The 57,671-nt window shown below is 34.8% G+C and carries 46 protein-coding genes, 1 tRNA gene and 1 pseudogene (2 of these 48 cut by a window edge); 17 read left to right on the top strand and 31 right to left on the bottom strand.

Annotation, left to right across the window (positions count from 1 at the left end; all coding sequences use genetic code 11):
* Positions 1–797, top strand: partial view of a tRNA lysidine(34) synthetase TilS gene (gene tilS / locus CQA66_RS00535; RefSeq protein ID WP_104762540.1) — the 3' portion only. The gene continues 469 nt to the left of window position 1, outside the view; only the last 797 of its 1,266 coding nucleotides appear in the window; its start codon lies off the left edge, out of view; it ends in the stop codon at positions 795–797.
* 1 nt (position 798) lies between these two features.
* Here tilS and CQA66_RS00530 read toward each other — a convergent pair whose 3' ends face one another.
* Entirely contained in the window at positions 799–975 is a 177-nt protein-coding gene (locus CQA66_RS00530) for a TRL domain-containing protein (protein WP_158656997.1), read from the bottom strand.
* 302 nt (positions 976–1,277) lie between these two features.
* Between CQA66_RS00530 and msrB the strand changes: the two genes are divergently transcribed.
* On the top strand, positions 1,278–2,477 hold the full coding sequence (gene msrB / locus CQA66_RS00525; protein ID WP_233707678.1) for a peptide-methionine (R)-S-oxide reductase MsrB: 1,200 nt from the start codon (positions 1,278–1,280) through the stop codon (positions 2,475–2,477).
* 574 nt (positions 2,478–3,051) lie between these two features.
* On the opposite strand, the gene CQA66_RS00520 is transcribed toward msrB, so the two are convergent.
* From CQA66_RS00520 to lptB, 6 genes are all read right to left on the bottom strand, one after another.
* Positions 3,052–3,633, bottom strand: a complete 582-nt coding sequence (locus CQA66_RS00520; protein ID WP_104762538.1) for an outer membrane beta-barrel protein — start codon at positions 3,631–3,633, stop codon at positions 3,052–3,054.
* A 256-nt stretch (positions 3,634–3,889) separates the two neighbouring features.
* Positions 3,890–5,599, bottom strand: coding sequence for a flagellar hook-length control protein FliK (gene fliK, locus CQA66_RS00515; protein ID WP_104762537.1), 1,710 nt, complete (start codon positions 5,597–5,599; stop codon positions 3,890–3,892).
* Positions 5,600–5,661: 62 nt separating this feature from the next.
* On the bottom strand, positions 5,662–6,603 hold the full coding sequence (gene miaA, locus CQA66_RS00510) for a tRNA (adenosine(37)-N6)-dimethylallyltransferase MiaA (RefSeq protein ID WP_104762536.1): 942 nt from the start codon (positions 6,601–6,603) through the stop codon (positions 5,662–5,664).
* Between the two features lie 16 nt (positions 6,604–6,619).
* Positions 6,620–6,865 carry a hypothetical protein gene (locus CQA66_RS00505; RefSeq protein WP_104762535.1) on the bottom strand — a complete coding sequence of 82 codons (246 nt, stop codon included), beginning with the start codon at positions 6,863–6,865 and terminating at the stop codon, positions 6,620–6,622.
* A 128-nt stretch (positions 6,866–6,993) separates the two neighbouring features.
* Entirely contained in the window at positions 6,994–7,632 is a 639-nt protein-coding gene (locus tag CQA66_RS00500; RefSeq protein WP_104762534.1) for a Crp/Fnr family transcriptional regulator, read from the bottom strand.
* A 143-nt stretch (positions 7,633–7,775) separates the two neighbouring features.
* On the bottom strand, positions 7,776–8,498 hold the full coding sequence (lptB, locus tag CQA66_RS00495; protein WP_104762533.1) for an LPS export ABC transporter ATP-binding protein: 723 nt from the start codon (positions 8,496–8,498) through the stop codon (positions 7,776–7,778).
* Between the two features lie 86 nt (positions 8,499–8,584).
* On the opposite strand from lptB, the gene CQA66_RS00490 reads away from it, so the two are divergent.
* The 3 genes from CQA66_RS00490 to CQA66_RS00480 all read left to right on the top strand — a co-directional run bounded on the left by CQA66_RS00490 (position 8,585) and on the right by CQA66_RS00480 (position 11,551).
* Entirely contained in the window at positions 8,585–9,280 is a 696-nt protein-coding gene (locus tag CQA66_RS00490; RefSeq protein WP_104762532.1) for a triose-phosphate isomerase, read from the top strand.
* Between the two features lie 321 nt (positions 9,281–9,601).
* Positions 9,602–10,234: a LysE/ArgO family amino acid transporter gene (locus CQA66_RS00485; protein WP_104762531.1), complete on the top strand. Its 633-nt coding sequence runs from the start codon at positions 9,602–9,604 to the stop codon at positions 10,232–10,234.
* A 90-nt stretch (positions 10,235–10,324) separates the two neighbouring features.
* A complete protein-coding gene (locus CQA66_RS00480) occupies positions 10,325–11,551 on the top strand; it encodes an aspartate aminotransferase family protein (protein ID WP_104762530.1) in 1,227 nt (408 codons plus the stop codon).
* A 2-nt stretch (positions 11,552–11,553) separates the two neighbouring features.
* Here CQA66_RS00480 and CQA66_RS00475 read toward each other — a convergent pair whose 3' ends face one another.
* The 3 genes from CQA66_RS00475 to CQA66_RS00465 all read right to left on the bottom strand — a co-directional run bounded on the left by CQA66_RS00475 (position 11,554) and on the right by CQA66_RS00465 (position 14,930).
* A complete protein-coding gene (locus CQA66_RS00475) occupies positions 11,554–12,441 on the bottom strand; it encodes a DMT family transporter (RefSeq protein ID WP_233707677.1) in 888 nt (295 codons plus the stop codon).
* Between the two features lie 415 nt (positions 12,442–12,856).
* A complete protein-coding gene (locus CQA66_RS00470) occupies positions 12,857–13,804 on the bottom strand; it encodes a glycosyltransferase family 2 protein (RefSeq protein ID WP_104762529.1) in 948 nt (315 codons plus the stop codon).
* 10 nt (positions 13,805–13,814) lie between these two features.
* Positions 13,815–14,930 (bottom strand): alanine dehydrogenase, encoded by a 1,116-nt coding sequence (locus tag CQA66_RS00465; RefSeq protein WP_104762528.1) that lies wholly within the window; start codon positions 14,928–14,930, stop codon positions 13,815–13,817.
* A 160-nt stretch (positions 14,931–15,090) separates the two neighbouring features.
* Here CQA66_RS00465 and aspA point away from each other — a divergent pair, with 160 nt between their 5' ends.
* Together aspA and trpB are read left to right on the top strand one after the other, a co-directional pair.
* Positions 15,091–16,530 carry an aspartate ammonia-lyase gene (gene aspA / locus CQA66_RS00460; protein WP_115582514.1) on the top strand — a complete coding sequence of 480 codons (1,440 nt, stop codon included), beginning with the start codon at positions 15,091–15,093 and terminating at the stop codon, positions 16,528–16,530.
* 171 nt (positions 16,531–16,701) lie between these two features.
* The gene (gene trpB, locus CQA66_RS09635; RefSeq protein ID WP_104762526.1) at positions 16,702–18,906 is read left to right on the top strand and encodes a tryptophan synthase subunit beta; all 2,205 of its coding nucleotides are present in this window, start codon (positions 16,702–16,704) and stop codon (positions 18,904–18,906) included.
* A 38-nt stretch (positions 18,907–18,944) separates the two neighbouring features.
* Here the strand turns inward: trpB and CQA66_RS00450 are convergent, their stop codons facing one another.
* The 9 genes from CQA66_RS00450 to CQA66_RS00410 all read right to left on the bottom strand — a co-directional run bounded on the left by CQA66_RS00450 (position 18,945) and on the right by CQA66_RS00410 (position 30,225).
* Entirely contained in the window at positions 18,945–20,285 is a 1,341-nt protein-coding gene (locus CQA66_RS00450) for an MATE family efflux transporter (RefSeq protein ID WP_104762525.1), read from the bottom strand.
* A 79-nt stretch (positions 20,286–20,364) separates the two neighbouring features.
* Positions 20,365–21,690: a transcription termination factor Rho gene (gene rho, locus CQA66_RS00445; protein WP_233707689.1), complete on the bottom strand. Its 1,326-nt coding sequence runs from the start codon at positions 21,688–21,690 to the stop codon at positions 20,365–20,367.
* Positions 21,691–22,100: 410 nt separating this feature from the next.
* Positions 22,101–22,451, bottom strand: a complete 351-nt coding sequence (rplT, locus tag CQA66_RS00440; protein WP_104762523.1) for a 50S ribosomal protein L20 — start codon at positions 22,449–22,451, stop codon at positions 22,101–22,103.
* Between the two features lie 127 nt (positions 22,452–22,578).
* Positions 22,579–22,773, bottom strand: a complete 195-nt coding sequence (gene rpmI, locus CQA66_RS00435) for a 50S ribosomal protein L35 (RefSeq protein ID WP_104762522.1) — start codon at positions 22,771–22,773, stop codon at positions 22,579–22,581.
* 44 nt (positions 22,774–22,817) lie between these two features.
* Positions 22,818–23,342: a translation initiation factor IF-3 gene (gene infC / locus CQA66_RS00430; RefSeq protein ID WP_104762521.1), complete on the bottom strand. Its 525-nt coding sequence runs from the start codon at positions 23,340–23,342 to the stop codon at positions 22,818–22,820.
* Complete coding sequence (gene thrS, locus CQA66_RS00425; protein WP_115582513.1) at positions 23,339–25,219, bottom strand: threonine--tRNA ligase; 1,881 nt, start codon at positions 25,217–25,219, stop codon at positions 23,339–23,341. Before thrS ends, infC begins: the two co-directional genes overlap by 4 nt.
* A gap of 225 nt (positions 25,220–25,444) precedes the next feature.
* Positions 25,445–26,869, bottom strand: a complete 1,425-nt coding sequence (locus CQA66_RS00420) for a PhoH family protein (RefSeq protein WP_104762519.1) — start codon at positions 26,867–26,869, stop codon at positions 25,445–25,447.
* Positions 26,870–26,965: 96 nt separating this feature from the next.
* On the bottom strand, positions 26,966–30,082 hold the full coding sequence (locus tag CQA66_RS00415) for an efflux RND transporter permease subunit (protein ID WP_181882204.1): 3,117 nt from the start codon (positions 30,080–30,082) through the stop codon (positions 26,966–26,968).
* A gap of 55 nt (positions 30,083–30,137) precedes the next feature.
* Positions 30,138–30,225 (bottom strand) — tRNA-Ser (locus CQA66_RS00410).
* Between the two features lie 74 nt (positions 30,226–30,299).
* Here CQA66_RS00410 and CQA66_RS00405 point away from each other — a divergent pair.
* Positions 30,300–31,097: an MnmC family methyltransferase gene (locus CQA66_RS00405; protein WP_104762518.1), complete on the top strand. Its 798-nt coding sequence runs from the start codon at positions 30,300–30,302 to the stop codon at positions 31,095–31,097.
* A gap of 137 nt (positions 31,098–31,234) precedes the next feature.
* Entirely contained in the window at positions 31,235–33,820 is a 2,586-nt protein-coding gene (locus tag CQA66_RS00400) for an ATP-dependent Clp protease ATP-binding subunit (protein WP_104762517.1), read from the top strand.
* A gap of 304 nt (positions 33,821–34,124) precedes the next feature.
* On the opposite strand, the gene CQA66_RS00395 is transcribed toward CQA66_RS00400, so the two are convergent.
* The 4 genes and pseudogenes from CQA66_RS00395 to flgH form a co-directional block, all read right to left on the bottom strand.
* Positions 34,125–35,270, bottom strand: coding sequence for an HNH endonuclease family protein (locus tag CQA66_RS00395; protein WP_104762516.1), 1,146 nt, complete (start codon positions 35,268–35,270; stop codon positions 34,125–34,127).
* A gap of 194 nt (positions 35,271–35,464) precedes the next feature.
* Positions 35,465–36,540, bottom strand: a pseudogene (locus CQA66_RS00390) (adenine-specific methyltransferase EcoRI family protein).
* A gap of 111 nt (positions 36,541–36,651) precedes the next feature.
* On the bottom strand, positions 36,652–39,015 hold the full coding sequence (locus CQA66_RS00380) for a TonB-dependent receptor (protein ID WP_104762513.1): 2,364 nt from the start codon (positions 39,013–39,015) through the stop codon (positions 36,652–36,654).
* A gap of 342 nt (positions 39,016–39,357) precedes the next feature.
* A complete protein-coding gene (gene flgH / locus CQA66_RS00375; protein WP_104762512.1) occupies positions 39,358–40,068 on the bottom strand; it encodes a flagellar basal body L-ring protein FlgH in 711 nt (236 codons plus the stop codon).
* A 68-nt stretch (positions 40,069–40,136) separates the two neighbouring features.
* Between flgH and CQA66_RS00370 the strand changes: the two genes are divergently transcribed.
* From CQA66_RS00370 to CQA66_RS00360, 3 genes are all read left to right on the top strand, one after another.
* A complete protein-coding gene (locus CQA66_RS00370) occupies positions 40,137–40,583 on the top strand; it encodes a GatB/YqeY domain-containing protein (protein WP_324843336.1) in 447 nt (148 codons plus the stop codon).
* A 405-nt stretch (positions 40,584–40,988) separates the two neighbouring features.
* The gene (locus tag CQA66_RS00365) at positions 40,989–41,714 is read left to right on the top strand and encodes a hypothetical protein (protein WP_181882203.1); all 726 of its coding nucleotides are present in this window, start codon (positions 40,989–40,991) and stop codon (positions 41,712–41,714) included.
* Positions 41,707–43,152, top strand: a complete 1,446-nt coding sequence (locus CQA66_RS00360; protein ID WP_104762661.1) for a UDP-N-acetylmuramoyl-L-alanyl-D-glutamate--2,6-diaminopimelate ligase — start codon at positions 41,707–41,709, stop codon at positions 43,150–43,152. The genes CQA66_RS00365 and CQA66_RS00360 overlap by 8 nt, the downstream gene beginning before the upstream one ends.
* Positions 43,153–43,204: 52 nt before the next feature.
* On the opposite strand, the gene CQA66_RS00355 is transcribed toward CQA66_RS00360, so the two are convergent.
* Both CQA66_RS00355 and serS read right to left on the bottom strand, forming a co-directional pair.
* Positions 43,205–45,712, bottom strand: coding sequence for a tetratricopeptide repeat protein (locus CQA66_RS00355; protein WP_233707676.1), 2,508 nt, complete (start codon positions 45,710–45,712; stop codon positions 43,205–43,207).
* A gap of 58 nt (positions 45,713–45,770) precedes the next feature.
* Positions 45,771–47,081, bottom strand: a complete 1,311-nt coding sequence (gene serS, locus CQA66_RS00350) for a serine--tRNA ligase (protein WP_104762511.1) — start codon at positions 47,079–47,081, stop codon at positions 45,771–45,773.
* Between the two features lie 127 nt (positions 47,082–47,208).
* Between serS and CQA66_RS00345 the strand changes: the two genes are divergently transcribed.
* The 4 genes from CQA66_RS00345 to mreC are packed head-to-tail and all read left to right on the top strand — an operon-like array spanning position 47,209 to position 51,258.
* Positions 47,209–48,162, top strand: a complete 954-nt coding sequence (locus CQA66_RS00345; RefSeq protein WP_104762510.1) for a chemotaxis protein — start codon at positions 47,209–47,211, stop codon at positions 48,160–48,162.
* 28 nt (positions 48,163–48,190) lie between these two features.
* Positions 48,191–48,877, top strand: coding sequence for a 5-formyltetrahydrofolate cyclo-ligase (locus CQA66_RS00340; RefSeq protein WP_115582512.1), 687 nt, complete (start codon positions 48,191–48,193; stop codon positions 48,875–48,877).
* Positions 48,874–50,415: a ribonuclease Y gene (gene rny / locus CQA66_RS00335; RefSeq protein ID WP_104762509.1), complete on the top strand. Its 1,542-nt coding sequence runs from the start codon at positions 48,874–48,876 to the stop codon at positions 50,413–50,415. Before CQA66_RS00340 ends, rny begins: the two co-directional genes overlap by 4 nt.
* An 18-nt stretch (positions 50,416–50,433) precedes the next feature.
* Positions 50,434–51,258 (top strand): rod shape-determining protein MreC, encoded by an 825-nt coding sequence (gene mreC, locus CQA66_RS00330; protein WP_233707675.1) that lies wholly within the window; start codon positions 50,434–50,436, stop codon positions 51,256–51,258.
* A gap of 280 nt (positions 51,259–51,538) precedes the next feature.
* Here the strand turns inward: mreC and CQA66_RS00325 are convergent, their stop codons facing one another.
* The 3 genes from CQA66_RS00325 to CQA66_RS00315 are packed head-to-tail and all read right to left on the bottom strand — an operon-like array spanning position 51,539 to position 54,169.
* A complete protein-coding gene (locus CQA66_RS00325; protein ID WP_181882206.1) occupies positions 51,539–52,174 on the bottom strand; it encodes a type III pantothenate kinase in 636 nt (211 codons plus the stop codon).
* Between the two features lie 8 nt (positions 52,175–52,182).
* A complete protein-coding gene (locus CQA66_RS00320; RefSeq protein WP_104762507.1) occupies positions 52,183–53,412 on the bottom strand; it encodes a plasminogen-binding protein pgbB in 1,230 nt (409 codons plus the stop codon).
* A gap of 16 nt (positions 53,413–53,428) precedes the next feature.
* Positions 53,429–54,169 carry a hypothetical protein gene (locus CQA66_RS00315; protein WP_104762506.1) on the bottom strand — a complete coding sequence of 247 codons (741 nt, stop codon included), beginning with the start codon at positions 54,167–54,169 and terminating at the stop codon, positions 53,429–53,431.
* A gap of 218 nt (positions 54,170–54,387) precedes the next feature.
* Here CQA66_RS00315 and CQA66_RS00310 point away from each other — a divergent pair, with 218 nt between their 5' ends.
* A complete protein-coding gene (locus CQA66_RS00310) occupies positions 54,388–55,137 on the top strand; it encodes a carbonic anhydrase (RefSeq protein ID WP_104762505.1) in 750 nt (249 codons plus the stop codon).
* Positions 55,138–55,148: 11 nt separating this feature from the next.
* Here the strand turns inward: CQA66_RS00310 and CQA66_RS00305 are convergent, their stop codons facing one another.
* The 3 genes from CQA66_RS00305 to traF all read right to left on the bottom strand — a co-directional run.
* Positions 55,149–55,736, bottom strand: coding sequence for an HAD-IB family hydrolase (locus tag CQA66_RS00305; RefSeq protein ID WP_104762504.1), 588 nt, complete (start codon positions 55,734–55,736; stop codon positions 55,149–55,151).
* 39 nt (positions 55,737–55,775) lie between these two features.
* Positions 55,776–57,005 (bottom strand): ComEC/Rec2 family competence protein, encoded by a 1,230-nt coding sequence (locus CQA66_RS00300; protein ID WP_233707674.1) that lies wholly within the window; start codon positions 57,003–57,005, stop codon positions 55,776–55,778.
* Between the two features lie 286 nt (positions 57,006–57,291).
* Positions 57,292–57,671, bottom strand: the 3' end of a protein-coding gene (gene traF, locus CQA66_RS00295; protein WP_104762503.1) for a conjugal transfer protein TraF. It continues 1,255 nt past the right edge of the window; the window shows 380 of its 1,635 coding nt (coding positions 1,256–1,635); its start codon lies off the right edge, out of view; the stop codon is at positions 57,292–57,294.

The following is a 57,671-nucleotide window of genomic DNA, read 5'->3' as shown; positions in this document are numbered from 1 at the left end:
TTATGCAATTTACTAAAGGATCTGGGCTTAATTCTTTGCTAGGTTTTGTAGAAAAGGAGATTCGATATACTAATAAAACTTCCTATTGCTTACTAAGACCGCTTATTCATGTAAGGAAGCAGGAGTTATTGGCTTATAATCATAGCCATAATATCAATTATTTTATCGATAGTAGCAATACGAATACTCTGCATAAAAGGAATCTTTTTCGCAATTCGTTACAGAATCTCTTTATGCAAGATTGCACACAAGGAATCATTCGATCTTTTACTTATCTACATAACGAAAAAGCAATGTTATATCGTGATTATATCACTTGTGTTGACGGGGATTTACTCTACTGCAAAAGGATAAAGAAACAAAATGCGCAACACGTCTTAGCACAAGAAATTTATGCTATTGATATTATGGCAAAGAGACTTGGCTATATTATGAGTGCTAAACAAAAAGCACAAGTACAGACAATACTCTATCCGCATGGCTGTGCGGATTCGCTGACTATGGCTGTCAAAAATCATTGCAAAGATTGCGTCATTGGAGGGAAGATTGTTGTAGGAATTAATGAAGAATTATTATTTGTTGGTATTTGGATGGCTAGCAAAATGAGTGGAAATAATAGAGACAATTGCACAACTATACCGATAGAATCTCCTAATATCCAAGTGGCTTTTTTGCTCGAAGATTCTGATTTGGATACTAGGAGATTCTCTATACCCAAAAAACAGAGAGAAATATATCGTAAGGCTCGTATCCCCAAAAGAATACGACAAATTATGTATCGCAATAGTTTGCTATAAGCTATTTACCACGTACCTCAACTGTCTTGCTTGAATATATGAGAATATTGAAATATTTATAATCAACAGATTGGATTTGCTTTAATCCTCCATTTTCTGCTGCTTTACCTATGGTACATTTACCAAAGCTCACTGGTATAAAAAATATACTTCGACAAGCCGCTTTACTTTGCTTCACCTGGCGCAATTTCTACATTGCTGATAAGACCGGGACCTACGAACACCCACTTAATAGTAGTATGACACAGCCACCAATAATTAACAAACACTTTCTAAGTAGAGACATGATTTTCCTTTTATAATGACTTAGACTTTTGGTCTGCCCAATATTAAAAAAAAAAAAACGTGTCAATATTGTTTAATAAGTATTTTTGATAATTAAATTTTAGTTTTATAAAATTGCGATTATTTACAATAGAATCAAGCGTTAATTTGTATTAATGAAAACATAATACACTTTGCTATCAATAAAGGATTCTCATGCAAAGAGCTTTGATAGCAACTCTATTTTTTGGTTTAATTGTTGTACTATATACCCTTACAAATGCAAAGGCAGATTCTGCTGCTTCCATAATGCAGCAACAAGCACAATTAGAATCGGTAATGCCAAATAACATACAAGACTTGGAGAAAGATATGAACGGATATAAGGAAATTTACCTTGCTGGCGGTTGTTTCTGGGGCGTGGAAAAATATTTTGCACTCATAAAAGGGGTTATTTCTACTGATGTGGGCTATGCGAATGGTACAACACAGAATCCAAGCTATGAAGATGTACTTTATCGTCAAACGAATCATGCGGAAACTGTGCATATTGTCTATGATCCAAAAATCATTAGTTTGTCTTTTTTGCTTGATATGTATTATAAGATTATCGATCCGACTTCAGTGAATAAGCAAGGTAACGATAGAGGAACACAGTATCGCACAGGAATCTATTATGCTGATCCAGAAGATGAGGCAATTGCTAGAGATTCGCTAAAGAAATTAGCAAATGAATATAATGGTAAGAAAATTGCCATAGAATTACTACCAATAACCAACTATTATAAAGCAGAAGAATACCATCAGAAGTACCTCGATAAGAATCCAAATGGTTATTGTCATATTGGTAAGGATAAGTTTAATAATGCAAGTAAGGCTTTTGATAGAAGGCTTGTAGATAACCTTGCAGTGAAGAATAAAACGTTGCATGGTAGTCAAACCTCTTATGTATCTATCCATGTTGAATCACCACAAAATTACCGCGCGTTAAATGATAGTGAGTTGCGAGAAAGGCTCACTGATATGCAATATAATGTAACGCAAAGAAATGCGACAGAGCCTGCCTTTAGAAATGAATATTGGGATAATCATGCGAAAGGAATCTATGTAGATATAACCACTGGTGAGCCTTTATTTTCTTCGCGTGATAAGTTTGATTCGGGTTCGGGGTGGCCCAGCTTTACTAAGCCTATTAATGGTACGAATTTGAAAGAAAATGTTGATAGAAGTTACGGCATGACGAGGACAGAAGTACGTAGTGAGATAGGAAACGCCCATTTAGGTCATTTATTTAATGATGGTCCAAAAGATAAAGGTGGCTTAAGATATTGTATTAATAGCGCGTCATTACGGTTTATTCCGAAAGAAGATATGGAAAAAGAAGGCTATGGACATTTATTGTATTTGGTAGATTAATAGTCTTATGGGAATTTGCAGATGCAATAATAAGTGTCATATTTCAATGTATTACATATTAATGCAGATAGTTTATGAATTTATTCCATATACGAAGATAAATCTTTAAGATTCATAGCCAACAAATTCAGATTTGTTATTCATATTGCTTTGATGAAGCTGCATTAAGTTAGTGTATGAATTATAAGTTTTGCGTTATTGATATTGTGCGCAATATAAATCCCAATACTACTAAGAGAAATAGATAGAGATTTATACATAATAGACACGAATACATATAGATACGAAGAGGAGTTTACAAGGAATGCTACAAAAGCTTATAAATCTTAGTAAGAGTAGACGTAGTAACTGCTTAACTCCAATGAATCTTGTTGCATATTAATGAAAGAATTTGCAACTGAGATTCAGATGATAAGTTATTATTATCTACTGAATAAATTTAGCATGCAAAATTATAATCTGCCTTCTTTGTATGATATTCAGTGTAATTTCTTTTGTTCTGTTTTAGCTTTGCTTGAAATCTCACTATCACGATAGACGTTTGTGTCATTGATATGTAAGATTTACGCATAAATTAGAATTTATAGATATAGCTTGTCAAGGCTGCTATTACTGCTCCTGTTGTTCGAGCGTTGCCTATGTAGAAACTAAATCCACCCTTAACACCAAATTCAACTTGATGATGATCGTTTATATTGGTGCGAATACCAAGGTTAAGCCCAGCCGTGATACCAGTGGAATTGCCTCCAGTGGAATTTGAGAATGCTCTGCCAACTAATGCTCCTGTAAAAAATCCCATGAAAAGCCCACTGCTAAATTGTTCTTCGCTAACCCAGTTTACGAGATAATCCGCATTTATATCAGCTAGGATATACAAATCGTTACCTATATTGTTTCCTGTAGCACTAGGATAAAATCCATAAGCACCTACACCAGAAAGATAGAATCTTATACCATTTATTTCGGAGAAGAATGCTTGATAGCCTAACTTTATTCCCGCAGAAAGTGCTGTGCTGCCCGTTGCACCACCTCCATTGTCCGCATTGATTGCAGCCGCACCACCAGCACTAATACCTAGGAAAAAGCCATTATCTTCGGCATACGCATTTCCAGCTAATGCGCCAATTAACGTCATACTCAACAATATTTTTTTCATTAAATGCTCCAATATAAATATTAAATTGTAATTTTCAATAGGTTAAAACTACGTTTGTATTATAACGTATGTCAACATAATTTCATTTGTAACATTCAGATTTTTAAAAATCTGAATGGATTCTATAACAAAAGTAACACAAAAGACTGCTATTACTGCACGTAAAATGAGAATTGAGTATAAAATAGGTATCAAAATCAAGTTAATTGACACTAAGAGTAAAATCTAGTGAACATTTTATAAATCCCCGTGTTTATTATACATATTCAGGTAGTAGTATCTCAAGCGAAGAGGGGACATTGCCAGCGGTTGTTAGTTCCTGCGCTTCTTCAACACTTAGTAATTTTTCATTTGGCTGCTGTTGCTGATTAGCTTGCTGTTGGTTTTCATTATTTTCGTGCGAACTAAAATTCAAATCAAGATTATTGAATCCTATTTGCATAAGATTTTGTCGTAAATCTTGTGCATTTTGCACAAACATTGTCATTACATTGGCGTTTGATGTGATAGAGACTTGTAGATCTTTTCCTTTTTTAGCAATACTTAAAGAGACTTGCCCCAAACTTGCAGGGTTTAGTTCCACATTAATTTTTGTAATTGGAGGCTTATAGTTTAAGATTTCTTCTCTAAATTGCGATGCGAAGTTTCTTATTGCCTCTTTTGCTAAGGCACTTTTCATAGTAACTTCCTGTTTTGCTTGCAAGTTACCTGCTTCTACTTTGGAATCTATTTTTTCTTTTGATTTCTCTTCAACTTTTGTAGATTCCTTAGCAAGATTCATTTCTTTTTCTTTCTCTGATTGCATGGAATCTGCTTTAAGATTCTGTGTTAGCACCTCATCAAATGCCTTATTTGTATCAAACTCAAATGGAGATGTTTTTTCATGAATCAATTCAGTTGATGATTGTGCTTGTTGTATGGGATTCAACGGATTTGTTTGCACTGGAGAATCTATTTTATTTGTCATATTTTTTAGAGATATTTGTGCTAAAGCTTTTGCCTTTGCCTTACTCAAATCAACTAAATCACCCAAGTCTTCGTCGCCTGTAATTTCATGTAACTTCTCTAAAAATTCATTTTGTCTTTCTTCATTGCGTAGTATGGATTCTATGATATTTTTTGGCTGCTGCGTATTGCGTTGAATGATTGCAGACTTATCACCATTGCTTATTTTAAACTCTAATTTTTCCGCTTCATTCATTGCCTTTCTTTTCGCATTCGCAGCAGAATCATAATGATTGAGAAGTTCGGCGAGCAACTGCGCTTTTTTCTGTTCTGGACTTTCTAGTCCCGTAGGGGATTGGAGAGATTGAGAGATGGATTGAGCGAGTGCTACCCCTTTGTTTTGTAGGGAATTGCTTAATTTTTCTCTATTTTCTTCCAAGTCTCCTTTATCGAATAATTTTTCTGGATTGATCTTGGTTTGTTTGCCATTTTGCGTAATTTCTATTTGTTGGAGATTTAGATTTTTTGCTTCAGCTTCTTTTTTGATGTCATTGAGTGTTTTATCTGGCTTGATTTTTTGCTTGTCTTGAGATTCTGTAGATTCTATGGAAGATTTAGGTAGCTTATCTGCCACTTTAGTATTTGTTGTTGCTTTTTTGGTAAGGATTGGTTGGTTATTTTCTAGTGAAGTGTCGTCTAGCTCATTGATGTCTTGATCATCAGTCAGTATTTTTGTAAGAGGAGAATCTTTTGGCTTTTGAGATTGTTGAGTATCTTTAGCTTTAATGGCGACGGTAGCCGCATTGTTTTGAGGTGATACAAGAGAGCCTGTGCTTGTCTGTTTGTTGGGTCGCTCTTTTGTTTGTTCTTCATCTTTTTGAGTTGGTGTTGGAGTATTATCCGCTTCATGAAGAGCTTGTGCAAATGTAGAATCTGTGTGATTCTCATCTGCTTCAGATTCATGTTGTAGGGTAGGATTTATTCCTGTGGGCTTTATTTCGGTATTTATTTCTGCAACCATTTATCCTTTCCTTTAGTAAGCCAATGTAATATTTTAGTAATAAAGAGCAAAAAACATTCCTTTTATTCAAGAGATTCAATAATGCTTTGCGAATCTCCTTCATATATATATTGAAATTGTGTTTTGTTAAATGTTTTTTGTCGTTTTGCGAGTTGTTTTGTGTGAATATTAATAAGGGCTTCTAGTTCTTGTTTATTGATTTTACCTTGTAAGAAAGCGAGACATTCTTTTAGTCCTATTGATTTGAAGGGTTGAATATCTATTCCATAGGAATTTATAAGCATTTGTGCCTCATCAATAATTCCTTCTTGTAACATGGCACTAGTCCTTGCTTCTATACGTTTGTGCAATAGGGCTTTATTTATAAGAAGTTGATAGCAAGTGATAGGAAGTGGAAAGGGCTTAGGAGGATTATTTGCAAAAAAATCGCTAGGACATTGTCTACTTAAGGCAAATATTTCTAAAGCACGCGAGATTCTATATGAATCTGTGCGTTGAATCTTGCGTGCATATTCAGAATCTATTGTGCATAAAAATCGATATTGTTCCGCAAGAGATTGGGTAGATAGTTCGTTGAGTAGAGCATTTCCGCTGCTATCTCCATGGGGTTTGGGGCTTAATCCATTAATAATAGACTTAAGATAAAAGCTAGAGCCGCCTACGATAAGCAACGTCTTATCGTCTTGCTTGCAACTTTCTACGGCTTCATAGAGTAAGTCAAGAAAGATTCCAACATTTACTTTAGAATCTGGTTTGAGAATATCAAGTGCAAAATGCTTTATATGTTTACGTTCTTCTTCTTTTGGTTTTGCGGATGCAATATAAATTTCTTTATAGATGCTTAGTGAGTCAAGTGAAAAGATGGAAGCGTTTATTTTTTCTGCTATTTGTATTGCAAGAGAACTTTTGCCGCTGCAAGTAGCACCTATAATGGCTATGATTTTAGGATATTGTTTAGTAGATGAGGAGAGGTTGTTACTAGGAATATGGGAGTGTAGTTTCATAATGTGTTTGTTTGGGTTAAAAAAAGATTTCTTCTTCGTCAATTTCTATAATATATTGCCCGTTGTAATAGAATTTTTCAGAATTGCTCCCTAGCCATTTTTTTTCACTTTGATTTTCTGATTTTAAATAAACTATTTGAGGTAGGATATTGTATTGTCTTACATGGTTGGAACAGAGCTGTAAAACATTATCACCATTCTCTGGGAAACAATACACACCGAATCCTCCAATGGGTTGGAAATTTTTATCTAATATTAACATAATTATTCCTTTCAGTAAAATGCAGTATTGTAGCTTAAGCAAGTAAATTTCATAAACTTTTAAATTCAATAGAAATATCTTTTGATAATTCTTATTGTATGTTTATTATTCTGCGATAAGGCAGTATTTCATGGTGTTTCATGAGATTCTTGTATAGATAAATATGTATACAAGAGAGCATAATCTTGTATGATAATTTTCCCTTTATTTGTACTAATTAATCCTTTGTTTTTGTAAGACTTAATAAGACGAGAGAGAGATTCTGGATTGGTATTGAGATGTTGAGCGATATGTTTTTGTGTGAGTGTGGGAAGAATATTTTGGTGTGTATTGAGAAAGTGTAAAAAACGTGTTTGCAAATTTTGATTCTGTGTAGTGATATAAGATTCTAAAATACGAATTTTTTGGCAGAGCGAAGTAATAAAAAGCAGACAAAATTCACTATTTTGTAGGTGTTTTTTAAATGCTTGCAAGGTAATACTTATAATTTCACTTTGCTCTACACATTGCGCATTTGCTGGATAGTGCGATTCCATAAAAAACGGCATTTCAGCAATAAAATTGGGCGCACAGAGCGTGTGTATCGTGTATTCTTTATAGCGAGTTTCTTTGTTATATATTTCCGTTTTACTTCTATAAAGTCGAACTTTACCACGCAATAAAAGAAAAAGCCGTTCTGCCTTTTCATTCTCAAAAAACACTATTGCATTTGCATTATATGTTGTTTTATGTCCGATCTGCGTTAATGATTCTAAGAGTTGTTGCATAATTTGCCTTCTTAGTAATGTTTGTATTATGTTGCTCTATATTGCAATGAGTAGACGCTAGAAACAGCCTATTCGATATTTTGCAATGCTTGCAAGTGCGGTATAGAGATTTCTAGTGTATTAATGGTAATAAGTTATGGGATTTATGGTTTAAAGTTTTCTCCCAAGTAGTATTTTTGCACCAACGGATTTTGATAAATTTCTTGAGAGTGTCCACTAGCAAATAATGTACCGCTTTTAATGACATAAGCACGGTGACATACTCCTAATGTTTCACGGACATTATGATCGGTAATTAATACGCCAATATTCATGTCTACAAGGGTTTGAATAATTTTCTGAATATCTAGCACAGCGATTGGATCAACGCCTGCAAATGGTTCATCAAGTAAAATGAATTTTGGAGATTTGACTAAGGCTCTTGCAATTTCTACTCGCCTACGTTCCCCACCACTGAGGCTAACGCCCCGTCTATCGCGGATGGTTTCAATATTAAAGGCTTCTAACATTTCTTCAATACGCGATCGAATTTCGTTTTTGTTGGTAAAGGAATTTTGTGCAGCAAGCAAGAGATTGTGCTCTACCGTTAAATCCTTAAAAACGCTAGATTCTTGAGGGAGATAGCCTATACCCATATTGCTCCTCTTATGTAATGGAGCATCAGAAATATCTTGATTATCTAAAAAGACTTTTCCTTCGCTAGGTTTAAGAAGTCCGCAAATCATATAGAATGTTGTTGTTTTTCCTGCGCCATTTGGACCAAGTAATCCTACAACCTCGTTGCTATGCACTTCCAAAGAGATATTATTAACAATTTTTGTTTTTTTAATTTGTTTGCTTAGATTCTCTGCTTTTAGGGTATTCATACGACGTATTCCTAACGTATTATTTGCTGGCTGTGTCTAAAAAATGTGCTAAGATTATAGCTTAAACTTTATAGTGAAGGTAAAACATGAAAGTCATAGCTGCTAATTTTAAGGCATATCATACTCCGAGTAGCACACAAAAATATCTTTATGCCTTAGAAACACATCTTGCCAAAAGTCATTATCTTCAAAATGAAATTGTTGTTTTTCCTAATATGGCAAGTCTTAGTGCTAATAACTTTTGTTACTTTCATATTGGAGCACAAAATATTTATCCAGCTGCTAATGGTGCTTTTACGGGTGAAATAGGGCTTGAAGTATTAGATTCATTGGGAATCAATCATGTATTGCTTGGGCATAGTGAAAGACGTAGATTATTGGGCGAGAGTGTAGCATTCATTCAGGAAAAATTCCATTTCTGTGCAAATGCTCATAAAAAAATTATACTTTGTATAGGTGAAGATTCGTTGCTGTTTGGATTGTGGGATAAATTAGAATCTTTTTTTCAACAACAATTACAAGGCATTAACCTTGATTATCCTTTTTTATATATTGCCTATGAGCCTCTTTGGGCTATTGGCAGTAAACAGGTCGCAACACTAGAATATATTCTTAGAGTTCGGGAAATATTACGTTCTATGGGGGTAAAAATTTGTTTATATGGCGGGAGTGTTTCTACAACAAATGCTAAAGAAATTTGTGCAGTAACAGATGGAATTTTAGTTGGAAGTGCTAGTCTTGAATCTAGTAATTTTGCAGACATCATTCGATGTGTTTGTTAGCAGATTCATTATATTTTTGTATAACATAGATTCTTAGGTTATGTTCTTGTCTATACTATCCTTTTGCCTGATATGCCCCCATAGTGGTATGAATGATCGATTGCAATAAGCGATAGTGAATGGGTAATTATTTGATTGCTGATTGCCCGCGTTGCAAGCATAAATATTTTTAACACCTGTTAAAGAGATTCTAAAATTTTCTAAAAGAATAGTACACTATTTATAATTTGTATTAGCAGTAAATTGCTTCACAATAAGCTACAATTTCCTTTAAGAATATAAAATTATTGATTGGTTTATAAGCACATATTTAGGAAGTAAATGGTTGAATATGGTATAAAAGGTTTCTTGCTTTCTCTTTCCCTCATCGCAGCAATTGGCGCACAGAATCTCTTTATTCTAAAGCAGGGCATACTGAACAATCATGTCTTTTGGGTATGTTTTGTATGCTTTATGTGTGATGTAATATTGATAAATTTAGGTATTTTTGGAGTAGCAAATTTCCTCGCAAATAATAAACTTATCACAATATTACTTGGAATCTGCGGTACATGTTTTGTTACATGGTATGCAATTAATGCGCTACAATCTCTGTATAAATGGAGATCCATTGCTATCACAGATAATGCTATTGCTGTTACGTCGTTGCGTAAAACTCTCCTATACACATTAATCATTACCTTGTTGAATCCCCATGTATATCTTGATGCGATTGTCATTATTGGCACACTTGCGCTTTCGCTTAATGTTTTTGAAAAAATTGCTTTTGCGTGTGGGTCGATATTCGCTTCTGGTGTTTGGTTTTTTTCGCTTGGATTCTTAGCCAATAAAGCGAGTAAATATTTTAGAAATCCAAAAACTTGGGTAGTTATCAATATAATGGTAGCCCTAATCATGTTTGCTATAGCTTATAATCTTTTGCTTTTTAGTATTAATGAGATATGTAATTTGTAGTGATTAATATATTTTTTGCCTGATGACTTTATTCTCTTTTTTATTGTAAAATCTTGAATGACTGAAAACTTGATTTTATTAAGGATTATTATGCAACATTCACAAGATTCTCAATCTGTGCTGACACAGGCTCAAGACGTACTACTAAAAACTTACGCGAGGTACCCTTTTGTTATTGAACGCGGCGAAGGAGTGTTTCTCTATGATACGGACAATAATGCCTACTTAGATTTTGGCGCAGGTATAGCTGTTTCTGGGTTGGGATACCAGCATAAAGATTTCAATGAGGCAATACAGCAACAAATAGGCAAAGTATTGCATACTTCAAATCTCTATTACAATATTCCATCAATTACTGCCGCACAAAAGCTATGTCGTGCTAGTGGCATGGCAAAAATTTTTTGGACAAATTCTGGAACAGAGGCTAATGAAGGTGCAATAAAGGTTGCAAAAAAATATGCTTTTTTACGCGATAAACATCATAAGCACAACATTATAGCCTTTAAAAATGGCTTTCATGGGAGAAGCTTGGGTGCATTATCCATTACGGGGAATACAGCTTATCAAGAACCTTTTAAACCATTGTTAGACGGTATTCGTTTTGCTGATTTTAACGAAATTGCAAGCGTTGAACGTAATATAGATTCTCAAACTTGTGCTATTTTCCTAGAAACTATACAAGGAGAAGGCGGAATTACTCCTGCAAAAAAGGACTTTCTGACAAAAATTCGTAAAATTTGCGATGAGAATGATATTTTGCTTATACTTGATGAGATTCAATGTGGTATGGGAAGAACAGGCAAAATGTTTGCATGGCAGCATTATGATATTTTGCCAGACATATTTAGCACTGCTAAAGCACTTGGCTGCGGGTTGCCTGTCGGTGCGTTCGGTGTGTCGGAGCATGTGGCTAATTCTTCATTAGGTGTAGGTGATCATGGCACAACGTATGGTGGCAATCCATTGGTATGCGCTGGGGTTAATGCGGTTTTTGATATATTTGAAAGAGAGAATATTTTAGCCAATGTAGAATCTAGTGCTAAACATTTGATTTGCGTGCTAGATTCCCTTGTTGAAGAATATACAATTTTTACAAAGCGACAAGGATTGGGATTATTACAAGGTATGTGGATAACAGACAAACAAGAATGTAAAAATACAGAAATTATCTCTCAAGCTCTCAAAAATGGATTAATTATTCTTCCCGCAGGAGAAAATAGCTTACGTTTTGCGCCGCCTTTGATTATACAAAAAGAACATATTGACAAAATGATTGATAAGCTACGACAAACATTGCGAGAACTTGGGCTTAACTAACATTATGAAGAATGTTTAGATGATTTTGTGAAATGCTTAGGATTAAAGTAATTAATCAAATAAATTGCAAAAATCGCAATAATTCCTCCAATAATAGTATGCCATTGTGGAATCTCGGCTAATAATATCCACGAAAAGCCTAGCGCAAAAATAGGAACAAGTAGCGCATAAACGCCGCCTTGTGTTACACCTAAAAGATGCAATCCACGATAATAGATTGTTGTTGAAAATGTCGTGCAAAATAGTGCTGCGATACTTGTAGCAAGCCAGAATTTCCAATCAACTTTCAAAAAATCATCGATACCATAAAAGAAAAAACTAGACGATAATGAACAAGTTGTAATGCAGCTTGAATAAAAACTAAGCGTAACCGCAGAAATATGTTCACTAGCATAACGTGAAGAAATCATAAGGAACGCCCAACAAACTGCAGCTAAAAGATAAATACTATTAAATGGTGTAAAAAAGGCATGTATATCATCAAAAATATTGATTAAGAAAGCCCCAGAAATAACGCCTAATAATAACCCCCATTTTTCACGTTTAAGCAGTCTGTTCTTACGAATGAAGCTCCAAAGAAATGCTGCGATAATAAGAGGCAATACTTCGGCTATAACCCCTGCACTGCCAGCACTACCATATTGCAACCCTACATACATAAGATAATTATACATTGCACAGAAAATGCCCGTTAGACAGGTTGGTAACAAAGCGCATTTTGGAATCTTAAAAGAGATTTTGTAATACAACATAATAGGTAAAAAACTTGCGCTAACTAAAACAAAACGCGTAAAAGAAGCCTGCTCTGGATTGAGTGCTTCGCTCATAAATTTTGAAAGCGGCCATACAAGTCCCCAACCCATCATCGCAATAATCATTAAGGTTTTCATATTTGCTCCCTAATTAAGATTAATAAGTAATTATAAAACAAATACTTGAAACCTTAATAGAAAGTGTAGATTAAATATTTAGTAGCCTTGATATTGTTTGTATTGTCATTATCGATGGTTATAAAGATTATAACTTTCAAGGAATTTCTATGGATTGGGCAAGATATTGCTCGCCATTACTAGGTTGGCAGAACAATGCTTACAAGTGCTTATTGTTTTCTTGGAATCTTGGTAGATCTGTGTTGTGATTTTAGTTTGTGGGTGTTTGGTATCTATAAAGTTTGGAGGAGTTATCTTAGATTTTTGTATATAGATTGAGCAAATTTTGGGTTAAATCGAAGAGTATATTAATGAAGTATGTGTTAATAGTTAGGGGAGTGCTTGTAAAAATCATAGGGGTAGAAATCATAAGATTCTAAAGCGGCTTTACTCTGCTACGTAATAAATAAGCTCTGATTTTATACTGTAATCCTAATTTATTAATTGTTTCGAGAAATACTGTATTATGTGTCGCTTTGTAATGGTCTTTAAGGATTCGATATAGGATTCTAGAATCTGCATTGAGTGGAGATAAAGATTCCATAATAGAATCGGCAGACTCATTGCTGTGAGTATGGACAATTCGTAAAGCCTGCAATTCTTGATAGGCAGATGTATTTTGTAAGTAAGGATAAACGGAGAAATAAGAATCCATAAATTCCATTTGCAAGTCTAGCTTTCTTTTCATAATCTCTAACCCTCTTTTGGAAGTCAGACTATTCTTATGATGTCTGTAATAATATAATGATGTATGTAGTTCCCCAATTTTGCCTTTTAATCCCATACGTAGCCAATATTCATAGTCTTCTACAAGGAATTTTGATTCATTATAGAATCCCACCTCTTTGGCTATTTCTGCTCGATACAAGAAACATGCTCCTATTCCGTCATAGACGATAAGATTCTCTGGTTGAGATTCTACATGCCTTTTACTTTGTTTCTTTTCTCTTACGATAATGTAATCCGCACAAACCATAATATAATCAGTATGTGTCTCTAGGAAGTTTAGCATGCTTTCTATAGCTTGCGTTACATAGTAATTATCGTCCGATGTCCATGTCCAATATATGCCATTTGCATGGGCGAAACCTATGTTAAGAGACTTCGGGAGTTTTTGATTGACATCATTATGAATAAGCTTTATGCGATTATCTTGCTTTGCATAAGATTCTATAATCTGCTTTGTGTTGTCAGTTGAGCAATCATTGACAATAATGAGTTCAATGTTTTTATAGGTTTGATTGAGGATGGATTCTATGGATTGGGCAAGATATTGCTCGCCATTATAGGTTGGCAGAACAATGCTTACAAGTGGGCATGACATTGTATTCCCCTCATAGTAAAGTTGTGGAATCTATATAGGGCAACTTGAATGCTTGAGAGACAGATTTTAGGGCAATTTTACCGTTATAGGCGTTTAATCCTCCAAGAGCACCCGGCATCTTTAACATTTCTTTCCATCCTTGATTGGCGATAGTTTGGACGTAAGGTAAAGATTCGTAAGAATAAGTAATGCTTGAGGTACGAGCAATAACACCAGGGATATTAGGAACACCATAATGAACCAAATCTTCTTCGATGTATATCGGATTGTCATGTGTGGTTTGCCTTGCGGTTTCAATACATCCTCCAAGATCTACTGATACATCAAGCACTACCCCACCTTTATTCATAAGTTTTAAGTGTTCTCTTGTAATCACCTTAGGTGTGGAAGTAGCTGTTATTAATACGGCACCAATTAGAATATCTGCACCTTGCAAAACGTATTTGATAGAATCTTCATTGCTATAAAGCAGCTTTACTTGATTATTTATTACTAAAGGATGTTGTGCTACCTTAAGGGTATTGATGTCAAGTATCCATACATCTGCTCCCATTCCAACTAGTACCTTAGCGGCATTCATTCCGACTACACCACCCCCTACAATTACAGCTTTAGCAGGAGCAACACCAGCGCATCCGCCAAGAAGCACGCCTCTACCGCCATAATTAGTTGCAAGCAGAGTAGCTGCGTGTTGGGCGGCGAATTTGCCTGTTACTTCGCTCATGGCACTTAATACGGGGTAATTGCCCATAGGTCCGGCAATCGTTTCACCACAAATAGACGTTACTTTAGAATCTACCAATGCTTGAGCTAGTTCAGCGGAGTAGGCTAAATCAAGAAAGCTATATAACACCATATCTTTGTGCAGGAATCGAAATTCTGTCTCAATAGGTTCTTTGCATTTTACAAGTAAATCCGCGCATTCCCAAATTTCTTTTGCGCTTTTTAAGACGATTGCACCCGCATTTTCATAATCTGCATTTGTATAGCCTATGGTAGAACCTAGTCCATCTTCCATGTAGATTTTATGTGTAGGATTAGAATGCTTAAGAAGTGCAACATCACTAGGTACTAACCCTACTCTATGCTCGTGATTCATTATTTCTTTTGGAATACAAATATTCATAGATAATCCTTATCATATACTTGCCTACATTATACTACAAATCGTTGCTATTCAGTTAAATTGAAAGTTACCCACAGCGTTATAAGCCTTTACAAAAGTATATTTAGTTATAATTCTTGCGCGGTCATAGGACTGTAATTTTAATGTAAGGATACAATATATGGGAACACGAACAGAGCATGACTTTATTGGCGAACTCGAAATTGCAGACAATGTATATTATGGTGTACAGACTTATAGAGCATTACAGAATTTTAATATTACAGGTGATAAGTTAAGTAGTTATCCAAGTTTCATTAAGGCATTCGCGCAAGTCAAAAAAGCAGCAGCCCTGGCAAACAATGAGCTTAAATTACTCGATGATACAAAAAAAGATGCGATTTGTAAAGCATGCGATAGGCTTATAGCTGGAGAGTTAAGAGAGCAGTTTGTCGTTGACATGATACAAGGCGGAGCTGGAACAAGCACAAATATGAATACCAATGAAGTAATAGCAAATCTAGCCTTAGAAATTATGGGGCATAAAAAAGGCGAGTATCAATACTGCCACCCAAATGACCACGTAAATCTTTCACAATCAACTAATGATTCCTATCCTACAGCTATCCATGTAGCCCTTTATGATGAGCTTTCTGCATTAGCAAAGGATATGGAAGTCTTAAAATCTTCATTTGAAAAAAAGGCGCAAGAGTTTAAAAATGTTTTAAAGATGGGTCGCACTCAGCTCCAAGATGCCGTGCCTATGACATTAGGACAAGAGTTTCACACATTTGCAGTAATGATGGGGGAAGACATTGCTAGAGTGCTTGAAGCAAGAAATCTTATCACTGAAATTAATATGGGCGGCACTGCTATTGGTACTGGGATAAATTCACATCCTGATTATCCTAAGATTGTGCAAAAAAAATTATGCGAAGTCACAGGATGCCCATTTCAAACCGCCGATGATTTAATTGAAGCAACACAAGATACAGGGGCGTATGTACAAGTAAGCGGTGTGTTAAAAAGAGTTGCCGTGAAGCTTTCTAAAGTTTGTAATGATTTGCGCTTGCTAAGTTCTGGTCCAAGAGCTGGATTAAACGAAATCAATTTACCCAAAATGCAGCCTGGAAGTTCCATTATGCCCGGAAAAGTTAATCCTGTAATTCCTGAAGTTGTCAATCAAGTATGTTATGCGGTGATTGGTAATGATGTTACTGTAAGTTTTGCAAGTGAAGGCGGGCAGCTCCAACTCAATGTTTTTGAACCTGTAATTGCTTACGGTTTATTTAATTCTATTTCAATGATGAGGAATGCTATGCTCACACTTGCAAGCCGATGTATTGATGGCATTACTGCAAATGAAAAAGTGTGTAGCGATTTTGTATATAATAGCATTGGTATTGTTACCGCACTTAATCCTTATATTGGCTATGAGAATTCTGCTTCTATTGCTAAAGAATCTCTGCAAACAGGTAAATCTGTCAAAGAAATTACATTAGAAAAAAAACTTTTGAGCAAAGAGCAACTTGATGAAATTTTCCAACCCAAAAATATGCTTAATCCACATATGAGTGCAGAAGATAAAGCAAAGTTCCAAAAACACTCACCTTTTGCGTAAGCTTAGTTATCGCAATTTACTAGAATCATTTTTGAGATGGGCATAATATGGATATACTTTACTATTTATTAACTATTTCTTGAATTGGTTGTCCATAAAACTAAAGGAGATTCCAAAGATTCTAGTTATAATTTTACTCTAAAATGGGTATTAGACATTAAGGAGTAAAGCATGCAGAACAAAATATTCTCTAAAAGTAGAAATGGCTATTTTGGTGAGGGCGATTTAAGTTTTGGAGGTTGCTTTGTTCCTGAAATCCTTTACCCTGTTATCATGGATTTGCAAAAAGCCTACTATCATATTTTTCGAAGCAAGGCTTTCAAGAAAGAATATAAATTTCTACTTAAACATTTTGTAGGCAGACCAACGCCTCTTTTTTATGCAAAGAATGCATCGAGAATCCTCAATAATGATATTTTTCTTAAGTTTGAAGGACTAGCAAATACTGGAGCGCATAAGATTAATAACGCTTTAGCGCAAGTGCTGTTAGCCAAGAGAATGAAAAAACAACTTGTTATCGCTGAAACTGGAGCAGGGCAACACGGTGTAGCAGTGGCAAGTGTATGCGCGTTTTTAGATATGCCATGTAAAATCTTTATGGGTGAAATTGATGTGCAAAGACAACGTCCTAATGTGTTTATCATGGAACAATTTGGTGCGACTGTGATCCCTGTTTCAAGTGGGACAAAAACACTTAAAGACGCTGTCAATGAAACATTGCGTGAATGGAGTAATGATCCGTATGGCATATTTTATGTCTTGGGAAGTGCGCTTGGACCATCCCCTTACCCCGATATTGTAAGAGATGCGCAAAGTATCATCGGTAAAGAGATAAGGAAGCAGCTTCATAAATCGCTTGGGGTCTTGCCTGATTATGTTGTAGCATGTGTTGGCGGTGGTAGCAATGCTATGGGTGCTTTTGAAACCTTTTTAGAAGAACCAGATGTCAATCTTGTTATTGTAGAGGCTGGTGGAGATAATTTTTTGCCCAATAAAAATGCTATGCGATTGCATACAGAAAGTCATGCTAAAGTTGGCATAGCACAAGGCTATAAATCTTATTTCTTACAAGATAAGCACGGACAAATCGCTGAAACATATTCGATTAGTGCGGGACTAGATTATGCTGGTGTTGGACCTCAAATCGCTCATCTAGTGAGTATAAAACGAATCAAATGTACTGCCGCTAGTGATACGGAAGCATTGGAAGCTATGCAGTTTTTTGCAAAGCATGAAGGAATCTTAGCGGCATTAGAATCAAGCCATGCGCTAGCTGGTGCTATGAAAATTGCTAAAACAATTAACAATAAGGCTATTGTAGTTAATGTCAGCGGAAGAGGGGATAAAGATATTTTTATCACAGCTAAAGAGCTTTGCACAGAGCAGTGGAGAGACTTTTTAGAGCTTGAGCTCTCTGCGATCAATAAAAAAATGACTAAGAAACAAAAATGCACAAAAGATTCTGCAATAGTCAAACAAGCATTAGAAATAAAAAAATATGACAATGATAAATCCCCAACTAATGATACAGGCACAATGCAGCCTTGTGTGTCTGAACACAACAGCGATACTACTATGAATCAACATGAAAAATCTGAAGAATTGAGTGTAGAATTAGATTTGAATGAACTCAAAGACAAAGATTTTAGTTTTCTTGATGAAACTACACAAGAAATGCAAGAAATGCAAGAAATGCAAGAAATGCAAAATTGCGCGCAACAGATGGAACAAGCTCAAGTAGATTCTATAACGGCTCAAGATAATCAAGAGGAGTCAATAGAAACCACGGAAATCATTGATAAACTAGATATTGATGAAGAGATGCAAGATTCTTTAGCCCCTATTGATAATATTGTAGAAACACAAGACACATCAGCACACCATAATGTATTAGATTTTCTCTCATCTGAACAAATGGAATTAGATAACATAGTATTAGAGTCGCTGCCATTGCATGAAGAGCCGCAGGTAAAGGAAGAAATACAGAAACAACTCGATGATTCTATGCAAACATTAGAATTACAGCAAGGTTTAGAATCTAATAACCTTACTTCATTGCTAGATTCAGAACTTTTTGCAGATATGGATTCAAATGAATCACAACATATCAGTTTGTTGCTTAATAATGAAGAACCAATATTGTCATTGCGTTCCAATGAATTGCATGAGTCGCAGGAAGCTTTTGATTCTTTAGAATCTATTGATGAAAAACAAGAAGAACAATATGTGCTTGATGATGACATACAAGGGCAGCATATACAATCAAATGAAGATCAGACCATTCAATCGGAATTGCAAGCGGAAAATTTGCAAGTAAAAGTATTTGAAACCAATATGAATTTAAGTAAGATTTGTGGTAGGTCGATAAAATCCTAATTTTTGAAGCAACAGAGAATGGTTTTAGAGAAATACGATTAAATATTTTTCTTTTTTCGCCATATTCCAGATTGAAATACAACATAAAAAATTATTGCACGAATATAAGTTTCAATGAATATAATAATAAATAGACTATATAAATGCCATCCTTGCGTACTTGCGATTAACATGGGCAACAATCGGAACAAGGAAATGCTAATGATATTGATAAATAAGGGAATCTGCGTCCATCCTGCTCCACGTAATGCTCCATCATAGATAAAAGATAAAATGAGTGGAATTTGTGAGAGTCCTATAATAATCAAATACATACTAGAAATTTCTATGGCGACAGAATCTTCTGACATAAATAACAATGAAAATTGTTCAGCAAAAAGAGCCAATAAGAGTCCACAAATCCCTAATACTATACTTGCTACAATGGCGCAAAGTTTTGTGTATTCAAAACCGAGCTTATAATCTTTTACTCCAATACATTGTCCCATGAGACTCATAATTGCCAACGTAAAACTAAAACCGGGGATAAGCGCAAAACCTTCAATTTTTGTTCCTGCTTGAAATCCATTCATAGCACTATCACCATAGACAATAGCATACTTACCAACAAAAAATAAAATAATATTTAAAGAAATAATAGTAAAAATACGTTCTATCCCTGTTGGAATGGCGACTTTTAAGCCATTTAGTAGAAAATGTAGACGAAACATAAATAATAACCGTATCGGTGTTTTTGAGAATTTCACAAGCAGCAATAATGCAATAAGTTCTAGGTAAGAAATAAAAACACTGACTACTGCCGCTCCAAAAAGTCCTTTCCCCTCTATTCCAAAAGCACCTTGAATTAAAATTACATTTCCAAACACACTAAGAAAAGTCATAATAACTTTAATATAAAAAGGCTGCTTTGTATCTCCTATTGCTGCAAAGCTAGAGATTATAACATTTTTAGCTATAATTGCGGGTAGAGCAAAAATAGTAATAAGAACGTATGAATAAGTAGCCGTGTAGAGTTCTGTACTTAAATCAAGTGCTTGTAAATACAATGGGATACCCAAATAAGTTATAAAGAGTAAGGGAAGAGAGAAAATTATCGCACTGTACAACAAAGTGGCATAAACCAAATTCATCTCAAAGTACTTTTTTGCGCTATAACGTCGAGACATTAGTACGTTTGCGCCAATCCCAAAAATCGCACTTATTGGGTAAAAAATAATAATGTAGTTTGCTCCTAAGCTCAAGGCGGTAAAGCTTAATGGGGAAATTTTGGCTAAGAAAAATAGTGCTAGAAAGAGATTTAACATATCTAAACCAGATTGCAGTGCGCTTGGAATAGCAATGTTTAAAATACGCGCAATTTTTGTTTTTGTGGTCAACATAGAGCCATTCTTTTTGTACAATTTTATCAAATAGGGCTTAATTTTCCAATAAGCAGATAGCGAACTATGACGATTCTAATTAGGATTCATTCATGCCAAGTAAAAACTCGTCATTATTCTTTGTATTTTTGATTTTAGAATAAAGGAAATTGAGTGCTTCCACATCATCCATTTGACCGATCACGTTGCGCAATATCCATACTTTTGTTAGTCTTTCCTCTCCTAATAATAAATCATCTTTTCTTGTGCCAGATTTAAGAATATCAAAAGCTGGATAGATTCTTCTGTCTGCAATGCTACGCGCTAAGACTATTTCAGCATTACCAGTACCTTTAAATTCTTCAAAAATTACTTCGTCCATGCGTGAGCCAGTTTCAATTAGTGCGGTGGCAATAATTGTAAGGCTACCACCATTTTCTATATTCCGTGCTGCACCGAAGAATCTTTTAGGTTTATGTAAAGCGTTGGCGTCTACCCCACCACTCAATACTTTCCCACTAGAGGGAGTAACTGCGTTATAAGCGCGGGCTAAACGTGTAATAGAATCTAATAAAATCACTACATCTTTTCCTACCTCGATACGTCTTTTTGCTCGCTCTAACACTAATTCGGCTACACGTATGTGATTGGTTGAAGGTAAGTCAAATGTGCTAGAAAACACCTGCCCTTTCACGCTTCTCTCCATGTCGGTTACTTCTTCTGGTCTTTCGTCAATGAGTAATACCATAAGCTCTACTTCAGGATGATTTTCGCTGATACCGTGTGCTAATTCTTTCATAAGTTCTGTTTTGCCTACCCTAGGGGGCGCTACAATCAGTGCCCTTTGCCCCTTACCAATCGGGCTAAATAAATCAAGCATTCTACCTGTAACTTTTTGACTGCTGTATTCAAGCTTTAATTGTTCGGCAGGAAAAAGTGGTGTAAGGTTTTCAAATAACGGTCGATTCTTGATTTCGTCTAAACTTAGATAATTTACTGCTTCAATTTTTAATAAAGCATAGTATCTCTCTTGTTCCTTTGGCGGCCTAACTTGCCCAGTGATAATATCTCCGTTGCGAAGTGCAAATCTCTGAATTTGACTCTGTGAAACATAGGTATCATGTTGTGTGTCAGAGAATTTTTCATCAATAGAACGTAAGAATCCATAGCCTTCATTCGTAATTTCTAAGATTCCAGAGATAAGGATAAAACCACCTTGACTTACTTGATTCTTAAGAATTTCAAAAATTAATTCTTGACGCAGAAATTCTTGAGGATTCTGGATTCCAAGTTTTTTAGCTATTTCTAATAATTTGTGCATTGGGGTGATACGTAATTCTTCGACTTTAAATCCATTTACAGGGGTATGTGTTCGTTTGGAAGAATCTTTGTTTTTTTCTTTTTTATCTTCATGTTCAGTTGTCATTTTTTCTTTTTGTTTGGGGATACGATGTGATTTTTTTGTTTTTACGTCAAGTTCTTCACTGTCATTAGGCATAAATTTCTCCTATTTAAAGATTTATTAAATGATTAAATTTATTATTTTATTCAAATTATGATTGATTTATTTTATTAAACCATACAATATTGTGATGATTAGAACTCACTATTAAGATAGATTTGAGATATATATTCCTAATTTGCTTTTTGAAAAGAAATAATCTAAGTTTAACTATGAGATTTACTAAGAAGAAGCAGTGCAATCAAATACAATTAGAATCAAAATTAGGATTCGTTAAGGTATTGCATTGAACACCTTTACCAAATAATTTTAATTGGTAGGCATGGTATTGGTAGTGCAGATGCTATATTCCCTAAATAATTTGAATAAGGGGATTAAAGACTTTGTTTAACTTTTTGTACTATGTTTGCAAACGCAACAGGGTTGCTATAAGCTATATGCGCTAGCACCTTTCTATCTAAGTCAATGTGAGCCTTTTTTAGTCCATTAATAAATCGAGAATAGCTTATATCATTTTTCCTGCAAGCAGCATTTATGCGAACTATCCATAGTGCCCTAAAGTTTCTTTTCTTTTGTTTTCTATCACGATAAGCATAGCATAAACTTCGTTCTAGCTGTTCTTTAGCTTTTCTGAAATGTTTTCTTCTGCCGCTGTAAAAACCTCTTGCGAGTTTTAGAATCTTTTTGTGTCTTCTTCTTCGTACTATACCTGTTTTAACTCTCATGTTGTTCTCCTGTAACTTTGCCTTACTATCTTTGGATAATTTAAGGCGTAAACTTGCGTTTAGACTTTCCCTAATTTAGGGGACAATTCTGATTATGTAAAGCGCATTGAAGCTTTCGTTATTTAATCTACCTTAAGCATAAAAGACGTTCGATAGATTCTTTATTAGCACTTTGCACATAATGCGGTGCATTTAATCTTGCCTTACGTTTGGGTGACTTTTTTGTCAAGATATGATTTTTGAAAGCAGCAGCTCTTTTAATAGCATTTTTCTTAAGCTTAAACCGCTTTGCAGCACCACGATTAGTTTTCATCTTTGGCATTCATTCTCCTTTCGCAAAAATAAACCGAAATTATAACATAAAAATTATACCTTAAGCTTATTATTCGGAATCATTAAGGCAGTTGCATATTTTCCTTCGACTTTTGGTTCTTTATCTGTATGCGCGATATCTTCTACCATTGCGCATACTCTTTGCAACATTTCAAAGCCCGCCGCTGGATTTTGCAACTCTCTTCCTCGTAAGAAAACCCGAAATTTCACATGTTTACCCTCTTCAAAAAATTCCCTTGCATGCTTTATTTTATAATTAATATCATTCTGCGCAATTTGTGTGGAGAGTTTAATTTCTTTAACTTCGATTTGCTTTTGTTTTTTCTTTGATTCTTTAAGTTTTTTTTCAATTTGATAGCGAAATTTGCCATACTCTACAATTTTACATACAGGAGGCTTGGCAGTTGGAGAAATGCAAATTAAATCCAAACCTTGTTCTTTAGCCAATCTCTGCGCTGCCTCATTACTTAAAATACCTAACTGTTCACCCGCTTCAGATATGCACCTTACTTCTTTAAAGGGAATTTGCTCATTTATTAATACTTCTTCTTTACTCAAAAGTTTACCTCTCTATTCAATTGATTGACTTTCTCTAAAAAGTCTGAAACACCCATTGTATATTGCATGCTTTCTCCTTGCTTTCTGTCAGTTTGATCGTTAGTGTATCTGTCTCGTATGGAAAGAGTATTGTTTTGTACTTCTTTGTCGCCAATAATAACAATAAATGGTACTTTCTGTTTTTCTACATTACGTATTTTTTTGTTGAGAGAATCTGATTTTGCGTGAATTTCTGCATAGATTTCTAAATCACGTAAAGCCAATTGTAATTTTGTAGCAAAGCTTAGATGTTCATTTGATAGTGGGATAATTCCAACTTGTGTAGGAGCAATAAAAAAGGGAAACTCCCCTCCAAAATGTTCAATCAAAATAGCAATAAATCTCTCGAAGCTTCCTAAGATAGCACGATGAATCATGACTGGCTGCGTGTGTTGATTGTTTTCATCAATATAGCTTAGAGAAAAACGTTCTGGTAAATTCATATCAATTTGTACTGTCCCACACTGCCATTTTCTCCCAATAGCATCTGTGATTTTAATGTCAATTTTGGGTCCATAAAATGCACCACCACCTTCATCTATATGATAATCAACTTTATTAGCTTCAAGCGCGTTTCTTAATGCGTTAGTAGCGGTTTCCCATACACTATCGCTGCCTATTGACTTTTCTGGTCTAGTAGACAGTTCCATTTCGTAATCAAAGTGGAATGCCCGCATAACTCTCTGTGTAAATTGTAAAATAGCATGAACTTCCGATTCTATTTGATCGGCACGACAAAATAAATGCGCATCGTCTTGTGTGAATTCACGAACGCGCAATAACCCGTGTAATACACCACTTTTTTCATGTCTATGTACAACACCATATTCATAGAATCTCAATGGTAATTCCCTGTAACTGCGAATGCTGCTTTGATAGACTTTAATATGTCCTACGCAATTCATAGGTTTTATCCCATATTCTACATCATCAATAGTTGTGAAATACATATTTTCCTTGTAGTTTGTATAATGTCCGCTAATTTTCCATACATCGCTCTTGAGAATCTCTGGTCCTCGTACGGGTTCATATTCATTGTGAATAAGAGCCGCGGTAAGCAGATCCTCTAATCTTCGGCGCAACCTTGCACCTCTAGGTAACCATATTGGCAATCCAGCACCTATTTCTTCATCAAAATGAAATAATCCCATTTCGTTGCCTAACTTCCGATGGTCTCGTTTCTTGGCTTCTTCCAGTAAATACAAATGTTGCTTTAGATTTTGCTTCTGTGCAAAAGCGATGCCATAAATTCTAGTGAGCGTCGTTGCTTTTTCATCTCCCCCTAAATACGCTCCAGCAATCTTTGTTAATTTAAATGCTTGTAGAAATTTCAAATGTGGTAAATGCGGACCTCTACACAAATCTTCAAAATCACCTTGCTGATAAATGCTAAAGCTATCACCATGTATTTTGCTTATAACGGCTTGTTTGAGTTCATCATTGCTGAATCTAAGCTCCGCTTCTTTGCGTGTCAAATGGATTTTATTCAGTTTGTTGCCTTTCTTGGCAATTTCTTTCATCTTATTTTCTATTATAGGTAAATCTTCTAAGCCGATTTTAGAATCTACTTTGAAATCATAATAAAATCCTTCATCTACGACGGGTCCAACAAAAAATTTGGCTTCAGGATAAAGAGATTTAACCGCCTCTGCAAGTAAATGCGCACAGGTATGACGTATAATTTCGTGAGCTAGTGGAGTATCAGTAAAAAATATTGGTTCTAATGTTGAGACATCAAGATTTTGTTCTGTAACTGTTTGGGTATCAATAATTGCATTATCATGCACATAACCAATGATATTTTGCAATGCGAAAATTCCTTTCTCTAATTTATACATGAATGTTCATTATTGCTTGCAAAGCATGTAATAACTTTAATAACGAGGGAAATAGATAGATGTAATTTAGTGGCTAATTATACAAATGGCAGCTTAAAACCAGCTTAAATACAGGTAAATAGAATAAGTTCCTTGAGATTGTAGAAATAGTATCAAATTATTGTATTTATTGAGCCTAATAGTTATATTAATTGCTTATATTTTCAACAAATTGAGAATCATAAATTAAAATTTTTCATCAAACCAATGAGCAATCTGACTGCGAATGGTATGTTGCAATTGCAATCCAAAGAGAAAATCATCTTCTTTCGCTCGAGATAATAGACTTAATGCGCCGTTACGGAATTTACTTAAATAAGGATGATCTATTTGGTTGTAATCACCCAAAAAAACAATTCGACTTTTTTCTCCAAGTCTTGTACCAATTAATTTAATAGTTGCATCAGAGGCATTTTGCACTTCATCGAAAATAATAAATTTATTGTGTAAACTAATACCTCTTGCATGCGCTATGTCCAGAATCTCAATTTTATGTTTTTGCAAAAAATATTGTGTTGATTCCTCCTTGTCTATACTTTTACTTTCCCCTCTATACTCAATACGTTTAGCTAGTGAATTTTCCTTAAGGCTTTCGATTATAAAATTAATACTGCTAAAAAGTGGATACATAAAATAATGGAGTTTCTGAATCTCATCGCCTTTTCTAAAGCCCAATTCTGCTTCTTTATCATTAGCCGTAATCGTATTGCGCATATAAATAATGCCATCGACAAGCCCTAATTTTTGCAGGGAGATTCCAGCTTGTAGGGCGATAAGAGTTTTACCGCTTCCTGTGCTTCCTGTGATAATGCTTAATTGATTGTGTGGATAGGTAAGCATGACATAGGCTAGTTTTTGTTCGATATTTAGGGGAAGGATATAAGGCTTATGTTCTTTAATGATAGAATCTAAAGCAAGAATTTCAAGCTGATTATTGTATTTTACTCCAAAAAGTTTCTTGCCTGTAAGATAACATTCACTATCCGTATAATCTATTTCTTCAATTTCAACAAGATGCCACTGACTTAATGCTTGGAACGCCTTGCTCTCCTCAAATGTCTTTTTATCACTTAGATCCCGAAGCAATTTTGTTTTATAAATGAAATTAATATTTTTTGGATTAAGGACCTGTCCTCTCTTTAGCGAATGAGATTCTATATTTTCAGTTAATGAACGTACGCGTAACGCTACGTCGTTAGTAAGTAAGATGAGTTTGTAGTCTTTTGCTATCTCTCTTATGCGCGCATCGTTATAACCGTAATCTACAAACATTGCTTTATATTTTATTCGCGTAATAACCCAAATTGGTACAGATATTTCCCCACTTTTAAACTCAATACGTGAAATATAGTCTCCTGCTAATGGCTTGATATTCATCTCTCTTTGCATATCATTTGGTGATTTAGTATAAGTGTCTGTGTCAAGAATATTGACAATACAGCGAAAAAATTCTCTAGCAAAAAACCCACTTTCGCTTTGAGAATCTTTTTTTCTATCAAGCTCTTCTAAAATAATATCGCTAATGTAAAGTTCATGGTTTTTTTCATGTAAGTAAACTAAATTTTGTGTATTATCAAGGATAATTGAAGTATCCAACAAAAACTTTTGCAAAAATCTCCTTTTGAATCTTAATTAAATGAAGCCGTTAAGGGTTTAAGGTAGAAGTTAAGATTTATCAATTTTTATCTTTTATCTTCGATTCAAGCTCTATAAATTATTTTTTGATTTATGTTGCAACCATTCCCCAAAACGCGCTAGATAACTCCAAAATAATGGAATAAAAAATATTGCAATAAAAGTTGCTGCGAGCATTCCCCCAATAACGCCTGTACCGATGGCATGTCTGCTTGCGCTACCCGCTCCCGTACTTAATGCTAAAGGTAGCACGCCAATACCGAAAGCAAGGGAGGTCATGATGATTGGACGAAATCTTAATTTTGCCGCTCCAATCGCAGATTCCATAATGCTTTTTCCCTCTCTTTCACGTAAATGTTGCGCAAATTCAACAATCAGAATAGCGTTTTTTGCCGATAGAGCAATAAGCATGACAAGTCCTATTTGGAAGTATATATCATTATCTAATCCCCTTAACGTTGTAGCTAATACTGCGCCAAACACGGCAAACGGCACAGCAGTAAGTACGGATAATGGCATAAGCCATCGTTCATATTGCGCACATAGAATCAAAAAGACGAAAATTAATCCAAAAACAAAAGCTATTACTCCCGATCCACCTGCATTTTTTTCTTGATAGCTTGAGCCTGAATAGGCTATGGTATAACCATCTGGCAATACCTTTTTAGCTACTTCTTCAATAGCTTTTAAGGCATCACCACTAGAATAACCCTGTTTGGGGCTACCCATGATTTTCGCTCCTGTAAAAAGATTGAATCTTTCAAGAATGTCTACCCCAGTTACACGTTCAAAATGTACCAATGTGCTTACTGGAATCAAATCGCCCTTGCTTGATTTGACAAATATGCGACTTAAATCTTCTGGTGTTTCTCTAAACTGACTTTGTGCTTGAATATTAACTTGATAGGTTTTTCCATAGAGATTAAAATCATTGACATAATATTGTCCAAAAGTGCTTTGTAACGTTGTAAAAACATCATCAACATTTACTTGCATTGCTTTGGCTTTTTCTCTATCTAACGTAATGAAATATTGTGGAATATTAGAATCAAACAGACTTCTTACACCTGCAAGCTCCGGTCGTTTGTTTGCCTCTGCAACGACAAGATTCGCGTATTTTTCTAAATCTTCTATCGTTCCATTACTTCTGTCTTGGATATAAATCTCAAAACCACCAGCGATAGATAATCCCATAATAGCTGGCGGATTTAATACCAATGTTTGAGCATCTAAATTATGATTTAATACCCCCATAAAACGTCGAACAATGTCAAATGAACTTTCGCTACGTTCGCTCCAATCTTTGAATGTAGAGAAAATGATGGCACCACTAGAGCGAGCTGCTCCTGTTAGCATGTCAAAACCAGCAATTAGAAAGCTATAATCAATGTTTTTATCTTGTTCCATTAAAGCTAAGCCTTTCTTTCCTTCCGCAATTGTTCGTGAGAGTGAAGAAGCAGGTGCTAATTGAATAAAACTTAACATAATGCCTTTGTCTTCGTTGGGTACAAGGCTTGTTGGTAGCTTAGTAAATAATCCCCAAGATGTACCAATAATTGCTATAAAACATAGTACAAGAGCTAAACCATATCTTAGTGCTCTGGCAATTTGTTTGCCAAATTTGAATGTAAGCCAATCAAAGAAGTCGTTGAATCGTTTTACGATGTAAAAAGGTTTCGGGCTCGTGCTTTTTAAGATGGATACACAAAGAGCAGGGGTTAGAGTAAGGGCTACGAATCCAGAGATTATTACTGAAATCACAATAGTAATAGCAAATTGCTTATAAATTGCTCCACTAAAGCCACCGATAAATGCGACTGGAATAAACACTGAGCAAAGCACAAGCACAATCGCTATAACCGGACCTTGTATTTCGTTCATTGCTTTTATTGTGGCTTCTTTTACAGAGAGGTTTTCGCTATGAATAATACGTTCGACATTTTCAATCACGATAATTGCGTCGTCAACGACGATTCCAATTGCTAATATTAATCCAAAGAGCGTGAGTAGATTGATTGAAAATCCAAGCGCATACATGCCTGCAAATGCGCCTATTATAGAAACAGGAATAGCAATGACTGGAATAATGGTTGCGCGAAAATTTTGCAAGAAAAAATACATAATTACAATTACTAGTACGATGGCTTCCACGAATGTTTTTATTACTTCTTTAATAGAGATTTTGACGAATGCTGTTGTATTGTAGACATTTTTATAGTGCAAACCAACGGGAAAGGCTTGTGATAATTCTTGCATCTTTTTCTCGACATTATCTGCCACATCAAGGGCATTTGCACCGGGCTGTAATGAGATTCCAAAGGCAGCCGCATTTTTGCCATTAAGGAGGGGACTAACACTATAATCCTTTGCACCTAATTCAATTGTTGCTACATCTTTTAATCGAAGCGCAGAACCATCGTCATTAGAACGAATAATAATATTTCCAAATTCTTCTGCCTTAATGAAACGTCCCTGTGTTGTTACAGAATAGGTAAAAGCAATATCATTTCGTATAGGCTCTGCGCCAAATGATCCGACAGCGAACTGTGAGTTTTGTTCTGAAATAACTTTTGCGACTTCTGAAGGTGTGAGATTATTTTGAGAAAGTTTGTCTATATCCAACCAGATTCTCATAGAATAGTCTCTTTGCCCGAAAGCTGTTATGTCCCCCACTCCGGGAACTCGTTTAAGTTCGTTAATGATATTAAGAATTGCATAGTTAGCTACATAGGTAGCATCATAAGCAGCATTATCTGAATACATTGCATAGACTGACAATATTGTAGAAGATCTCTTACGTGTTGTAACACCAACTCTTTGCACTTCTGTAGGAAGTTGCGTTAGAGCTGCCTGCACTCTATTACTCACATTGACAAGAGCCATGTCAGCGTTTGTATCGTTGCTAAAATAAACACTTAGGTTAAGAAAGCCACTTGAAGATGAAGAGGATTTCATATAGAGCATCCCTTCTACTCCATTAATGCTATCTTCTATAACGCTTGCCACTGTATTTGCTACAACTTCCGCATTTGCCCCACTGTAAGTTGCTTGGACAGTTATTTCGTTTGGTACTACTTGAGGATATTCTTCAACTGGTAGTATAAAAATACTAATAATGCCAACTAAGGTAATAATGATAGATACAACCATAGAAAACACAGGACGTTCAATAAAAAATCGTGAAATCATAGTATCACCAGTAAGATGTAAGATTAATAGAGAGGTGTAAAAAGTACAATGTTAATGGCAGAGAGGAAGGGATTCGAACCCTCGAAAGCTTGCACTTTACACGCGTTCCAGGCGTGCTCCTTCAACCACTCGGACACCTCTCTAAAAGCTGCATTGTATCATAAGATTCTAAAAATATTTTATAATAGCTTCATAGTTTTCAACATAAAGTAAAATTATGCAGCAACAAACAGACAAAACACAGAATTTTTGCAGATATTTTGCAGAATATCCCATTATACAATGTGCGGATTCTTCTTTTAGTCTCTACAACACGCATTATCAGCAAGGTTACCATTCTAAGAGTTTAGGAGCATACAACGAAACTCTTTACAAACACATAGTCCCTGTAATGCTTTTTCAAGAATCCTTGCATTCTCATAGTTTGCATGATTTTCCATCCAAGCTTGTAGCCTTAATGAAAAACCCTCAATCATTCAACCATCATGACAATCTATCGAATCTTTTGCGCGATTTACCAAGATTCCGTCCTTTGAGGATTCTTGATATTTGTTTTGGGTTGGGATTTAATGCTTTTATGACGTTGCATTATTTTGTTGATTGTGAGATTTACTCTCCTGAAAAAAATAATCTCTTAAAGACTCTGCGAAGTTTCCCTTATCCAGCCGAGTTTGCTAGCAAAGCGCGAGATATTTTAGAGAATCTTGATACAAACGGCGTTTATCAGGATAATAATCAAATTTTGTATTTTTTGCATGGTGATGCGCTGGAATTTTTGCAAACTTTCCCAAAAGGATTCTTTGATGTTGTTTTTCAAGATGCGTTTTCACAATCACAGAATCCGGAATTATGGAGCATTCATTATTTTGAGAAACTTTTTGCTCTTACAGCTAATCGTTCTATCATTACCACTTATGCAAAAGCTAAAAATATCTTGGAATCCGCACAGTATGTAGGATTCAAGGCAGTGAAGCATGCACTAGGGAGTGTATTTTTTAAAGATTATAGTCAATGAACTAATATTTAGTTATATCAATAGACTAAATATTTATTATTAAAAAGATATAAATTTTAATAAAATTAGCACTTTATGATATATACTGCTAAATATATGCTATACTTCTGCGTACATTCATCCATAAGGAGCAGAACATGAATATTTTCGAAAAATTAACAAATCAAATGCGAGAGGTTATTAATACTTCGGTGCAATTTGCTGCAAGACATAAAAATCCTGAAGCGAAACCCACGCATGCTTTGCTTGCTATGTTGGCTGATTCGAATTTTATCCTCTATCAAGCATTACATAGAAATAACGAAGACATTAACGCAATCATTCAAGCCTTAACACAGGAGATTGAACAACTCCCAAAATCCAGCAATAGCAACTTGCAAAATATGACTCTTTCTTCCGAACTTCTTAATGCTTTGGAGCAAGCGCTCACTCTTTCATCAACAGAGGGAGATAGTTTCGTGGGCGTAGATAGCTTTATCCGCGCAAATATTGATTCGCACTTTAAAGAATATTTAAAGAGCGTTGATAAATTGGAATTGCTTAACACGCTGAAAAATATGCGTAAAGGCGCAAAGATGGACACACAAAGTAGCGATGATACATTAGAGATTCTCGAAAAGTATGGGACAAATCTCACTAAACTTGCCATGCAAAATTCTTTCAACCCGGTCATTGGGAGAAATGAAGAAATTGAACGTATGATGCAAATTCTGATACGTAAAACAAAAAACAATCCTATCTTGTTAGGCGAACCTGGTGTCGGTAAAACTGCAGTTGTGGAAGGATTGGCAATAAAAATCGTTAAAAAAGAAGTTCCATTATCTTTACAGAATAAACAGCTTATTGCTCTTGATATGGCGGCGGTTACAGCTGGAGCAAAATATCGCGGGGAATTTGAAGAAAGATTAAAAGCGATTATTGATGAAGTTAAAAGAAATAGCGACATTATTCTTTTTATTGATGAGATTCATACAATCATTAATGCAGGTGCAAGCGAAGGAGGAATGGACGCTGCCAATATTTTGAAACCAGCTCTTGCGAGAGGCGAATTACGTACTATTGGAGCGACAACAATCAAAGAGTATCGTAAATATTTCGAGAAAGATGCGGCACTTGCGAGGAGATTCCAGCCTATTGCCATCAATGAACCCACACAAAACGAAGCATTGCAAATTATGCGAGGTATTAAAGAAAGCTTAGAATCCCATCACAATGTGAGCATTACGGACGGTGCGCTAGTAGAAAGTGTCAAGCTCTCTAGCCGTTATATCACTAATCGCTATTTGCCCGATAAAGCAATAGATTTAATTGACGAAGCAGCAGCCGAGCTTAAAATGCAAATAGAATCTGAACCGAAAGCTATTTCGAAAGTTAAGCATGAAATTGAAGCTCTTGAAGTTGAGAAAGTAGCACTTAATCTTGATAAAGGAGAAAATAATACACAAAGATTGCAAGAGATAGAAAAAGAACTTGCAGATTCTAAAGAAAAGCTTGCGAATTTGCAAGCTATCTTTGACAACGAGAAACAGCTATTTACTACGATTGCAAAAACGAAAAATGATATAGAATCTTTACGAAGAGAAAGCGAGCTAGCGCGCAGAAGTGGCGATTATGGTAAAGTTGGGGAGATAGAGCACGGTAAGATTCCTAAATTGCATGTTTTGCTTCAAGATTTAGAATCCAAATGGCTAACATTGCAAAAAGATGGTTCATTACTCAAACATGCGGTAACTAAAGAGAGTATTGCTGAAATTGTTTCGCGATGGACTCAAATACCTGTGGGGAAAATGTTGGAATCTGAAAAACAAAAGATTCTACATATTGAAGAAAATCTTAAAAAAAACGTAATAGGACAAGATGCAGCCATAGAGGCTATCGCACGTGCTATTAAACGCAATAAGGCTGGACTAAATGATTCTAATAGACCTATTGCTAGCTTTTTGTTTTTAGGTTCAAGTGGTGTAGGCAAAACACAAAGCGCAAAAGCTCTAGCAAAATTCCTTTTTGATAGCGATAGAGAGCTTATTCGGCTTGATATGAGTGAATATATGCAAGAATTTGATGCAACCAAGCTTACAGGTGCGGCACCAGGCTATGTGGGATATGAAGAGGGTGGTATTCTGACTGAAGCAGTACGTAGAAAGCCTTATAGTGTCGTGCTTTTTGATGAGGTAGAAAAGGCTCATCCAAAGATTTTCAACACACTTTTGCAGGTGCTAGATGAAGGAAGATTGACCGACAATAAAGGCGTTGTTGTGGACTTTAAGAACACAGTGATTATTTTAACGAGTAATATCGGCAGCGAGATTATTGTTGATTCACAGGATTTACAACAACAAAGAGAAGCTATCGATAGGGAGCTAAAGAAGTTTTTTCGACCAGAATTTCTCAATCGCTTAGACGATAAAATAATCTTTAATTCTCTAAACAAAGAAGACATTAGAAATATCATCGATATTTTGGTAGAAAATGTGCAAGACAAGTTAAAAGATAAGGTAATTACTTTGCAGCTTACAGATTCTATGAAAGATTATATTGCCGAGAGTGGTTTTGATAGTATATATGGTGCGAGACCGCTCAAAAGAGCTATACAACGATATATTGAAGACGTGTTGTCTGAAATGATTCTGAATGAAACCTTGACAGAAAAGAGTAATGTTACTTTTAGTATGCAAGACGGTGTAGTGCAGACGAATATTACAAAGATAGAATCTGATTCATAAATGCACTCAACAATCTTAATAAACATTCTGAAGCTATGCTCCAATACCTTTAAGCTATTAAGCCAAAATATGTAGATACTTCCATCTTTCATATTTGCATTACAGAGATTATCCTTTGTTTTGGCGGGCTTTGCATGGGTATTTGATGATTTATGATTAAGAGTCATCTCCCTAGTTTATAGGCTAAATGAGAGCAGTCAGATTGAGATGAAGATTCAAAAAAAAAAACTTGAGAATCTGAGAATGGCAAAATAATTAAATCAATATGATGCAAGCATATTGTAAGATGATGTTAAGTATGATTCTATGCTTTTGCACTTTTAACCCTATTACATTCACGACAAAGCATTTGACAATTTGTCTTTTGCGTTTTACCTCCCTTACTCCAAGGTATAATATGGTCAGCCTCCATTTCATTGATTTCAAAAATCCTCTTTTTATGCGGGCATTTAGGGTTGGCGCATTTTCCTCCTTGCGCCTCATAGACTTCTCTTTTTATCGTATCATCAAAGCTTCTTAAATTTAAGAATTTCTCATTTTCACTTAAGAGATAGGCATAGATTCCACTTTTCTTTTGTACCTCATTATTTTGCATAAGCGCGCTTATTTGTTCTTCTAGCTCGTCCTTATCAAGTTCTTTATCTTTATAGGCATTATAGAGTAGCCCCCATTCTAAACCTTTCATTTCTTTGCGATATTTAGGGAATTTTGCCTCTATCCAATCTATGACATTATTGAAGTAAAACCACAGCTTATCAGCATTTTTGGAATCTTGCGCGCTCTTTGCCATATATTCACATATCGCTTTGTCTTCCCTTTTGTCTGCTTTCCATGCAAGGACTGTCTCTAAAAATTCCTGTCTAATGCTCGAACCTTTGAGATATTTACCTCCTTTTTGCTCACATAAGGAGTTTTTCTTAGAGAATCGCCTTTTGGCATCGCTTAACCATGCGCTTGCATAGATGGCATTACGTAATTCTTGTTCTGTGAGTTTCTCTCCAGAAATATTGATAACTCTAAACCATTCTAACTTCTGGCTATCACTTCCTAGACATATATAAATTATCAATTCATAGTCTAAGAATGCTTCCTTCTTATCCTTTGGTAAATTTCCAAAATAAATCTCATTGACTGAGAAATCGCCTTTATAATATTCACAAATACTTATAGTTCTTTGTTGTCCATCGAGTACTTCGTATTCGTATTCCGCGCTAGATTCTGTATTCTTTGCCCAATACATTGTGTTTAAAGGAAAACCTTTAAATATTGTTTCAATCACCGCATTTCTTTGTTTATCCTTATAGACAAATTCTCTTTGGTATTTGGGGCGGATATTAAGCCTTGCTTTTGAATCTTCACTTGCATACGCTACGACTTCATCACTTTCTTCATCTCTGCTATATCCTTGCACTAAATCCCTAATTTTGATTTTATATTCTTGTATTTGCATGATTTTCCTTAACATATTATGATTGTTTTTTGATAGAGGCTTACTTTCGCAAAGCATGAGAGATACTTAGTGAATCTAACAAGCCCACTACCGTTAATCTGTCTTTTATCAATCCTTCATAAAGCTTTTTGTTTAAGGCTCAATAGAGTAATCTCTTAGCTTACATTTGCAATATGACAAATGCAAATTGACTGCTATTCCCTTTTGTTCATGATTCTGCGAATAAGGATTCTGGCATAGATTTCTTTATTATTTATTTTAAAGCGCCTTCCATAATTTGGATTATTTTTTATATATCTATCGATTCCCAAAATCTCAAATTGCTCTGGATTATGCTTGTCAAGGAAAGTTACAGGTACGCCCATCACTCCTTCATAGTCCATAGGAATCTCATTGGTTTTATTAATATTGATTGCATCATAATTATCATATTTGGGATATTTCTCGGGATTTTTTGCGTAAGTATGGATAGTTTCTAGAATTTCACTTCGCTTTTTAATGGCTAAGTTAGTATACCAACCAATATTACCAAAGAGCTTGAATGCTTCTTTTGTTCCTGTATTGACATCTAAGAAAAGCTTAGGATGTGTGTATCCTTGCCAAATTTTATTGTCCTTGAGATACGGGAAGAAGTCCTTGTAAGTGATTGCGTGTAAGTTCCCAATGATTAAAAATTTCTTTTGATATTCAATCAGCTTTGCGACATATTCTCGGAATAGTGAAAAGGGCGGGTTTGTTACGACTATATCGCTTTGTTGAAGGAGTGCTAGGCATTCATTACTTCTAAAATCACCATTTTCTTTTAAGGGAGTAAGCTTAGGGTTTTTAATAAATTCATTTTTATGTGTTATCTGCGAGCGATGTTTCGTGTTTCGTGTTTCGTGTTTCGTGTTTCGTGTTTCGTGTTTCGTGTTTCGTGTTTCGTGGTTTGTGAGCCACAAACCACGCTTTTATCAAATACGCTAAGATTAATATAATCCCTATCTTTCTCTACCATTTCACGCGTAAGAATGTTTGCATAGCTTGCTCCCCCATCGCCTTTATAATGTGTCGTAATCAGCTTTTTTAATCCAAGCTCTAAGAAATTTAGGCGAAAGTATCGATGAAAGTTACTATATTCTGGGTCATCGCAATTACATAGCACAATTTTATCTTTAAAATGCTGTTTATAGTGCTTTAATTCATTTTCTATATCGCTTAATTGTGTGTAAAATTCATCTTTTTTGTTCACTCTTGCTTCGTGTAAATTTGTGTTATTAACTCTGGACATAATTTTGCTCTTTATGAAATTTATTAGCAGAATTTATCTGTGATTGTAGCATGGAATCAATCGATTAAATAGAATCATTGTGTTTCATTCCATTTGTTGTTCTTAAGAGAGCTAGGCTTTTCCCCATTTATATCGTGCTTGAATGTAGAAACTCGCTCCAGCTACGCGATAGAAGTCATAATAACGATTGTTTGTGATATTGAGAAACTGCGCAGAGAGATCTAATCCCTTATCAAAGAGATAGCCCACTTTTGTATTCAAAGTGAATTGTGCCTCATGATGTCCGAATGTTTGGGATAATACGGGGGAATTGTTTGAATCATCAAAAAATGCCGAAGTGAAATATGCCCATATACTCATATATAATCCACTGCGATAAGGGGGCTTTTGTGTCGTTCCTTCTTTGTCTATGATTTGAGATTTTTTGCTAGAAGTAAATGTCTTTGCGGGAAGTAAGTGCAAGGCAATATTGCCTACATGCAGTGGAACTTCCGGGAGTTGTTTGCCTATGCTATTAGTATCTGCGTTGTTTTTGAGTACTTTTGCGTTTGTCAGTGTGTAATTGCCTTCGATATTGAGACTGCCCCAATTCCCCATATCATAAATAGGAATCGCAACGCTTACTTCCACTCCGTTAATGCGTCCGTATCCTGCGTTTCTAAAGATTCTAGGATTAGCCTGTGTACCCGCGCCTGAACGATATATCATATCAAAGAGCTCCGTTTGGAAGTAATAAATGCTTAAATCGATATATTGATTCCGTAATTCGCTACCTACTTCAAAGCTTATCCCAACTTCTGGCTTTAAATCTGCATTCGCTTGCCAGATTCCATGAGAGTTTGGCGGGTAGGCTTCACGTAGAGTGGGCATTCTAAATCCTGAACCAATCCCTGCTCTCAGAAGCCAAAAAGGGAAAATATTGTAGTTTATTGAGGCTTTTGGACTGAATTGTGAAGTTTGCAAAGGCTTAGAATCTGGATTCACATTGAGCGAATCTCCTCTCGCAAACGAACGGAAATTCTGCCAATAGTCATAGCGAAGCCCAAGATTTGTAGAGAGATTATCTAACCATTGTGAACTGATGTTTGCGTATGTTGAGGCAACCACAGCATGAGAACCATAGGCGCGCGTAGATTTTCCCTGCCGATTGGGAAGAGCGGGCAATCCTAAGAGATTAGAGTCTTGTCGCCAATTTGTGAGTTGATAGTTTTCTTGTAGTAAATAGAGGTAACGAAATTGCAAGGCTGTTGCTAGGGAATGCTTGTCATTTATGGAGAAATTATAAAGAATATCTAAATAATTACTAGAGGTATTGATGTCTTGACTTGTGCCAGCACCGCCGAATCTATCACCACCGTTATTGTTGTCTGCGTCTTGCCAAAAGCTTAGGAGATTCACTGTGGAGAGTGAAACCTTGAGGAAAGATTCATCAAATTCATGTTGATAGGATAAATTACCTAAAATATGTGTGTAGCTACCCATGCCTCCCCAGCCTGAACCTACGAAATAATCTTTACCATTCACTTTATCCACTACATTGCCGTTACTATCACGTAAATAACTTGTGAAGTTTTTGAAATCATAGCTATGGTTGGAAATGCTAAACATTCCACTAAGCATTCCTGTATCACCAGTGTCGTATTCAGCCTTTGCTCGCATGTCCCAAATTGTAGTGTCCCTCCTGCCTCCATCTCCTATGATTTTTCTTCCCTCTTTGTCGGTAAACCAACCCGTTTGTGTGATAGAGACACTGTTATCGGGACTCCCCGCGATATTAGGATAAGTAGGGAAACTTGCATAGCCTTCGCTACTATTGAAGCTACCGCTTATTTTTGTACGTAGTCTTTTGTTCAAAAAGGCATTTCCAATGCTTGCATAGAATCTTAAGGTGTTTTTATCAGCAGTATTTTCTTGAAATTCACTGCCATATCCTGCGATTGCTTCTAATTGCAAAGTGGTAGGCATTGATGTAATAAAATTGATTACTCCGCCCATAGCGTTTGTACCATAGAGGCTAGAGAATGCTCCACGTGCGACTTCAACGCGTTCGATATCATAGAGCGAAATTTGATTAAGGATTCTATTTTCTCCTTCTAAATCACTAAGAATCACATCATCAAGCATAATGAGTGTCCCGTAATTAATGCCGCGTATTTTGATTGCCGGACGTGGATTAAAGCCTACATCTCTTTGTACAGTCACGCCTGCTAATTTTTTAACAATATCTGCCGCTTTTTGATTGGGCAGTTGTGTAATATGTTCTTTATCAACAGTGGATACATTGCCAGGTATTTTAGAAGTATCGCTTGCAAGGGGCGATCCTGTTGCTATAAGATTATCAAGGAGCCAGGAGTGTTTAGATGTTATATTGCTTTGTTTCTGTGTAGAATTATTTTGCTGTACGTTATTGGTATCAGAATCAAGAGCGAATACTGCTTGTGAAAATATCAATGGAAGTATTAATATTTTGTTCATAATTATCCCCTTTAAAGAATCGTGATTTATGCAACTTTGTTGCTTAGATAAATGGTTGTTGCTTATTATAGAGTTTTTTTAACTTATATAGCTTAAAGAATTATATAAATTGAGCAAAATAATCCGAGTATTGTGTAATATATGCAACACAGGCTGCTTGTTCGCACCAAACGTTCTTAATATAAAGAAGAGAGAATTATTACAGGCAATTATGATTATGTGGAATGGCACCGTCTCCAGAAAAATATATTTGGAGAAATGCTTCAAGAAATTATTCTGTGGCTTTGCAAGAGTAGTTTTTGACTCTGAAGCATTTGTTTTGTTTTCGCAAAACTTTTGCCATTAGTATGGCCAGTTTGATTCAACAGCATCTGTTGTGGGTTTTTTGTTGAGTGTGTCTGAAATTTTCCCTACACTAACTAGCGAAATTTTGCTATCCGCAATATATTGTGATTCTATGCTATTATCGCGCTGAATATCGTAAGGACGAATAACGCCGCTAACTTGTAGAATCTGCTTTTCTCCATTAATAAGCATTTCTTGTTTGCCATAAATGAAATAATTACCGTTTTCCATAACTTTGAGAATCCTGGCAGTGAGAGTAAAAGCAAGATTCTGTGCTTGTGAATATGTACCACCGCCTTGAAAGTTGGTTGCATTATTTGGTTTACTAAGAGTGTAATTGACTTGATCGTTAAGATATTGTGTGTTTGCTTGCTGTTGGGCATCTTGTCCATTATAGGTAAGTTGCGGCGGAGTTATGTTGCCTCCACTACTACCGTTATATTTTTTGTCCATTTTGAAATCATTCGTGATATTTTCTTTGATTTTTATTGTGATTAAATCATCCACTCGCATGGCTCGTCTATCGGCAAATAATGGTCTTTCTCCTTGTCCAAATAGAGAGCCTGGTCTTGAAAACTCTGGTACGAAATCCTTTGATGGCATATCATTTACATAATCTGGAGGATTCATGTCAATTTCTGGTTCATAACCGTAGAGTGCATTGAGCAATAAAAGAGGCAAGAACCATTGAAAACTTATCTTTTTCATACTCATCCTTTAGTAAAAATTGTATAATCCAAGCAAATTATATTCCTATGATTCAAGAAGGACAATTAATGGATATTTCTATCAAAGAACAACTTTTAAATGATATTAAACAAGCCATGAAAGCACAAGACACGGTCAAGCGAGATGCTCTTCGAACATTGCATTCTGCTATGAAGCAAGTTGAAGTTGATAAACGTATCACATTGAGCAATGAGGATTGCATACAGATTCTTAAAACGGCGTTGAAACAACGGGAAGATGCGAAAGAAAGCTATGATAAAGCTGGAAGATTGGATTTATCCGAGAAAGAAATGTATGAAATTAATCTGATAATGCACTATCTCCCCAAACAATTAGATGATGCGGAGCTAGAATCTTGTTTGCGCGATATTATTGTGAAAGTACAGGCAAAGGATTCTAAGGACATAGGTAAGGTTATGGCAGAAGCTAAATCACTCTCTTCAGTAGCGACAGGCAAAAGGATTGCAGAAATGGCAAAAGCATTACTAGGCTAGCTTAATGTGTTAGAAAACACAAAAAATTAATGGAGGATTCTTATTGGGACTTGAAAGTTTTTAGGATATTAGGGAGTAATTATTCGCTTAAATATTATATAAGGTAGCGATTAAAAATAGATGATTGAGTAATTTTTATTAAATTCTTTTGTATATAGTTATAGCACCTTAATTATAGTATGTTTTATTGTGAATAAAGTTACTAAGTAGTTTTGCAATTTTTAAAGAAAATAATTAGAGATATAGAATTGATTGCAGTGTCGATGATTTACTTTATGTTATTTTTGAGAGGAATAGCTAAAATTTGTTCATTTATTATTCTGAAAACGAGAATTTGCAAAATTATGTTACAATCAAGTATTTTATGGATTCTTAATAGTAATTAAGCATAACTAAGGATTAAACATGAAAGTCATAGATACAAGTAATCTGAATGCTCCAAGTAAGAAGTTATTGCAAAGAAAAGCTTCTCTCTATCTTTCTCAAGCAAAATTTAAAGAAGCCTTTGCTTTATTTGAGCAGGCTTTTTGGCTGGATACAAGCGATTTAGATTCAAAAATTGGTCTTTACCTCTCCGATGTAGGTTTAGATTTTGGAGCAGAGGCGATGGGAATTTATGAATTTTATCAAAGTTCCTTAGCTTATGAACCACGTGCCAATAAGGGTCGCATACAACAAATGATTTTACAGCTTATAAAGGCATTTGATAACAAAACACATTACCTTTCACAAACAATGCAAGATAGCAGGAAAGCAATGATGGAAAGCTATGATGCTATCAATTATAATGACATTAAAGAAGTACTAAAGACAAAGGATTTTAAAGAGGTTTATAGCAGTCTTTGTTGCAATACAAAGATTGTTTTTACACACAAGGGTGATTTTTACGAATTTTTATTGCTTTTGATTGAAAATGATTATTTGGATATATCGCTTAATTATATTGATTCTCTTTCACGTTATGACATGGATATTATTCCAATAATAGAAGAAGCAAGCAAGAAGATTAACAATAGAACTGCCAAAAAAATATCTAATTCCTCAAAGGCTCAAGAGGTGGATTTTAGTGGTAAAGATTCTAAGAATCCTCAAAAAGTTTCTCATGGTGCTATTAAGAAAAAATATGGATAATTATCGCGAGACATTGTCATCTACGATAATTGTAGATGACACACGACTATTACAAGAGAGCAATAGCAATTCTAAAGAATATATTTTCCTTCAAACACCGCAAAATCAAAGATTTATTCATGAACTTCCTCCTCACATTGCAATTCTACAAAGAGATTCCCTTAAGCAATATTTCAATACGAATATTAAGATAATAGGTATCACTGGCACCAATGGAAAAACCACGACCGCAGCGGCAATATATTCTTTGCTTTTGGATAGCGGACATAAAGTTGCTTTGTTGGGGACTCGAGGTATGTTTGTGAATGACAAACAAATCAAACCTAAGGGATTGACTACTCCGTCATTATTGGAGCTTTATCAGGATATAGATTATGCTGTTCGAGTGGGTTGTGAGTATTTTATTATGGAAGTAAGTTCGCATGCGATCAAGCAAGAAAGGATTTATGGTCTTGATTTTTTTATTAAGATTCTTACAAATATCACAAGCGATCATTTAGATTATCATAAAACTTTGGAAGATTATGTAGCAACCAAGTTAAGTTTCTTGCAAGCAGGTGATAGCATAAAGATTATTAACCTTGATGAAAAAAATGCAGCAAAAATGCGTTTTTTAAAGAATGTTTTTAGTTACGGTATAGAATCAAAAGGAAACTTGTTTGTGAATGCGTATTCATTAAAAGAAGGGATTTTTGCTCAAGTAACACTGCGTATAGCACAGCTTTCATCTAGCGAATCGGAGGATATTCATCATGAAAGTGTGGGTGATTCCTCTTTTTGCAGTCGTTCTCGTGATATTTCTGCTAAAATCAATAGAGAAGATGCTACCTTTTCCTCAAGTTTATTTGGACTTTTTAATCTCTCCAACTGTCTTGCTGCGTTATTAGCCGTTAAAATCATCACTAGAGAATCTTTACAGGATATTTGTAATCTTTTTGCAAATTTTGGTGGTGTCGCAGGTCGCATGGAAATTGTAAGTACATCACCGCTTATCATTGTTGATTTTGCTCATACGACTGATGGTATGAAGCAGGTTTTTGAAGGATTTAAAACACGAGACATTAGTGTAGTTTTTGGTGCTGGCGGAGATAGAGATAAGAGCAAACGTGCAAAAATGGGAGCATGCGCTGCTAGCTACGCCAAGCGAATTTATATTACTAATGACAATCCCAGGAGTGAGAATCCAGCACTTATCGCTCAAGAAATAGCAGTTGGTGTAGAATTATCCGATGTAAAAAGTGTTGTAACAAGAATCATTCTTGATAGGAAAGAAGCAATAGCTTGTGCGATACAAGAATTGCCTAGAGATTCTGTACTATTAATCTTAGGCAAAGGAGATGAGGAGATACAGATTTTTAAAGACACGAAGATTCCTTTTAGCGACAAGAAATGTGTACTTGATATTCTGAAAGAAATGCAAAATGTTCAGAATATTTAATGTCTGTATTTAAGGGTTTTATCATTTTATTGAATTACAAGAAGCATATCGGTCATTCTGGTGCATTAACGTTTTCATCATCGATAGTGAAATCTAAAAATTCAGATTGGAATCCATGGTTTGCTATACTATTATAATGTTGTGCTGCTGCGTTATAATTTTGCGCTTCTTGATACAGCAAACCAAGTGCATAGCGACTCTCATAGTTAGTACTAGAATCCATTTTAGACAATTGTAGAAGTAGGCTAGCAGCGTTTTTTTGTCCAGCACCAATAGCGGCAACAGCACCCATATAACGTGTAATACTATCATCTTCGTTTAGTGTATTAATTAATCTGTCATAAATTGTATAGCTTTCTTCAAAATTATGTAAATAAATATTTAATAATCCTAAGGCTTGAAGCAGTCCGTTAGGGTTTTGTGATTGTGTGCTTAACTTGTAATTGAGTAAATCTTTTTGTTTTTCTAAGTTTCCCGTAATGAATCCTACATAGATATATAATTCACGAGCAAGGTTTGGACCATAGAACACATTATCTAAATTAATGTTTCGATCATTAAAGACATGTTGCAGATTCAGTGCTGAATTTTTCACGTTTAAACCATAGTTTTTTGCTAAATTATAGAGTAGATTAGAGACTATATCGCTAGGTTGTTGTTTTTTGAGTTTTTCAAAGCCTGCAATAATATTTTGAATATTGTGTAAATGTATAGCACTAATAGATTGAAAGGCAAGTGATAACGGTCTTGTTTCATTGCTATTGGGAATATAGATACCGATTTTTTTAGGATCATTATTCCATTCTTTTAATTTAATATAGAGTTGCAAATCATTTTCTGGCATTTTACTATCTAAAATACTTTGCGTTACATTGGCATTAAGGATACTAATATCTTTATAAATAAGCTTACCTGTTATCAGCGCAAATACTCCTGCTTGTAAGTCGGTCATATCCAAATGGTATGCTTTTAGAAAGTGTTTGTATGCTTGTTCGAAATTCCCCATTTGGGCATAGATTAACCCTGTGTTGTAATGCAATACAGCATGATTGGGATTTTGCTCTGTAAATTCGTTTAGGAGACGCATAGCTTTTCGCAAGTTATTTCTGTTAATTTGTTGTAATGCCTTGGCTATATTCAGATTAATATTAGAAATAGTTGCACCTTTAATCAAGATAGCTCGACTTTCCTCTAAATTAGTTGCATTAATATTGGAATCTAGTACTCCGTCTGAAATAATATTGATTGCTTCAGATACATTAAATACGCGATAAGGCGCATAATAAAAGAGAATCTTACTTGTTAAGAGATTGGAGTGTTCAAAAGTTCTATCCCAAAATTGCTGTTGCGCAAGTTCAATGTCAAAAATACTCGGAGATACACGCGCTTTAATGGGATAGGGATTTGCAATATGGAGTTCTTTTTGTTCCGCACCAAATTCATCAATAATACGCGCTGCTTCTAAAAAATCACCAAGTTTAAGACTAATGATTTGCATAGTCATTCGTGCATGCCAGTCTTCGGGATATTGAGTGAGATAAGTAAAAATATGCCCGCGAGCAGCATTGAGATTCCCCTGCCTCGCTAGTAGTTGCCCTAACGCTAGCTCATCTTGATTCTGTGCGACGGCTTTTAGATTATTGTATGCTTGCACATTATCATTAAAGAGAGTATAGAGCTTTGCTGCGAGCCTTTTTGTGTCTTTATCAAAGTTTACGTTACTATTATTGTTAAGTGGAGATAGTGCTTCGAAATATTGTCCTTGATAGTATTGATTAAGTGCGTATGAATAAGCATAAGGAGGCAGATTGCTAATTTGATTTGCATAGGTATTCGCGATATTAATATAATATTGATATTTATTCATATCGCCTAGATGAAAAGCACTTACAGCTGCATTTATCGCGCTTAATGGTACATCCTCTCCCGCTTGTATTGCCTTATCATAATATTGTATGCTCATCTCGTAATTTTTGGATTTTGCGTTGATGACTCCTAAGTTATAATTCGCGATAGCCTTAGAATAACTTGCAATACGGTTAAATAGCTGTAATGCTTCTTCTTTGTTGCCTGTTTTATACATAATATCAGCTTTTTCTATCATCGCTTCAAGATTCTTGTCGTCAATTACGGGGGATTTTGTCGTTATGTTGACGTCTGGAATAACAATAGAATCAAGGCTTTCCCCCGCATTTTTGGTTAGTTTTCCATCTGAAGTGCCTGTTGCATTATTGCCATCTTGCGGAGCATTTGATTGCATTTGAGATGACAAAATGTCTTCGCTAGTTTCATCATGTTTTGGTTTAAATGCAATTAAAAGCAAGACGATCACAAGGATAATGAATACAATAACACCTATTGCAAGGATGATTCGTTTGGTTGTGATGCCTAGCTTATCATCGAGGTTTCTAATCAGTGGAAGATCTTTAGCATTATCTTTTGCGAAGTTTTCCAATGGAGTGAAAAATGCCATAAGCTTACTGAATTTGTTAGGCTTTGGTTTTGCTGCTTGGGTGTCAGATTCTGGGGTTGTATCTTGTGCTTTTTCCTCTTCTGCCATTTTTTATTCCTAAAGTATTGTAATAAATTAATATAGGCAAAACATTTCGTTATGTACCTTAGAGATACTTTTCTAAGACTTTCGGAATCTTAATATTGCCATCTGATTGTTGAAAATTCTCCATAATTGCTACTAATGTTCTACCAACTGCCAAACTGGAACCGTTCAATGTATGCGTTAGAATGTTTTTTCCTCCTTGCTTGTAACGTATTTTAGCTCGTCTTGCTTGAAAATCTGCACAATTAGAAACAGAGCTAATTTCTCGATAGCAATTTTGTCCTGGGAGCCAAACTTCTATGTCAACAGTATTGGTTGCAGAGAATCCAATATCTCCGCTGCATAGTTGCATTAATCTATGTGGCAATTCTAAAGATTCTAAAAGCCCAGAGGCAATGTCAATCATTCTTTGTTGCATTGCTTCGCTCTCTTGTTGTGATGTAATTGCAACTAATTCTACTTTATCAAATTGATGTTGTCGAATAATGCCTCTTGTATCTCTACCCGCACTACCAGCTTCTTTACGGAAACAAGGAGTGTATGCGGTAAGAAGGATAGGAAGATTCTCTTCAGGGATAATTGTATCTTGATAGAGGTTGGTTAGTGCTATTTCAGAAGTTGATATTAGATAGAGATTATGCTTGTCTTGTGATTTTTTTGTATTGTCCAGTGTTTGTGTTGTTAAATTTTCTTCAGAAAAGTTTTCTAACCGAAACATGTCGTCAGCAAATTTTGGAAGTTGACCTGTACCTAGCAGTGCTCTTTCATTCACAATAACTGGCACAGAACATATTTCAAAACCATTTTTTGCATTAAAATCAAGCATATAAGAAATAAGAGCATGATTTAATCTAGCCCCCATCCCTCTCAAAACAGAAAATCGACTTTTAGCAAGTTTGACGCCAGATTCCATATCTATCCATTTGTTTTGCTGTGCTAATTCCCAATGCTGTTTTGGGAGAAAATCAAACATCGGTGGAGTAAGCACGGTTTTTATCTCAACATTTTGACTTGAATCTTTCCCAACGGGTGTTTTTTTATCAATCAGATTTGGAATCATTAGAAGCGTTTGTTCTAAGTAATTGAGTTGTGCTTTCAAAATTGATTTATTTTTTTTGATAGATTCTTTGAGATCTTGCAATTTACGTTGACAAATTTCTTTTTCTTGCGAATCATCACTATTCTTTAGAAGATTAAATTGCTTAGAAAGTTTATTTTGTTGTGCTTGTTGTTGCTCTGTGTCTATTTTGAGTTTTTTATGGGCATCAATTTTATCTTGGAGGTTTTGTAATGTATCTTTATCTATTCCTCGTGTTGCGAGATTATCTGCTGCGAAGTCAAAATCGTTGAGTAAAATCTTTGTATCTATCATAGTAATGCCTAAACCAAATAATCAGAATCCGAATTATATCAAATAAATGCAATGAAATATCTTTGACAAAAATATTTTTTGTTAAAATATGGAATTTAGTTTAATGAAAATTTTATGAGGAGTTATCGTGATAAGCAGTATTGATAAGACAACTTCACTTCATCTCAATAATGAAGCACAATTTTTATGTTTTACTTTGGAGGATAATGAAGAAAACAACCAACTTTATGCAATGAATGTTTTTAAGATTCGTGAAATTATTTATTATGACGGAGAATTAACAGAGACAGCCGGAGAAAATGAAGGAATTATTTTGGGTTTTTTGACTGTTCGAGGAGAGAGTATGCCGCTTGTGGATATGCGGAGATGGTTGTATTTTAATAGTAACAATCCAAAGCAAGATTTAAGGCAGCATTCTGTTCAGAGTTCAACTGGAAAAGACTTGGTAGTTATATGTAATTTTTCTCAATGCACTGTGGGATTAAAGATACTTAGCGTAAAACGTATTATCCAAAGGAATTGGGATGCCGTCGTTGTAGGCAGTGAATATGGTTTTGATGGCAATAATAAAATTACTGCAACAACAAAATTTGATGATGGTTCGGTTGTTCAAATCATGGATGTAGAAAGAATGGTATTTGATGCGTTTCCTATTTTTCAAACTAATCATGAGTTACAGCTTCAAAATTTACAATCTATTGCAAGTGATAAGATTGTTCTTATTGCTGAAGATTCTAAACCAGCACAGCATTCTTTACAAATTATTATGGAAAAGTTAGAATTGAAGTATTTCACCTTTCCTAATGGGAAAGCCCTTTTGGAATATCTTGCTAGTCCGGGAGTAATATCTTTAGTGGGGGCAGTTATTACTGATTTAGAGATGCCGCTCATTTCTGGTTTTGAGGTATTAAAACATATTAGAGACAATGAAAGAACAAAAGATCTTCCTGTAATAGTTAACTCTTCGATGTCCAATGATTCTAATATTGAAAAAGCACAATCCTTAAAGGCTAATGCATTCATTACAAAATCTAACCCTACCGAAATAGAGGATGCTTTGAGAGAGGCATTAAGATTGTAATTCTCAAAGAGATTGTGAAAGATATAGTTTGGATTTGAAAAAAAATAACACAGACAAAGAGCATTATCGTCGCTCTATTAAATCACAAATCGCAAAAAAAACAATTTGGCATATACCAAACAAACAAACAACAGAATCAAACGGAGTAAATTATTATAATTTTGCACATTCTCCCGTGTATTTTAGGGACAAACGTATAACGCAAGATATTCTTTCTTGTATTATGTTGTATCGCAAACCAAATTGTTATAAGTATCTAAAAGATAAGCGACTATTTTTTATTCAGACTAATAAGAAATTTTGTTCTATTCTACTTTATTGTGCATTGCCATTCGAAGTGCAGGTAAATAGAATCATTGCATTTTTACGAAAGAAAAAAATCTATTATGTTTTGGTGCCCAGAATTATAAAAAATGATCTAAAAATGGTAGAATTTCGTTTACCTTTAGCAAAAAATTATTTTCATATAAAAGAACCCCAGAGTAAAATAATAGAGAGAATGACTACAATAGATATTGCAGTAGTTCCAGTTTTAGGGGTAGATAAAGACTTGAAACGTGTGGGATTTGGAAAAGGTATGTATGATAGATTCTATGCAACTTTACGGGTAAAGCCATATAGCATTTTTGTTAGCAGGAAAAAGAATATTTCTGATGCTTCTTTGTGTAATGATTATGATATACAAGCAGATATTTATATAAGTGGAAGATCATGATAGATATTGTTGTTTGTTGTATAATTGGGGTTTTATGTATTGGGTTACTTGCTTTTTTTCTTATAAAAAGAGTTTTTTTATCTAAAATTAATGTAATACTCAATCAGAGTCATGCCAAGATCCTTTCTTTAGAATCAGAGATTCAACGATTGATGTCATGTCAATTTGGCAGCGTAAAACAAGATAAAATAGTGGAACAACAAGTGCAGAATCAATATAGATCTCACATTGCTTTCCCTGAGATACAATCAGATGATTTAGAACAACAACTAACAATGCAATTACAAGAATCACAAGGGAATAACCATATTATTGAGGAAACTAAAAGGGAGTTGTTGCAATGTAAAGATGAACAAAGAAAGATTCTTATGCGATATAAACAAACAACCAATGAGCTTATTTCTGTTTTAGAAAATTATACTTCTCTTACAAAAGATGAGGCAAAATCAATCCTCTTGCGTTTGTTGGAAGATGAGCTTCATCAACAAAAGGTGAATCTCATTCGTAGATATGAGAGAGAAGCAAAAGACGAAGCAGAAAAGAGAGCCAATTTTGTTATTGCTCAAGCTACCACACGTTTTGCAGGAGAATATGCAAGTGAAAGATTAATCAATGTAGTGAATCTACCGAGCGATGATTTGAAAGGGCGAATTATAGGTAAAGATGGACGCAATATTAAAGCGTTAGAAATGATAAGTGGCGTGAATATTATTATCGAGGATGTTTCTAATGTGATAATTCTTAGTTCATTTAATATTTATCGTAGGGCTATCGCTGCCAAGACATTGGAGATTCTTATAGCAGATGGAAGAATTCATCCCGCACGTATCGAAGAAGTATATACAAAAGTCAGAGAGCAAATAGACGAGCAAACTCTTCAAGATGCGGAAAACATTGTGATAGATTTGGGAATAGGGAATGTACATTTAGAATTAAAAAGACTTATAGGTAAATTACGTTATCGTGCAAGCTTTGGACAAAACGCTTTAAGTCATTCATTGGAAGTAGCGCGTATTGCAGGTGTTATTGCAAGTGAGCTTGGCGGAGACTGGAGGCTTGCTAGAAGGGCAGGACTTTTGCATGATATTGGTAAGGCTTTAACTGATGAAATAGGTGGGAGTCATGTGGATTTGGGAGCAGCAGTTTGTTTGCGTTATAAGGAACATCCAGTCGTGATTAATGCGATTAGGGCGCATCATGGGCATGAAGAATCTGAAAGTATAGAATGCAGTGCTGTTTGCACGGCGGATATTTTGAGTGCTGCTCGACCTGGAGCAAGGTTGGAAGTTGTGGAAAATTATTTAAACAGAGTGCAAGATTTAGAAAGAATTGCCATGCAAAAATTCGGTGTGAAGCAGGCTTATGCTATTAATGCTGGACGTGAGATTCGGGTTATTGTATGTGCAGAACTTATTGATGATTCACAAGCTGTTGTTTTAGCGCGAGAAATCGTTAAAGATATTCAGCAGCAATTGCAATATCATGGTGGTATTAAAGTGAATGTGATTCGAGAAGTGCGAGCTGTAGAATTTGCATAGTTCGTTGAAGGATGTATCGTGAGAACATTGTCTGTCTATGTATTTATTTTGGTGGTATTATTTATGTTAATGGGTTTCATACCCGCGTTACGTGAGTATGCTATTAGTGTTTCGTTTGGCATTAAGGAATTGTATCTTGAGAAAAAACAAAATATGACTTTTTTTATTCAAGATTATATTAATCAAGCTCAAAAGATTAAAGAAATGCGAGAGCAAATTGTCCAACTAGAAAAGCAAAATATAGCTTATAATGCTTTACGTGCGGAATTTGATAATTTGTACTATTCTTTAAATCTCGAAAGGCATTATAATGATACGGATGTTACTTTGGTTAAAGTTCTTTCTTATGCTACGCTTGGTTCTTATACAAAGGTTTGGATTGTCTACGATCAAGAAAAAGATTCTAGGAAAACATTTGGAATCGTGAAAGATGGATATGCTATTGGGATTGCTAAAGTTGTTAACAATCATTTGCTTGGTATTCTCAATGGCGATCCCGAGTGTGGTTATAGCGTCTATATAGGTGAGAATAATGTCCCAGGTACTCTAAGAACATTATCTGATGGCTCTATCATTATAGATTATATTCCTGCTTGGCAGAGTATTAAAACCGGCGATAAGGTCGTTACTAGCGGTTTAGATGGAATCTTTTTCGAAGGGATTGAAGTTGGTGTAATTGGTAATATTCAATTTCAAGAAGCGTATTTACGCGCAGAACTTCAACCTTATGCTTTTAGTAATCGTTTGAATTATGTGTGGCTTGTAGATACGAAGATTCCTCAAATCACACGGCTGAATCCAAACGATATTGTGGCGCAAGATGTAGATAGTAAAAAGAAATAGTAACGGTGTTGGTGGTTTAGCATAAGTTTTTGGAGAGAGAATCTCAATTAGTGGATTGTAATTATCCAACGATTTTATTACTGATAAGTTTCATATCTTGATATTTTATTTATTTTTTTGATTTGTAATTGCGCTCCGCGGACAAGTTTAACTAAGCAAAATGACTTATTTAAGTTAATTATTGCTAGATAAATTATTTTCATCTTATGAAAATGCAATAAATTATCAAAATCATCAAATCAAAGTTTTAGTCTTTACACAGCTTTATGCTAAGTTAGAATCAGTTTTGTAGTTTTTGTTCTATTTCTCGAATTGCTAACTGCATACCCTTAAAGATAAGAGTATTGTCAAAGATAGCATTTTCAAAAAACTTTGCAAAAAATTTCCCATCACCACCAGTAAAATAAATTTTTTTTGTTTGTGAAGTGTGCTTTATCATGAATAGAATGCTTTTTAAGATTCCAAAGCTAATAGCATCTTTAGTATTTTGCGGTGGTGAATAGAGATTTACTCCAAGATTAAGTCCAGCACTAAGGGAAGGGGAAATACTCTTGTAGAGCTCTTGATAAGCACTAATGCCAGGGAGGATATAACCCCCTATATGCTTATAATTTTCAACAATATCAACCGTAATGGCACTACCCGCATCAATGATGACACCTTGCTCTATTGCCTTGCAAGCTGCCTTTCTATCAATACCTAATCCTTTGTATGATGTTGGAATATCAATGTATGGAGCAAGGTTTATACATTTTTTATGAGAATCAAGCAGCTTTTTTTCGAAACTTGGATTAACACTAATGTAATAAATGGGGATATGTGGTTTTTTTAAAGTAATATCGTGGGGATTTTCTCTCCAGATTCTTCCTGAATAATAAAAGTGCAAGAAAGAATTTCCAATATCACATAAAATCACATGAGACATTATTTGTCCTTGTTTGGTAGTGGTGATACTTGATGAGAGTTTAGTTGTTGGTGTGTAGGGGAATTGGTTTGCGGTTTGATTTTGTAGATTGTTGTGTGATAAGGTTCGTTGAGATTTAATATTTTATTATCGATAAAGAAAGTGTTGTTTGTATAGAAAGTAGTTGCATTCCTTTTAAAGCCCTGCAATTTAAATACATCATAATTAAACCCGTTTGTATTTAATGCGATTAAGAATCCTCCATGACTTTCAAGAGTATAGAGTATCCCTTCTTTAACGATTATTCCGTTGAGGTTAGCATAGGGTAGTTTGACTGATTGCATTGTGGCTAGAGTCTTGTCTAGTTGGTAGATGATGCCATTCAGACTTAATACATAAATAAAATTACCATCAAAATACACATCGCGAATTTCTAAATCTTTGGAGTAAGACTCCCCTCGAGTGAGAGTATAAAGTTTTTTTTGTGTTGCGCTAATAAGATCGTCTTTTTGAACTTGTAAATAAATAATATTATTAAGGAATTTTTCAGTATTTACAATGATATTTTTAATAATTTTTTGTTGCTTTATATTTAATGTACTAAGCCTACCGTCAAGTGTAGGGAATATCACAACTGTATCCAAAAATACAGGATTCGCATTGAGCGATGAAATAGCATAAATCGATTCACCTTTGTCAGTGAAAATCATTTGTTTAGTGGCTGTGTTGTATAAGAATAGCGTGTTGTCTGCTAGTACTCCTGCTACCATATTGTCTTTTTTACTTGCAGAAATAACGCAACTCTGAGTGTCAACATGTATCGCATGATCTTTTTGTGGGATAATTTGCGAATCATGTTGGATTGTATAGGGTAATATTTCTATGCCCGTGCAACCATTGGTAACTAATAAATCTTGAGAATCTTGAAAGAGAAGATTCTGGTTTGGTTGTAGTTTGATGATTTTAGAATCTAAAGAGATAGCTGTATTGTTTTTTAAGCGGGCACTAACTCTTGTTGCTTGGATAATTGGTTGCTCTAATGAAGAATTAAAGGTGATTTTCCCTTTTATAATGTTTGGTTTAAAATTTTTTTGAGAATCACATCCTAAAAAAGTAACAAGTAGAGCAATTAAGGCGGTTATAGCGGAATATCGGTAAACAAGAACGATTTTGCTCACTAATGCACTTGAGATAGTTATTCTTTTAGTGCGAAATAATAGATATTGTCTATGGCGTACCAGACTTTTCATTAGAATCCCTCATGCTTTATTGGTTATTTGTTGCGGTATTGTTAGACTGGATAGTTTGAGAATTTAGTGCATTATCTAAGAGTCCATAATGTCTAAGTTCTTTTGCTATTTTAAAGATATATTGATTACCATCTTTAAGAGTAATAGAATCTAGCAGTTCATGCGCCTTAGCTATATTGTCATTTTGTAAATAAATATATGCTGCTTGCAGTAGGGCTCTATCTCTTAGAATATCGTTAAAATATGAAGATTGCGTCTCTTTTTTGTCAATCCATTTTGAGTAAAAAGATTCCAGAGCATGCAAATCTTGAGTAAGAATAGCATGTTGATAAATTGCCAGAGTGGCAATAAGTTCATTTTTCGATTTAAAAAGATTCTGTAATTTTGCAAGATTTTCTTCTTGCATTAATTGTGTTAAGGGGAGATCTTGTAGTTGCGTGTAAATGTAAAAATCATAAAGAACAGGAGCGATATGTTGCAATTGCTCTTCGAGTTTTTTACGTTCTTGTAACTTACTTTCATCATTACTCATTTCACGTAATTGTGAAAATATTTGATTTGATTCTTCTAGTATCTGTTTAGCACGATAGGAATGGATGGTAAAAAAAATTATTCCAGCTATAAAAATAAACACGATTGTAAAAATAAGCACTTTATATTTTCTGTAGAGTATTTCTAAACGGAAAGCGTTAGCAATGCTATTCTGGTCTTTTGTAAATCTCTCTGTAATTTTATGTAGATTACTTTCTAAAGACATTGTGTTCCTTGAAATCAAAAATGCTCAATAATAACAAAAAAACTTTAATGGCACTGAAATCTAAGCGTGTTGTTATGGGGAATTATGAAAATTAATAGCAGCATTACATTATTTATTTCAACCTCATAAGATTAAAGATATTCTAATTGATATATAAGTTTTTTTTGTAATTTTAGCTATTATAATGTTCTACATTTTAATTTAAAAGGATTTTATTTATGAAGTTATTTTTAAAAAACACCGTTATTGCTGCATTATTATTGACGTTTTCTTACGGAGCAGATCACCATGTTCATTGGAGTTATAGTGGAAGCACGGGACCTAAAGTTTGGGGTGATTTGGATGAAAGTTATGCTTCTTGTAAAACTGAAAAATTCCAATCACCTATTAATATTTTAGATTCTGAAACTATCAAAGTTAATGCTAATTTTTCATTGAAAAAAACTTATGCAAATTATTCGTCTAATATTGTCAATAATGGGCATACGGTTCAGGTAGGGTTTAATGGCGATAATTCACTAGCTTTTAATGATGTGGATTATAAACTTATTCAGCTGCATTTTCATACACCTTCTGAAAATCAAGTAAATGGCAAGAGTTATCCAGCTGAAGTACATTTAGTGCATAAGGATTCTGAAGGAAATATCCTTGTTATCGGTATTTTTATTACAGAAGGTAAAGCAAACCCTGCATTGCAATCTATCATCAAAGCTGTTCCAAATAAGGTTAACGTAACCAAGCCTTTTAAAGATATTGCACTACAGACGTTATTGCCACAGAAGATGGGTTATTATGAGTTCCAAGGTAGCCTTACTACACCGCCTTGTAGTGGTAATGTTACATGGGTTGTTATGCAGGAATCAATACAGGCATCAAAGTCGCAATTACAAGCGTTACATAAGATATTAAAAGACAATGCAAGGGATATTCAGCCGCTTAATGGCAGGACTGTTAATGTGAGTTATTAGTTTAGGAAATGTTACTCAAAAATACGGAAGAAAGCCTGATTAGGACTAGCTAAAGCTAGCATTTCTTTATCACCTATGGTGTCTCCATAGGCATAAATGCTTTGGTAAGATTCAAGATTGCAATATGCTCTAATGCGTCTTTCTTTTTCTTTACCGTAGCAGTTTAGACTGGCTAATTTTCCTGTAAGTTTGTTTTCTTTTACTTCCATAGTTGTAGCTAGTAAATCTATTTGCCATAGTTTACAAAGAGGACGTAAATACTCTTCGAAACTTGCTGAAACTAATACAACTTGATGCCCATTTTTTTTATGCCAATCGATTTTTTGTACAGCGGAATTTTTGCAGAATTTTTGCAGAATAGGAGTAAATTCTTCGCATTTGATTTTGAAGTGATCTATGTCCATATCTTTTATGCAAGAGACAAGAAATTTTTCTTTTGTTACAGCATTGTCTTGTAAGCCCATCTTATACAACAATAAAGACGGGATATTGCGTATGGCTTTTATGAAAAACCTTTTCCCTAAGAGAAATTGTAAAAACAATGCAAATGAATCTCCCTTTGTAATTGTTCCATCAAAATCAAAAAAAGCTATTACCAAAATATTCTCCTTGTATATTTCTTTGTATTATATCCAAAGCTATAAATGAATGAAAATTATGACATTATAGATATAGAATCCACAAGCAACACAAAGGTTAATAACATAAGCCCATTTATAACGTATTGCCAATAGACTTAATAGGATATAAGGGATGAGAATCCACAAAGGTGTTGTTACTTGTGAAAGAAAAAAATCATTGGATATGATACTTTCGATTAAAGAATCAAAAAGACTACCAAACGTAATGATATGTATGCAGATAAGTAATGGAAATACTAGAGGAAAAATAATGCTAAGCGGAATTGAAATGAGTTGCCATAACGAAAAATAAGGAAAGAAAACATGCACAATTGGCATCATTTGTAGGAATATTATTATTGTAAGGAGTACGGAATAAGATAGTAGTTTTATTAATTGGGAAGCTTTTGATATTTTTTTTGCATGATGTTTGCATAGGTCGGTAGTCGGAGTTTTTTGAGATTCTGTAATGTAACGTATAAATAAGAAGATATAAAACACACCAGAGATAGAAAGAATAAAACCTATATTACATAATAGGTTTGGGTTAAGAGCAATGGCGCAAAGAACACAGAGAAATAAATTCGTCATATTAAAGATTGTAATGCCATGATATAACATAAAAAACCCTATACAAGCCATGATATACGCACGAAGAAAACTAGGGTGAAAATCAATAAGAATTAAATACGCGAATCCAAATAAAAGTCCTAAGCAGCTTAGATCATACATTGCATTACGATAACAAAAAAAATGTTTGTGAACAAGAAAGTATAAAGGCGTGATGCAAAGAAAAAATGCAGCCAATAAGACTCCTAGATGAAGTCCGCTAATTGCAATAAGATGAGATATGCCCAATGCGATGGCTATTTCACGCAACTGCTTATGCAATGTCTCTGCAAAAAATAAAGCATTATAAAGGTTCGCTATAAGGGCATTTTGATGCTGCGATTCTACAAACTTAGTGAGTCTTGCTTTTACTGAATGTGTAGGAATGATGTCAAAACTTGAATGATAAATTTTACAGCCTTTAAAAAATTGCCAAAAACTACAATGGTAAATTTTACCGTAGATTCTTGCTTGGATACCTTGTAGGTTTTTGAATCTTCCTCGATATGTTCCATAATATGTATTACCAAATGTATCTTGAAATTTGAAAATTTCGCTTTGCGATTTATTTTTTATATGGGTTTGTGGTTTTGGATAATGGTTTACGATACGGGCTTCAAAAGATCGTCCGTTTTGCAATTGTTTGTATATTTGATATTTGTTGTAAAGATTGATACATAGTATAGAGAGACAACAAAGTATGAGATAAAAATAGTGTTTTGGGGGAATAGTTATCCTAAAGTAGGCTGTTTTGCTATGACGAGTGTTAATATAATAGATGTTTTGTATGCGATCCCATATATATGAGATAGTATTGATTATTTGCCTTATGGAGTGAGCATTATTGAGCATAAGCAATTCAGGCTAATACCTGATTCTATAACATGATTACACAATTGCTAGAATCTATCATTATATTTTGGTATTACCAGCTAAAGCTTCCCCCAAGTCGTACATTTGCATATTTCGGCGCATTAATACCGAAATAATCAACCCATTTTGTACCAACCTCTGCAGCAATATCTATAAATCCTAGAATATTCACACCAGCAGTAAGAATCACACCATTATCTTGTTTTAAATCGTATGAGAGACCACCTCGAACATCAAGATAGCGATAGTCGAGTTTAAAACCGCCACCAACCACCTGCGAGAGTAAACCCCTATTACTATAATTTAACACTTCATTGGGCAAAACATCAGCATCAAAAGCTAAAGAAAATCGTTTACCATTATAAGCTATTCCTGCGCGATACTGAGGTTTAATCACAACTGTTGGTGCGTTAGCAAATTCAAATGTTGGTG

It is taken from the genome of Helicobacter aurati (assembly GCF_003364265.1).
Taxonomy (GTDB): Bacteria; Campylobacterota; Campylobacteria; order Campylobacterales; family Helicobacteraceae; genus Helicobacter_A; species Helicobacter_A aurati.
Note: the sequence above shows the minus strand (reverse complement) of the source record. Positions and strands in the feature narration are given on the sequence as shown.

Coding starts and splice junctions, on each gene's coding strand:
- CQA66_RS00520 (WP_104762538.1), bottom strand. CDS start 3,633: ATGAAAAAAATATTGTTGAGTATGACGTTAATTGGCGCATTAGCTGGA.
- CQA66_RS00450 (WP_104762525.1), bottom strand. CDS start 20,285: ATGTTGACCACAAAAACAAAAATTGCGCGTATTTTAAACATTGCTATT.
- serS (WP_104762511.1), bottom strand. CDS start 47,081: ATGATAGATACAAAGATTTTACTCAACGATTTTGACTTCGCAGCAGAT.
- msrB (WP_233707678.1), top strand. CDS start 1,278: ATGCAAAGAGCTTTGATAGCAACTCTATTTTTTGGTTTAATTGTTGTA.
- CQA66_RS00405 (WP_104762518.1), top strand. CDS start 30,300: ATGCAGCAACAAACAGACAAAACACAGAATTTTTGCAGATATTTTGCA.
- lptB (WP_104762533.1), bottom strand. CDS start 8,498: ATGAATACCCTAAAAGCAGAGAATCTAAGCAAACAAATTAAAAAAACA.
- rny (WP_104762509.1), top strand. CDS start 48,874: ATGATAGATATTGTTGTTTGTTGTATAATTGGGGTTTTATGTATTGGG.
- CQA66_RS00310 (WP_104762505.1), top strand. CDS start 54,388: ATGAAGTTATTTTTAAAAAACACCGTTATTGCTGCATTATTATTGACG.
- CQA66_RS00415 (WP_181882204.1), bottom strand. CDS start 30,082: ATGATTTCACGATTTTTTATTGAACGTCCTGTGTTTTCTATGGTTGTA.
- flgH (WP_104762512.1), bottom strand. CDS start 40,068: ATGAAAAAGATAAGTTTTCAATGGTTCTTGCCTCTTTTATTGCTCAAT.
- thrS (WP_115582513.1), bottom strand. CDS start 25,219: ATGTATAAATTAGAGAAAGGAATTTTCGCATTGCAAAATATCATTGGT.
- CQA66_RS00320 (WP_104762507.1), bottom strand. CDS start 53,412: ATGAAAAGTCTGGTACGCCATAGACAATATCTATTATTTCGCACTAAA.
- CQA66_RS00400 (WP_104762517.1), top strand. CDS start 31,235: ATGAATATTTTCGAAAAATTAACAAATCAAATGCGAGAGGTTATTAAT.
- CQA66_RS00500 (WP_104762534.1), bottom strand. CDS start 7,632: ATGCAACAACTCTTAGAATCATTAACGCAGATCGGACATAAAACAACA.
- CQA66_RS00485 (WP_104762531.1), top strand. CDS start 9,602: ATGGTTGAATATGGTATAAAAGGTTTCTTGCTTTCTCTTTCCCTCATC.
- CQA66_RS00360 (WP_104762661.1), top strand. CDS start 41,707: ATGGATAATTATCGCGAGACATTGTCATCTACGATAATTGTAGATGAC.
- CQA66_RS00475 (WP_233707677.1), bottom strand. CDS start 12,441: ATGAAAACCTTAATGATTATTGCGATGATGGGTTGGGGACTTGTATGG.
- CQA66_RS00370 (WP_324843336.1), top strand. CDS start 40,137: ATGGATATTTCTATCAAAGAACAACTTTTAAATGATATTAAACAAGCC.
- CQA66_RS00490 (WP_104762532.1), top strand. CDS start 8,585: ATGAAAGTCATAGCTGCTAATTTTAAGGCATATCATACTCCGAGTAGC.
- fliK (WP_104762537.1), bottom strand. CDS start 5,599: ATGGTTGCAGAAATAAATACCGAAATAAAGCCCACAGGAATAAATCCT.
- CQA66_RS00505 (WP_104762535.1), bottom strand. CDS start 6,865: ATGTTAATATTAGATAAAAATTTCCAACCCATTGGAGGATTCGGTGTG.
- CQA66_RS00355 (WP_233707676.1), bottom strand. CDS start 45,712: ATGGCAGAAGAGGAAAAAGCACAAGATACAACCCCAGAATCTGACACC.
- CQA66_RS00480 (WP_104762530.1), top strand. CDS start 10,325: ATGCAACATTCACAAGATTCTCAATCTGTGCTGACACAGGCTCAAGAC.
- CQA66_RS00465 (WP_104762528.1), bottom strand. CDS start 14,930: ATGAATATTTGTATTCCAAAAGAAATAATGAATCACGAGCATAGAGTA.
- miaA (WP_104762536.1), bottom strand. CDS start 6,603: ATGAAACTACACTCCCATATTCCTAGTAACAACCTCTCCTCATCTACT.
- CQA66_RS00315 (WP_104762506.1), bottom strand. CDS start 54,169: ATGTCTTTAGAAAGTAATCTACATAAAATTACAGAGAGATTTACAAAA.
- CQA66_RS00395 (WP_104762516.1), bottom strand. CDS start 35,270: ATGCAAATACAAGAATATAAAATCAAAATTAGGGATTTAGTGCAAGGA.
- rho (WP_233707689.1), bottom strand. CDS start 21,690: ATGACAACTGAACATGAAGATAAAAAAGAAAAAAACAAAGATTCTTCC.
- trpB (WP_104762526.1), top strand. CDS start 16,702: ATGCAGAACAAAATATTCTCTAAAAGTAGAAATGGCTATTTTGGTGAG.
- rpmI (WP_104762522.1), bottom strand. CDS start 22,773: ATGCCAAAGATGAAAACTAATCGTGGTGCTGCAAAGCGGTTTAAGCTT.
- CQA66_RS00380 (WP_104762513.1), bottom strand. CDS start 39,015: ATGAACAAAATATTAATACTTCCATTGATATTTTCACAAGCAGTATTC.
- CQA66_RS00365 (WP_181882203.1), top strand. CDS start 40,989: ATGAAAGTCATAGATACAAGTAATCTGAATGCTCCAAGTAAGAAGTTA.
- aspA (WP_115582514.1), top strand. CDS start 15,091: ATGGGAACACGAACAGAGCATGACTTTATTGGCGAACTCGAAATTGCA.
- CQA66_RS00470 (WP_104762529.1), bottom strand. CDS start 13,804: ATGTCATGCCCACTTGTAAGCATTGTTCTGCCAACCTATAATGGCGAG.
- rplT (WP_104762523.1), bottom strand. CDS start 22,451: ATGAGAGTTAAAACAGGTATAGTACGAAGAAGAAGACACAAAAAGATT.